Source organism: Rahnella sp. PD4, assembly GCF_049199325.1.
GTDB lineage: Bacteria > Pseudomonadota > Gammaproteobacteria > Enterobacterales > Enterobacteriaceae > Rahnella > Rahnella perminowiae.
The window spans coordinates 1-54,565 of sequence record NZ_JBLZQF010000016.1; the positions used below are offsets into that span (position 1 = coordinate 1).

Annotated in this window: 48 protein-coding genes, 1 tRNA gene and 1 pseudogene; 30 read left to right on the forward strand and 20 right to left on the reverse strand. The window is 51.9% G+C overall.

Going from position 1 to position 54,565, the window contains the following annotated elements:
* From ACOZIO_RS24110 to ACOZIO_RS24125, 4 genes and pseudogenes are all read left to right on the forward strand, one after another.
* Positions 1-608 (forward strand): DUF2345 domain-containing protein (locus tag ACOZIO_RS24110; protein WP_421595835.1); only part of this gene is annotated, 608 nt, incomplete at its 5' end.
* 10 nt (positions 609-618) lie between these two features.
* The gene (locus ACOZIO_RS24115; protein ID WP_421595836.1) at positions 619-1,377 is read left to right on the forward strand and encodes a T6SS immunity protein Tli3 family protein; all 759 of its coding nucleotides are present in this window, start codon (positions 619-621) and stop codon (positions 1,375-1,377) included.
* The gene (locus ACOZIO_RS24120; protein ID WP_421595838.1) at positions 1,337-3,271 is read left to right on the forward strand and encodes a T6SS effector phospholipase Tle3 domain-containing protein; all 1,935 of its coding nucleotides are present in this window, start codon (positions 1,337-1,339) and stop codon (positions 3,269-3,271) included. Before ACOZIO_RS24115 ends, ACOZIO_RS24120 begins: the two co-directional genes overlap by 41 nt.
* Positions 3,272-3,283: 12 nt before the next feature.
* Positions 3,284-3,535: pseudogene (locus ACOZIO_RS24125) on the forward strand (PAAR domain-containing protein); the annotation flags it as partial.
* 943 nt (positions 3,536-4,478) lie between these two features.
* Here ACOZIO_RS24125 and ACOZIO_RS24130 read toward each other — a convergent pair.
* Positions 4,479-4,555, reverse strand: a tRNA-Arg gene (locus tag ACOZIO_RS24130).
* Between the two features lie 145 nt (positions 4,556-4,700).
* Positions 4,701-5,612 carry an L-lactate dehydrogenase gene (locus ACOZIO_RS24135; protein ID WP_217219862.1) on the reverse strand — a complete coding sequence of 304 codons (912 nt, stop codon included), beginning with the start codon at positions 5,610-5,612 and terminating at the stop codon, positions 4,701-4,703.
* Positions 5,613-5,797: 185 nt separating this feature from the next.
* On the opposite strand from ACOZIO_RS24135, the gene folD reads away from it, so the two are divergent.
* Entirely contained in the window at positions 5,798-6,670 is an 873-nt protein-coding gene (gene folD / locus ACOZIO_RS24140; RefSeq protein WP_129955576.1) for a bifunctional methylenetetrahydrofolate dehydrogenase/methenyltetrahydrofolate cyclohydrolase FolD, read from the forward strand.
* A gap of 32 nt (positions 6,671-6,702) precedes the next feature.
* A complete protein-coding gene (gene ybcJ, locus ACOZIO_RS24145) occupies positions 6,703-6,921 on the forward strand; it encodes a ribosome-associated protein YbcJ (protein WP_421595839.1) in 219 nt (72 codons plus the stop codon).
* Between the two features lie 98 nt (positions 6,922-7,019).
* Here ybcJ and ACOZIO_RS24150 read toward each other — a convergent pair whose 3' ends face one another.
* A complete protein-coding gene (locus ACOZIO_RS24150) occupies positions 7,020-8,087 on the reverse strand; it encodes a DUF1176 domain-containing protein (protein WP_129955578.1) in 1,068 nt (355 codons plus the stop codon).
* Between the two features lie 254 nt (positions 8,088-8,341).
* Here ACOZIO_RS24150 and ACOZIO_RS24155 point away from each other — a divergent pair, with 254 nt between their 5' ends.
* Entirely contained in the window at positions 8,342-9,517 is a 1,176-nt protein-coding gene (locus ACOZIO_RS24155) for a hypothetical protein (protein WP_129955579.1), read from the forward strand.
* Between the two features lie 55 nt (positions 9,518-9,572).
* Here the strand turns inward: ACOZIO_RS24155 and nudK are convergent, their stop codons facing one another.
* Both nudK and ACOZIO_RS24165 read right to left on the reverse strand, forming a co-directional pair.
* Positions 9,573-10,163: a GDP-mannose pyrophosphatase NudK gene (gene nudK, locus ACOZIO_RS24160; RefSeq protein ID WP_129955580.1), complete on the reverse strand. Its 591-nt coding sequence runs from the start codon at positions 10,161-10,163 to the stop codon at positions 9,573-9,575.
* A 72-nt stretch (positions 10,164-10,235) separates the two neighbouring features.
* Positions 10,236-10,526: a winged helix-turn-helix domain-containing protein gene (locus ACOZIO_RS24165; RefSeq protein ID WP_129955581.1), complete on the reverse strand. Its 291-nt coding sequence runs from the start codon at positions 10,524-10,526 to the stop codon at positions 10,236-10,238.
* Between the two features lie 330 nt (positions 10,527-10,856).
* On the opposite strand from ACOZIO_RS24165, the gene acrD reads away from it, so the two are divergent.
* The 7 genes from acrD (at position 10,857) to ACOZIO_RS24200 (ending at position 19,351) form a co-directional block, all read left to right on the forward strand.
* On the forward strand, positions 10,857-14,012 hold the full coding sequence (acrD, locus tag ACOZIO_RS24170) for a multidrug efflux RND transporter permease AcrD (protein ID WP_421595841.1): 3,156 nt from the start codon (positions 10,857-10,859) through the stop codon (positions 14,010-14,012).
* A gap of 448 nt (positions 14,013-14,460) precedes the next feature.
* Positions 14,461-14,844, forward strand: coding sequence for an ArsC family reductase (locus ACOZIO_RS24175; protein ID WP_129955583.1), 384 nt, complete (start codon positions 14,461-14,463; stop codon positions 14,842-14,844).
* A 1-nt stretch (position 14,845) separates the two neighbouring features.
* Positions 14,846-15,973, forward strand: a complete 1,128-nt coding sequence (gene dapE / locus ACOZIO_RS24180; RefSeq protein WP_217139348.1) for a succinyl-diaminopimelate desuccinylase — start codon at positions 14,846-14,848, stop codon at positions 15,971-15,973.
* Positions 15,970-16,644: a M15 family metallopeptidase gene (locus ACOZIO_RS24185; protein WP_421595843.1), complete on the forward strand. Its 675-nt coding sequence runs from the start codon at positions 15,970-15,972 to the stop codon at positions 16,642-16,644. Before dapE ends, ACOZIO_RS24185 begins: the two co-directional genes overlap by 4 nt.
* A 10-nt stretch (positions 16,645-16,654) precedes the next feature.
* A complete protein-coding gene (locus ACOZIO_RS24190) occupies positions 16,655-16,840 on the forward strand; it encodes a YpfN family protein (protein WP_013576544.1) in 186 nt (61 codons plus the stop codon).
* Positions 16,841-16,949: 109 nt separating this feature from the next.
* Positions 16,950-18,248: an ATP-grasp domain-containing protein gene (locus ACOZIO_RS24195; RefSeq protein ID WP_421595845.1), complete on the forward strand. Its 1,299-nt coding sequence runs from the start codon at positions 16,950-16,952 to the stop codon at positions 18,246-18,248.
* Positions 18,249-18,250: 2 nt separating this feature from the next.
* Positions 18,251-19,351, forward strand: coding sequence for a phosphoserine transaminase (locus ACOZIO_RS24200; RefSeq protein ID WP_129992279.1), 1,101 nt, complete (start codon positions 18,251-18,253; stop codon positions 19,349-19,351).
* 77 nt (positions 19,352-19,428) lie between these two features.
* Here the strand turns inward: ACOZIO_RS24200 and ypfH are convergent, their stop codons facing one another.
* The 7 genes from ypfH to dapA form a co-directional block, all read right to left on the reverse strand.
* Positions 19,429-20,079: an esterase gene (ypfH, locus tag ACOZIO_RS24205; RefSeq protein ID WP_129955587.1), complete on the reverse strand. Its 651-nt coding sequence runs from the start codon at positions 20,077-20,079 to the stop codon at positions 19,429-19,431.
* Between the two features lie 108 nt (positions 20,080-20,187).
* Complete coding sequence (locus ACOZIO_RS24210; RefSeq protein ID WP_421595846.1) at positions 20,188-22,173, reverse strand: tRNA(Met) cytidine acetyltransferase TmcA; 1,986 nt, start codon at positions 22,171-22,173, stop codon at positions 20,188-20,190.
* A 1-nt stretch (position 22,174) separates the two neighbouring features.
* A complete protein-coding gene (locus ACOZIO_RS24215) occupies positions 22,175-22,627 on the reverse strand; it encodes a DUF441 domain-containing protein (protein WP_129955589.1) in 453 nt (150 codons plus the stop codon).
* Between the two features lie 113 nt (positions 22,628-22,740).
* Complete coding sequence (locus tag ACOZIO_RS24220; RefSeq protein WP_129955590.1) at positions 22,741-23,616, reverse strand: neutral zinc metallopeptidase; 876 nt, start codon at positions 23,614-23,616, stop codon at positions 22,741-22,743.
* 225 nt (positions 23,617-23,841) lie between these two features.
* Positions 23,842-24,555, reverse strand: a complete 714-nt coding sequence (gene purC / locus ACOZIO_RS24225; protein WP_015698209.1) for a phosphoribosylaminoimidazolesuccinocarboxamide synthase — start codon at positions 24,553-24,555, stop codon at positions 23,842-23,844.
* A gap of 56 nt (positions 24,556-24,611) precedes the next feature.
* Positions 24,612-25,691, reverse strand: a complete 1,080-nt coding sequence (gene bamC / locus ACOZIO_RS24230; protein ID WP_217139350.1) for an outer membrane protein assembly factor BamC — start codon at positions 25,689-25,691, stop codon at positions 24,612-24,614.
* 16 nt (positions 25,692-25,707) lie between these two features.
* The gene (dapA, locus tag ACOZIO_RS24235) at positions 25,708-26,589 is read right to left on the reverse strand and encodes a 4-hydroxy-tetrahydrodipicolinate synthase (RefSeq protein WP_013576553.1); all 882 of its coding nucleotides are present in this window, start codon (positions 26,587-26,589) and stop codon (positions 25,708-25,710) included.
* 145 nt (positions 26,590-26,734) lie between these two features.
* Here dapA and ACOZIO_RS24240 point away from each other — a divergent pair, with 145 nt between their 5' ends.
* Together ACOZIO_RS24240 and bcp are read left to right on the forward strand one after the other, a co-directional pair.
* Positions 26,735-27,301 carry a glycine cleavage system transcriptional repressor gene (locus ACOZIO_RS24240; RefSeq protein ID WP_129992281.1) on the forward strand — a complete coding sequence of 189 codons (567 nt, stop codon included), beginning with the start codon at positions 26,735-26,737 and terminating at the stop codon, positions 27,299-27,301.
* Between the two features lie 25 nt (positions 27,302-27,326).
* The gene (gene bcp / locus ACOZIO_RS24245; protein WP_015698249.1) at positions 27,327-27,794 is read left to right on the forward strand and encodes a thioredoxin-dependent thiol peroxidase; all 468 of its coding nucleotides are present in this window, start codon (positions 27,327-27,329) and stop codon (positions 27,792-27,794) included.
* Positions 27,795-27,870: 76 nt separating this feature from the next.
* Here bcp and ACOZIO_RS24250 read toward each other — a convergent pair whose 3' ends face one another.
* Positions 27,871-28,935 carry an AI-2E family transporter gene (locus tag ACOZIO_RS24250; protein WP_129955593.1) on the reverse strand — a complete coding sequence of 355 codons (1,065 nt, stop codon included), beginning with the start codon at positions 28,933-28,935 and terminating at the stop codon, positions 27,871-27,873.
* A gap of 260 nt (positions 28,936-29,195) precedes the next feature.
* Here ACOZIO_RS24250 and ACOZIO_RS24255 point away from each other — a divergent pair, with 260 nt between their 5' ends.
* Positions 29,196-30,728, forward strand: coding sequence for a M48 family metalloprotease (locus ACOZIO_RS24255; RefSeq protein ID WP_421595851.1), 1,533 nt, complete (start codon positions 29,196-29,198; stop codon positions 30,726-30,728).
* A 27-nt stretch (positions 30,729-30,755) separates the two neighbouring features.
* The gene (gene arsC / locus ACOZIO_RS24260) at positions 30,756-31,112 is read left to right on the forward strand and encodes an arsenate reductase (glutaredoxin) (protein ID WP_129955595.1); all 357 of its coding nucleotides are present in this window, start codon (positions 30,756-30,758) and stop codon (positions 31,110-31,112) included.
* A 51-nt stretch (positions 31,113-31,163) separates the two neighbouring features.
* Here the strand turns inward: arsC and hda are convergent, their stop codons facing one another.
* The 3 genes from hda to upp all read right to left on the reverse strand — a co-directional run bounded on the left by hda (position 31,164) and on the right by upp (position 34,171).
* Entirely contained in the window at positions 31,164-31,871 is a 708-nt protein-coding gene (gene hda, locus ACOZIO_RS24265; RefSeq protein WP_013576559.1) for a DnaA inactivator Hda, read from the reverse strand.
* A gap of 176 nt (positions 31,872-32,047) precedes the next feature.
* Complete coding sequence (gene uraA / locus ACOZIO_RS24270; protein ID WP_129955596.1) at positions 32,048-33,340, reverse strand: uracil permease; 1,293 nt, start codon at positions 33,338-33,340, stop codon at positions 32,048-32,050.
* A 204-nt stretch (positions 33,341-33,544) separates the two neighbouring features.
* Positions 33,545-34,171 carry a uracil phosphoribosyltransferase gene (gene upp / locus ACOZIO_RS24275; RefSeq protein ID WP_013576561.1) on the reverse strand — a complete coding sequence of 209 codons (627 nt, stop codon included), beginning with the start codon at positions 34,169-34,171 and terminating at the stop codon, positions 33,545-33,547.
* Between the two features lie 348 nt (positions 34,172-34,519).
* Between upp and purM the strand changes: the two genes are divergently transcribed.
* From purM to ppx, 5 genes are all read left to right on the forward strand, one after another.
* Positions 34,520-35,557, forward strand: a complete 1,038-nt coding sequence (purM, locus tag ACOZIO_RS24280; RefSeq protein ID WP_129955597.1) for a phosphoribosylformylglycinamidine cyclo-ligase — start codon at positions 34,520-34,522, stop codon at positions 35,555-35,557.
* A 36-nt stretch (positions 35,558-35,593) separates the two neighbouring features.
* A complete protein-coding gene (gene purN, locus ACOZIO_RS24285) occupies positions 35,594-36,232 on the forward strand; it encodes a phosphoribosylglycinamide formyltransferase (protein ID WP_129992282.1) in 639 nt (212 codons plus the stop codon).
* Between the two features lie 220 nt (positions 36,233-36,452).
* Positions 36,453-37,028, forward strand: a complete 576-nt coding sequence (gene speG, locus ACOZIO_RS24290) for a spermidine N1-acetyltransferase (RefSeq protein ID WP_421595849.1) — start codon at positions 36,453-36,455, stop codon at positions 37,026-37,028.
* Between the two features lie 441 nt (positions 37,029-37,469).
* Positions 37,470-39,539, forward strand: a complete 2,070-nt coding sequence (gene ppk1 / locus ACOZIO_RS24295; RefSeq protein ID WP_129955600.1) for a polyphosphate kinase 1 — start codon at positions 37,470-37,472, stop codon at positions 39,537-39,539.
* A 22-nt stretch (positions 39,540-39,561) separates the two neighbouring features.
* On the forward strand, positions 39,562-41,106 hold the full coding sequence (gene ppx / locus ACOZIO_RS24300) for an exopolyphosphatase (RefSeq protein WP_129955626.1): 1,545 nt from the start codon (positions 39,562-39,564) through the stop codon (positions 41,104-41,106).
* Positions 41,107-41,180: 74 nt separating this feature from the next.
* Here ppx and ACOZIO_RS24305 read toward each other — a convergent pair whose 3' ends face one another.
* A complete protein-coding gene (locus ACOZIO_RS24305; protein WP_240782878.1) occupies positions 41,181-43,385 on the reverse strand; it encodes a sensor domain-containing phosphodiesterase in 2,205 nt (734 codons plus the stop codon).
* Positions 43,386-43,926: 541 nt separating this feature from the next.
* On the opposite strand from ACOZIO_RS24305, the gene ACOZIO_RS24310 reads away from it, so the two are divergent.
* From ACOZIO_RS24310 to ACOZIO_RS24320, 3 genes are all read left to right on the forward strand, one after another.
* On the forward strand, positions 43,927-44,145 hold the full coding sequence (locus ACOZIO_RS24310) for a YfgG family protein (protein WP_421595850.1): 219 nt from the start codon (positions 43,927-43,929) through the stop codon (positions 44,143-44,145).
* A 9-nt stretch (positions 44,146-44,154) separates the two neighbouring features.
* Positions 44,155-45,594 carry a magnesium transporter gene (mgtE, locus tag ACOZIO_RS24315; protein WP_129992283.1) on the forward strand — a complete coding sequence of 480 codons (1,440 nt, stop codon included), beginning with the start codon at positions 44,155-44,157 and terminating at the stop codon, positions 45,592-45,594.
* 202 nt (positions 45,595-45,796) lie between these two features.
* Positions 45,797-48,073 carry a diguanylate cyclase gene (locus ACOZIO_RS24320; RefSeq protein ID WP_129955604.1) on the forward strand — a complete coding sequence of 759 codons (2,277 nt, stop codon included), beginning with the start codon at positions 45,797-45,799 and terminating at the stop codon, positions 48,071-48,073.
* Between the two features lie 13 nt (positions 48,074-48,086).
* On the opposite strand, the gene alkA is transcribed toward ACOZIO_RS24320, so the two are convergent.
* Entirely contained in the window at positions 48,087-48,950 is an 864-nt protein-coding gene (gene alkA, locus ACOZIO_RS24325; RefSeq protein ID WP_240782880.1) for a DNA-3-methyladenine glycosylase 2, read from the reverse strand.
* A 121-nt stretch (positions 48,951-49,071) separates the two neighbouring features.
* Positions 49,072-50,463: a cysteine--tRNA ligase gene (gene cysS / locus ACOZIO_RS24330; protein ID WP_129955606.1), complete on the reverse strand. Its 1,392-nt coding sequence runs from the start codon at positions 50,461-50,463 to the stop codon at positions 49,072-49,074.
* Between the two features lie 227 nt (positions 50,464-50,690).
* On the opposite strand from cysS, the gene ppiB reads away from it, so the two are divergent.
* Together ppiB and lpxH are read left to right on the forward strand one after the other, a co-directional pair.
* Positions 50,691-51,185, forward strand: a complete 495-nt coding sequence (gene ppiB, locus ACOZIO_RS24335; protein ID WP_129955607.1) for a peptidylprolyl isomerase B — start codon at positions 50,691-50,693, stop codon at positions 51,183-51,185.
* 11 nt (positions 51,186-51,196) lie between these two features.
* The gene (gene lpxH / locus ACOZIO_RS24340) at positions 51,197-51,919 is read left to right on the forward strand and encodes a UDP-2,3-diacylglucosamine diphosphatase (RefSeq protein ID WP_129992287.1); all 723 of its coding nucleotides are present in this window, start codon (positions 51,197-51,199) and stop codon (positions 51,917-51,919) included.
* A 111-nt stretch (positions 51,920-52,030) separates the two neighbouring features.
* Here the strand turns inward: lpxH and ACOZIO_RS24345 are convergent, their stop codons facing one another.
* Positions 52,031-52,663, reverse strand: coding sequence for a tRNA-(ms[2]io[6]A)-hydroxylase (locus ACOZIO_RS24345; RefSeq protein WP_129992288.1), 633 nt, complete (start codon positions 52,661-52,663; stop codon positions 52,031-52,033).
* A gap of 180 nt (positions 52,664-52,843) precedes the next feature.
* Between ACOZIO_RS24345 and purE the strand changes: the two genes are divergently transcribed.
* On the forward strand, positions 52,844-53,353 hold the full coding sequence (purE, locus tag ACOZIO_RS24350) for a 5-(carboxyamino)imidazole ribonucleotide mutase (protein ID WP_129955610.1): 510 nt from the start codon (positions 52,844-52,846) through the stop codon (positions 53,351-53,353).
* The gene (purK, locus tag ACOZIO_RS24355) at positions 53,350-54,414 is read left to right on the forward strand and encodes a 5-(carboxyamino)imidazole ribonucleotide synthase (protein ID WP_129955611.1); all 1,065 of its coding nucleotides are present in this window, start codon (positions 53,350-53,352) and stop codon (positions 54,412-54,414) included. The genes purE and purK overlap by 4 nt, the downstream gene beginning before the upstream one ends.
* Positions 54,415-54,565 lie beyond the last annotated feature (151 nt).

Here is a 54,565-nt window from a genome sequence, read left to right on the forward strand (position 1 = left end):
CACCAAAAGGCGTCGGTATTGTCAGCGGGGACAGTATGCAATTGTACGCGCAAGACAGCCTGACGCTGACCGCCGGTAAGCAGGTGGATATCGGCGCGACGAAGAAATTCACCGTCGCCGCCGGTGAGCAAATCAGCCTCTACAGCCGACAGGGCACCAAAATGTTTGCCGCCAAAGGCGACATTGACGTTCAGGCGCAGGGCGGGAAATTCACCACCTGGTCAACGGACGATACGCATATTGCCAGCGGAAAAAAAATGACGGTGACAGCACAGGACGAGCTGGTTCTGGTCTGCGGCGGAGCCTACATCAAGCTGAAAGGCGGTAACGTTGAAATTGGCGGGCCGGGGAAACTGCTGGTGAAAAATGGCGGCATCGTCAAGCAGGGCTCGGCCAGCATGCAGAGCGCGATGAAGTCCTTCGAGCCAGAGAATTTCGATGAGAAATTCGCACTCGTACATCCTCTCAGCGGCGAACCTATCCCTAACGCCAAATACCGGATGACATTGCCCGACGGTTCTGTGCAGGAAGGCGTGACTGACGCTGCAGGAAAAACGGCTCTTGTTCAGAGCACACTACTCGACGGTATGAGTTTTGAATTACTTTAAGGATGAAAGAATGAAAATACTGAACAAGCTTGCGTGTGCTTCAGCCACAATTTTTTCTTGCCTGCTAATTACCGCCTGTCATATCCCCACGGCGGCAGACGGCTTTGCTATGACAACCGGTGGAGCAGGACTAACTGAGCAGTCTGGGGTGGTTGAGTACATGATTTACAATGTCCCACCACAAGTTGTTTATCGGATTGATGACCACAGATTTTTCACGCTAGAAAATTATAAAGACTGCGATCATGGAGGCATTGTCTATTATAACGACACTAAGCTTGGTAAGAAAATTTATATCAGCGGAGGTTCAAGTAGTAATGATATTTTAACTAAAAACCCTACGATAGCCTGGCAAGGTAAATTCATTTATGCAGCCGGGGAAGAAACTATCGTGGCTCCTTATCTGATGATGTTTTGCCCCAGCGAACGTAGAAATTGTAATGTAAAACTACAATATTGGTCAGGTGATAAAAAGGAAATATCTCTTCCTGTAGGCTTTGGTTTTTCAGGTGATGATATTGAAGTGGCAATTGTTGATAATGGTTATTATATCATCAGTAAAGCTATGTTTTCCTATAAATATCAACTTTCCCCATCCCCCACTGATGAAGATGAATCTCGGGTAGATAAATTACCTGACGCAATACGAACACCTTCTGGTACTTCATATTTTTCATGTAACCGCTCTATTGTTACACATGATTTTATCAAGACAGAAAAGCAAGTATTTGACCATAAAGCAACGGAGACGCCGCAAAATAGCCAATAACTCAAAAGAACCATTACGTGTTGCACCGGTGCATATTGATGATAATGGCAAACATGTGTGGACTAGCATGTGCTCACCATCAAATAATAAAACTCGGGCAGCCTGTGAGCACCCAATACAGCTTCCTGGCCTTATTATTCTGGTTCACGGGGTAAACTCTGAGGGGGAATGGTACAATGAAGCGGAGAAAAATTTATGTGCCGGTTTGACTACACGGTTAAATTTGCCAGTCGATGTTAGACTGAAGGAAAATGAGTATTCAGATGGTAAGAAAGACATTCGTCGTGTAATTAAAGAAGGTAGATCTCCGATTATTCGTTTCTACTGGGGATATTCAGCTGGAAAAAGCGCTGACGTAAAATACCAAATTCCCCTGAGAAATGCTGAAGGCGATGATTATCACGATCTGAAAAAATACCAAAAACTGTCTGACAGTCATTTGCAAGCTAAGGGACCGTTCTATTGGGGGGGCGGTGCATTTCAAAATGGCTGCGACCAGTTGGTGTCATTATGGAGTGAAGAAGGCTTTAGCAAATGGCTGAAGGAAATGCCGATCCCGTTCAGTGTTCAGGCGGCCAACACGGAGTTAGACCGGTTAGTTTCAGACGCTCCTGCGAGACAATATTATGCCCACGCTGCAACAAGGCTGGCTAATTTAATGGATACCATCAGAAATGATTATCCTAGAGATACCATTACGCTGATGTCCCACAGCCAAGGCACGATGATTGCGATGGCGGCAACGTTGCTTGCCAAAACCGGTCCTGATGCTTTATTTGTGATGAATTCACCTTATGCGCTTGAACATAAAACAATGGACAGGTTCGCCTACCCGTTTAATGAATGCATATCGACTAAAGCCAGGGTTGCCACGTTTGAGAATGTAGTTAAGAAAGTTGCTCAGCAAGCTAACAGGATGACATCTGCGGACTATAGCCGTCTGGTTGTCGGAGTCGATGCTGATAATAAGAGCTGGAAGCCAACAGGGATGGGACCAAACGGTACTTATGAGCGCGACAATCATGGCCGCACCTGGGTTTACAGTAATGCTCATGACCGTGTTATGGGTATGAAAGCCATTCGTAGTATCGGCTGGCAAGGCATCCCCAATACTCCTGATGGCAATATTAATAAGCTGCTTACAGGTCACCAGGGTCATCTGTTCCAGCGGATGATGGCCCGAGGCCTGCATTGTGGCGGAGACCCTCTGGTTCACACTCCTTTTGGAACGCTTCCCCCCGCAGGCAAACCGTTCTGGGATGACGGTGGTGAATTCATTTATCCTGCTCCCCCAGCAAATCAGACACTATTTATCAACGGTGAAAAGGTTCCCGAATCTTTTGATATACCCTTGAGTTTTGATGGCACGCGAGTTGGGGATAAACCCGCTGACGGAACCGACGGAAAAGGCTGGGGGCAATATTCCAGTGGAAAAATTAACGATGACACTTTTCCTTACTATGCCTCCCTATATGAAGAGCAATGGATATCCGTCCCCTCTTCACCTACATGGTCTTTACCCGGCTCTCACGACGATACGCGAGGGCAATTCACACGGCGTCGTGAAACCCGTGAACAAAAAGATGCCCGTATCGGCAAGTTTATTTCACAACCCAGCGATCACAGTACATTACCACTAGATCCCGATTTCATGATTCGGGTGGTTGCCTACGATTTACCCATTGGCTTTTGCGAGTGCTCAAACAATAAGAGTGATTTGGAAAAATACCGCAGGCTTGCTGACTGGCAAATATCGGATCCTTATTTCTCAAGCGGTGAACATCCTCACTATACCCGTCCGGCTGAAGTGGTTGCAGAATCAGCCGGTGGGATGGGGCCAGATGAACCCGCTAAAATGAAAGAAATGGAAATTTATAAACACGGTGGACGTTAAGGAAGACTGAACATGAGCAAAAAAGTCGTGGTATTAGGTGACAGCAGTTCATATGGAGGTCGTGTGACTTCTGCCTCCTCAACCTTTGAAATTGATGGTAAAAAAGCCGCCTTGCTGAACGATACGTTCTCCTGCCCTGAACATGGCAGTAACGCTATTGTTGAGTGCGATATGGGCTATGAAGAAGGCGGGCGTGGCATTGTGGTACATGGCTGTAAAACAGCCTGCGGGGCAAAGGTGTTTGCCAGCACACAAGCCGTGGACTTCGACTACGCCACCCTCAGCTACATACAGGTTTGTTTCTTCCTGCATGGCTCGGGCGCGATTGGCTGCGGCCTGTGAATTCTTGAATGCTGCGTATCGTGAATATTGCTGAACTGTGGGTAACGTATTCGGGGGACAAAATCCCTCGGCACGCATTTCGATTAGGTGGGCTTTAGCCTCTGCACTTAACAAAACCTCTTTTCGTTGTGTGCGGGCGTCTTCCTGTTCCATCTGTTTCGGCTTTGCACCTACCAGAATGTTAGCCCTCTTGCGGGCATTCTCTCTGACTTTGCGAGCGGCTTTGCTCATTGCTCAATCACTGCAATTCTGTGGGCTTATCCTGCCCAAAAACTATACGGAAAATATTTCTACGGTGATGCCAGACGGTGCCAATAACAGCCATTCCTAAGCAACGGGAGGAAGCACGGCACGAACAAGGTTAGGGATTAGCCCCGACCTTGTTCGCGCTTTCAAGTGCCTTACCTTAAGTTCCCGGTTAGGTTTTCACTTGCCCCGCCCCAGAATGCCGTCTGTGCGTGGGTCAAAGGTCTGATTCGAGCCTGACATTGCTCTGCCGCGCCCCCCTTGCTTCTCTCTCTCCCATTGCCTACGCGCAAACTCAATCGCAACGGCGGGAGGGGATACAACGGCGCCCGTTAATGGCGTTCATTCATCTCAACGGTTTACTTATTCCGGCGATGCAACCTGCCCTTGTATGCGATGGCTCAACGCTAACCGGAACTCTATCCCTGAATAGTTACAGGGACAGCATGAGCACAAAACTCACTTATTTAGTAAGCACAGAAAAATATTCAGGGTTTGTGGCGATTTGTGCGGTGGTGGTTTTCGGGGTGGTGGTGTGGAAACACTAACTTGACTTGTAACTAAACTAGGGGGTTTTAATTCGTGGTGGGTGTTTTGCGTGTAAGTGATTGTTTTTGAATGGTACGCCCTACAGGGCTCGAACCTGTGACCTACGGCTTAGAAGGCCGTTGCTCTATCCAACTGAGCTAAGGGCGCATTGCTTGTCCCTTTCGGGAGCGTTGCGGGTTCGGATTATACGGGCAGACCGGGATGAGTCAATGGCTTTCGAACTCACTGCTTAATGCCTGAGCAATTTGCAGATATTCCCGGCTGTCTTGCAAGGTTATGTACACGGTATCGGCTATTTGTCGGATTTCAGCGCGGCAGCTATCACACGGGCGGAAGCATGATAAGCCACGCTTTCGTAAGCGGTCAGTTCCGGCAGCAGTGTTTGTACAATGCCTTTTTTGCCAATGACGGCTGGCTGACCAATATAAACGCCCAGTTTTTCATCCAGGGCAGAAACCGGATACACGCTATGGGCGTCAGACAAAATGGCATTCACCAGTCTGGCAGTGGCTGTAGCAATGCCAAAACTTGTCCACCCCTTCCCCTGCAGGATTTCCCAACCTCCGCCCCGTACAGCATCGTTCATTTTTACCCAGTCGACGTCACGGTCGCCTGCCAGTTCAGCCACCGGGCGTCCGCCGAGGGTGACGGTACTCCAGGCCACAAACTGTGATTCTCCGTGTTCGCCCATCACATAACCGGTGACACTTTTCGGATCAAAGCCAAAAAATTCGCCCACGACACGTTTCATGCGCGCGGTATCAAGCGAGGTGCCGGTGCCGAAGACCTGTGCGTCAGGGAATCCGCTGGTCTGCTGAATAATCTGCGTAATAACATCACACGGGTTGGTGATGTTGACGATTACACCGCCAAAGCCGCTGGCAATCACACGGGGGATCACTTCGCGCACGGCAGCGCGGGTCTCAGCGAGTTCTTCCAGGCGGTCTTCACGCAGCAATGTTTTCGGTCCAACGGCAATCACCAGGACATCGGCGTCATGCAGCTCGCTATAATCATTGGCAATAACCTGTACGCGTGAGGCCGTCAGCGACGCCATGTCGCGCAACTCCAGCGCCTGACTGGCTGCTTTAGGTTCGTTTTCGTCGAGCAAAACTATTACGTCACACAAACCCTGCGTGACCAACGAGAATGCAACGTCAGCACCCACATGACCGGCACCGATGATCCCCACTTTGCGTGTCATTTGTTCCTTTCCTTATGATTTAAAAAGAGCCAGCTCTAAAATAGACACTTTTTCCGCCCCTGTCTCAGGTTAAATTTTCAGCCGTGAATAACAACTTATTCGCATTCAACGCCTGACAGCGTCCGCCGCTTCTGACAAAATAGACTTATCCCCCTGCATTTATTAATTGATGGATTTACTCCCTGATGGCAGCAAAGATTATTGATGGTAAAACGATTGCGCAGCAAGTCAGAAGCGAAGTTGCGGCGCGTGTTCAACAACGACTGGCTGAAGGAAAACGCGCCCCAGGTCTGGCTGTCGTGCTGGTCGGTGAAAACCCGGCATCACAGATTTATGTCGCCAGCAAACGTCGTTCTTGTGAAGAAGTCGGGTTTATCTCCCGTTCTTATGATCTCCCTGCCACCACCACCGAAGGTGAGTTGCTGGAACTGATCGAAAAACTCAATAACGACAGTGCCATCGACGGCATTTTGGTTCAGCTTCCCCTGCCTGCCGGTATCGATAACATTAAAGTGCTGGAGCGTATCCACCCGGATAAAGATGTCGATGGCTTCCATCCGTATAATGTCGGTCGTTTGTGTCAGCGTGCACCGACGCTGCGCCCATGTACACCGCGCGGCATTGTGACGCTGCTGGAGCGTTACGGTATTGATACCTTCGGGCTGAACGCTGTTGTTATCGGTGCTTCCAATATTGTAGGCCGTCCGATGAGCATGGAATTACTGCTGGCCGGTTGCACCACGACCGTCACGCACCGTTTCACCCGGAATTTGCGCCACCATGTTGAGAATGCCGATCTGGTGATTGTCGCTGTGGGTAAACCGGGCTTTATTCCAGGCGAATGGATTAAACCAGGCGCGATTGTCATTGATGTCGGTATTAACCGTCTGGAAAGTGGTAAAGTTGTCGGCGATGTGGAATATGATGCCGCCGCTGAGCGTGCTTCCTTTATCACACCGGTGCCGGGCGGCGTAGGCCCGATGACGGTCGCGACGTTGATTCAAAATACCTTGCAGGCATGCGAGGAATATCACGATATCAGTGCCAGTAAGCCTTAAACCATTTGCATTACACAAAAAGTCAGGAATACATGGAAACTTTCTTTCTCGAAAAACACCCGCACGTTGAACTGTGCGATCTGCTCAAATTTATGGGCTGGTGTGACAGCGGCGGTACTGCGAAAGCAGTGATTGCCGAAGGCCAGGTTAACGTCAACGGTAAAGTCGAAACCCGTAAACGCTGCAAAATCGTTGCTGATATGAATGTTGAGTTCGCCAGCAATAAAGTCGTTGTGAAAGCATCCGAATAATCTTTCCTGCGACGTTGCAACGTAAAAGAAAATGCCCTGGAAGCGAAAGCTCACAGGGCATTTTTCATTGACAGGCTGAGCACAAGCCCGGGCATCCGTTACGGCTGCGTCACCCACAATACCGGCCATTCTCCACCACGGCTATAACCATCGCAGCTGGGCTCAGAGGCAAAAGCCGCCAACCGGAACTGTTTGCCATCAAACACCCAGCGCGAAGAGACGCCACAATCACCGATGCCTCGTCCTTTATCGTAGGTCGAGAGCATACCGGTTTTCGGGTCGAAATCAGCGTTGATAAGCTCCGGCGACTCATCATCCTCACCCAGTTTAAACGGCATATTCAGCGTCAGATTTTCCATTTTATAAGGCGCCTGTCGCGAAACCAGGAAACCCAGCGCATACAGGTTGTATGCCCCCATATCGCAGTTGACGGTCATCAGGGCTTTATCGTTGCTCAAAGCGAAAATATGCACTTCACGTTCGGAAGGGTCGAGACTGCAATCGTTATTTTCAATGGTGGTCGCGGCATTTTGTGTAATGGCTGAAATCTCGGTTTCAGATAACGCATGCGGTTCGCTGAAACGCGCAATGACCGGCGTGGCCGGGATCGGCGGCACACTGCTGGCAGGTTTTGCACCCCGGCTAACCCAGGCGGTTTTGGTGCCGACACGGCCTTGTTGCGCATCAATCGCCAGCAGCGCGGCTTTTATGCCTTTGAGGGAGATTACCGGCCTGACAGGCTGAGCCGGATCGGCTTTTACTGCCAGCTGAATGCTACTGCCTTCGCGGACAGTGGCGATAAAATCATTCACCACCAGACGGTTAGTGGTGGAAAGATGTTTTGTACTGACATCCCATTCGCGGTGATTAAAACTCAGCGTTTTGCCGTTCATCTGCAAATGGTTAGCAACCGGCACATCCGCCGTCTGCTCATCACTGTTACGCTGATAATCAATACTGACGGAGGATTTTCCTTCCGGTCCGGCTTCGCGGGTGATTTTCATGACCAGCTCCTGCCCGTCCTGCGAATTGCGCGCGACACAGTGATTCAGGTTGTCACAGCTGACCTGCCAGTCGTTATAAATAGCCTGCAACGGCTCAGCCTGCACACTAAAAGCCAGTATTGTGGCCAGCAGGCATAAAGGGGCGGTTATCCATTTACACATTATGAGTTTCAGCTCTGTTCGAAATTATCTTTCTGATAATAGCGTAACCCCCGGCAAGACTCTGCCACCAATTCAGCATTTTTTATTCGGATTTAGAAAGAGATACTCTGCCAGCAGGGTGTGCGGCAGACAATAATTTTTCATGACAGGCAAGAAGCCGTAATGGTGACGCAGGGAAACTTTCAGTACACTGGCTGAGCCAAAAACAAACAATAATGGCGAAAGGATGAAGATCATTTCTCTGGGAGATACGGATGAAGTTATTGGTTTTGATGATAACGCTGTTATCACTGCCTGCGCTGGCTGAAGAGCCGCCGGTGGTGTACGCCGGCACACTGGGTAGCACCAGTATTGTTGTCGAACTCGATTTAAATAAACCTGACGAAGTCACCGGCCGGTATTTCTATCAAAAATACCGGCTGGATCTGCCGCTGAACGGGGTGCTGGATGGTCAGGAACTAAAATTACAGGAAGGCCTGGATGATTTCGACGATACGCCGCGTCCTGAACTGACGCTGACCAAAGATGAAAACGGTGGCTGGCAAGGCAACTGGACTAACCCGCAGGGCAAAAATCTGCCGGTTAAGCTTCAGCCTGCGCAGTTACCGGCAGCAGCCACTGACGACGGCTATCTCAGTTCTTTGTTCCACACCGATCCATATGAGTATTTGCGTTTATCCGCGCTGCAACTGAAAGCCGGTAAAAATGAAAACTTTATGGGTTATCAGCTACAATGGTGGACTGAGCCACAGTCGAAAATCAGCTTCTTTGAGATTGTCTCCGGCTATCCGGAAGCCAGTTTACCGGCCATTAACCAGAAGCTACGCGCCCGTTTATGGCAGGAAGTCAGCGGCTGGCATGCCTGTATGCTGGGTGCCAGTCGTTTTGGTCAGGGTGAATATCAGCAGACAGTGACGCCTGAATACATGAGCGACCAGGTCGTCAGTATCAGCGTGTTTACTTCTTATGATTGCGGTGGCGCGCATCCTGATTTTGGCGAGGCACCGATCAACCTGAACGCAAAAACTGCAGAAACACTGACGCTGGAAGATGTGATCTGGGTGGGCGATGGTGCACCATTCCACTATCTGAATGCTGAAGATCGCGCCCTCACCGGTAAGAACGATGTGGATTTCGATACCTTCGCCCAGTACCGCGATAAAAAATGGGCACCGTGGCTGGTAAAACAGCTGGCAGTGGCCTATCCGCAACAAATGAAAAAACCGACAGAAGAAAGCGAAGACGATTGCGATTACTCAGACCCGTCGGTCTGGCAGTTCCCGGCCTGGTATTTCACGCCAAAAGGGCTGTATTTTGATCCGACCTTTGCCCGCGTTATGCGTTCGTGCGAAGGCCCTGAATGGTCAGTTTTGCCGTGGTCTGCCATGAAAGGTCACGCAGGCAGTACCGTGATAAACATGGAGCACTGAAACAACAAAGGCACCTGCGGGTGCCTTTGGCGTTAATGCATTTCGCCGGTCTTCTTTACGCCAGCCAGCCCTGAATCTGCGCATATTGCAGCAACATGATGGTTTTACCATCTTTGATGCGCCCGTCTTTGATCATCGCCAGTGCCTCGGTAAAGGGCACCTCCAGCACATCAATGTCCTCGTCTTCCACGCCACCACCGGCGTTCTGACGCTGCGACTCATCATATTCCGCCGCAAAAAAATGTACGATTTCTGTCACGCTGCCCGGCGACATATAGGCTTCAAAAAGTTTATCTACCTTGCCCACCGCAAAACCGGTTTCTTCGATGGCTTCTTTACGGATGCAATCTTCCGGCGAGTCGTTGTCGAGCAAACCGGCGCAGGTTTCCAGCAGCATACCGGTCGGGTTGCCATTGACGTAGGTCGGCATACGGAACTGTCTGATCAGCAGGACGGTTTTTTTAGGACGGTTATAAAGCAGAATCGTCGCGCCATTACCCCGGTCATACACTTCGCGGGATTGCGGCTGGCGTTCGCCATTACGCTTGATTAAATCATAGGTATATTTGCGAAGAACATACCAGTTATCAGACAGTAACTGGTTCCGGACGTTTTCGATTCTGGATGAATTGTCATCAGATGACATAAAGCGTGCCTCCGCTCAGAGGGGGTGAGAGAAGCCAGACATCATAGCGATATTACACCGCGCCCGCCAGATTCAGCCGTGCTCAATTGCATTAAGCAATTGTTCACGATGGCGTTCAATCCACTTTGCATCCAGTGGCCCCCAGCCTGAAAGCTGATAATACCCGTCATTGTTGCGTACACCTTGTTGCACAAACTCCAGCTCAACGCCCATGCCCGGCAGCGCTTTCAGAACGTCCTGCAAAGTGCGGCGCGGCCAGCCGGTGATTTCCATCAGTTTCGGTACGTTCGGTTTTTGCTCAGTGTCCAGCAACCAGCAAAGGTAGAGACGACGGGCGAAAACCGAATTTAACATCAAACTCATCTGAACGGCTCCGGTATGGACATAAGAATGGGGGCTAAAAAAAGCGGGCAGTCAAAGCGTAGCCGCTTTTAGCGAATCTGTCTGCGAGATAACCCTGTGTGCGGGGAGGTTTTTTTTACATTATCTCCTTTATTTCTCCACGTTTTATACGTGATGAGAAGGTAAAGTGCACTGATGTAGCACTACACTCTAACACTTGCTCAGTCCCGCCGGGACGGTACCGCCTCTGAGAAGATGACGCTCAGGGGATTTTTTTGTCAGATTACTGACATTGTGTTTGTTTGCTGATGTTAGTCACTCACGCCAGAGTGACAACGAGGTTTCTGAAGCATGGCTAACTTTTTTATCGATCGCCCAATCTTTGCCTGGGTTTTAGCGATCATCATTTCTTTATCCGGCGCACTCGCTATCTATTTTCTGCCGGTTGAGCAGTATCCCGATCTGGCTCCGCCAAACGTCAGGATTTCTGCAACCTATCCCGGAGCATCAGCACAAACATTAGAAAACACTGTTACTCAGATTATTGAACAAAACATGACCGGCCTCGATAATCTGATGTACATGTCTTCACAGAGTAGTAACGACGGTAAATCGCAGATTACCCTGAGTTTTACTGCCGGAACCGATCCGAATGAAGCGCTGCAACAGGTACAAAATCAACTGCAACAGGCGCTTAAACGTCTGCCACAGGATGTTCAGACGCAAGGGGTGACGGTATCAAAAACCGGTGATACCAACCTGATGATGGTGGCGTTTGTGTCCACAGACGGCAGTATGGATAAACAGGATATTGCCGATTATGTGGCTTCCAATATTCAGGATCCGCTGAGCCGCGTGCCCGGCGTCGGCAGCATCGATGCTTACGGCTCACAGTACGCGATGCGTATCTGGCTGGATCCGGATAAACTCAATAATTACCAGCTGACCACTGCCGATGTGGTCACCGCCATCAAAGCGCAAAACAGTCAGGTCGCCGTGGGCCAGCTCGGCGGCGCGCCTTCGGTGGATTTTCAGGCGCTGAATGCCACCATTAATGCCCAGGCGCAGTTACAGACGCCGGAGCAGTTCCGCCAGATCACGCTGAAAGTGAACCAGGACGGCTCACAGGTCAAACTTGGCGATGTCTCAACTGTCGGTCTTGGCGCAGAAAACTATGCGCTGCTGAGCCGGTATAACGGACAGGCGGCTTCCGGTATGGGCGTGAAACTGGCGTCCGGTGCGAACGAACTGCAAACGGACAAAGCCGTTCGTGTACGTCTCGACGAACTCTCTCACTATTTTCCACACGGTCTGAAAGCCGAAATTGCCTACGAAACGACGCCATTTGTTAAAGCGGCAATCACGGACGTCGTGAAAACGCTGTTTGAAGCTATCGTGCTGGTGTTTTTGGTGATGTATTTATTCCTGCAAAACTTCCGCGCTACGTTGATCCCGACGATTGCCGTGCCGGTGGTCTTACTGGGGACTTTCGCCGTACTGCATCAGTTCGGCTACAGCATAAATACCCTGACGATGTTCGCGATGGTGCTCGCCATCGGCTTGCTGGTGGATGACGCCATCGTGGTGGTGGAAAACGTCGAGCGCGTAATGAGCGAGGAAGGCCTCAGTCCCCGAGAGGCGACGCGAAAATCGATGGGGCAAATTCAGAGTGCGCTAGTCGGGATTACGATGGTGCTGTCAGCAGTATTCGTGCCGATGGCGTTCTTCGGCGGAACCACCGGCGCGATTTATCGCCAATTCTCCATCACGATTGTCTCGGCGATGGTACTGTCAGTCTTTGTCGCCCTGACACTGACACCGGCGCTGTGTTCGACCATTCTTAAACCCGTCACGCAGGGGCATCACCACGGCAAACGCGGCTTCTTCGGCTGGTTTAACCGGATGTTTGACCGCAACGCCCGTCGCTATGAGAACGGCGTGGCACGGGTGCTGCGTAACAGCCTGCGTTACATGCTCGGTTATGCCGCACTGGTCGCGGTGCTGGCGGTCATGTTTATCAAATTACCCACGTCGTTTCTGCCACTGGAAGACCGCGGGGTATTCACCGTGCAGATTCAGTTGCCGCCGGGTTCGACGTTGCAGCAAACCCAAACAGTCGTGGAAAAGGTCGAAAAGTATTTTCTGACTGAAGATAAGAAAGACGTACTGTCGGTGTTCTCGACCATAGGTGCAGGGCCGGGTGGTAACGGGCAGAACGTCGCACGTATGTTTGTGCGCCTGACGCCATGGGATGAACGTACCGGCACAGATGACTCTTCCTTTGCCCTGATTGAACGGGCAACCAAAGCGTTTAACAAGATCACTGAAGCCCGTGTTATCGCCAGCAGCCCGCCTGCCATCAATGGTCTCGGCAGCGCGACCGGCTTTGATATGGAATTACAAGATCACGCCGGGCTGGGCCACGACGCGCTGATGGCGGCACGTGATCAGTTACTGGCGATGACCGCTAAAGACAGCAATCTGACCCGTGTGCGTCACAACGGTCTGGATGACAGTCCGCAGTTGCAGATCGATATCGATCAGGTGAAAGCGCAGGCTCTGGGTGTGGCAATTACGGATATCAACAGCACGCTGAGCACCGCGTGGGGCTCAACGTACGTCAATGACTTCGTTGATCGTGGCCGCGTGAAGAAAGTCTATGTGCAGGCCGCAGCAAAATACCGCATGTTGCCGGATGATATCGATCGCTGGTATGTGCGAAACTCGGCCGGAACCATGGTGCCCTTCTCCGCTTTTGCGACGTCAAAATGGCTGACCGGTTCGCCACGTCTGGAACGTTATAATGGCTATTCCGCGCTGGAAATTGTGGGCGAACCGGCAGCGGGTATCAGCAGTGGTACCGCCATGGATGATATGGAAAAACTGGTAGCAAAATTGCCGGTCGGGATTGGCCTTGAATGGACCGGACTGTCATATCAGGAAAGGCTGTCAGGCTCACAGGCACCGGCGCTGTATGCGATTTCCCTGCTGGTGGTATTCTTGTGTCTGGCCGCGTTGTATGAGAGCTGGTCAATTCCGTTCTCCGTCATGCTGGTGGTGCCGCTCGGGGTACTGGGGGCGGTCATTGCCACCTGGCTGCGCGGGCTGGAAAACGATGTCTATTTCCAGGTCGGGATGCTGACTATCATTGGTTTGTCGGCGAAGAACGCGATTCTGATTGTCGAATTTGCCAATGATCTGAATGTCCGCGGGAAGGCATTACTCGAGGCCACCCTGGAAGCCGCAAGAATGCGTCTGCGTCCGATTCTGATGACCTCGCTGGCGTTTGTTTTCGGTGTTTTGCCAATGGCAACCAGCATGGGTGCCGGTTCAGGCAGCCAGCACGCGGTCGGTACTGGCGTGATCGGCGGGATGATTTCCGCAACGATTCTGGCCATTTTCTTCGTGCCGCTGTTCTTCGTCCTGATCCGCCGCCGGTTTCCCGGGAAAATCGTGCATCCGGTGATTGCTGATATCGTTGAGACTGTGCCCGCAGAACATAAATAACGGTGCTGGATAACGGACAACAAAAAAGGCGTTAATAGAGATTAACGCCTTTTTTATTAATGATTTACTGGCTGTGAGAATCGTCGATAAATCGGACGTAATGATCTTCCTGAACAAACGTTTTTTATAATGACGTGCTGCACTGAGAATAAATCTTTTCTTTGCTTTAACGGTAACGATGTGGGGCAATTACGCTTTCAACATACGGTCGATAAAGTCTTTCCAGTGACCTAACTCTTGTTCTAACATTTTACTCCCCTTGATTGGACGAACGCATTATACGTCTATTTTTTAACCATGCAAAAACTCCATCATTATTTTTTAAGCGCGATCACAATCCCGCCCCGTCTGGATCCTGCCGACGTTTTGCCTCATTATGTGTTCTATCCTTACGCCCGTTTTTATGCGGGTGAAAAGTTCTTATTTTACTGACAGGTTACGTTTTTCTATGGCAACGACTTCTGCTCCAACCTCTTTTATTCTCTACGGCATAAAAAATTGCGATACCGTCAAAAAAGCCCGACGCTGGCTGGAAGAAAACGGGGTTGACTATCAGTTTCATGATTACCGTGTCGAAGGACTGGATGGTGCGTTGTTGCAAAACCTGCTGGATAAACAGGGCTGGGAAGCCATGCTTAATACCCGCGGGACAACCTGGCGTAAGCTCGATGAAACGACACGCGCCGCCTGCAATAACGAAGCCAGCGCCAAAGCCGTGATGCTGGAACAACCTGCGGTAATCAAACGCCCATTTTTACTGGCCGCAGAGGGTCAGTCCCTGCTGGGATTCAAACCAGAAATCTATCAGCAATTCCTCGCACAGGTGAAGTAACATGAGTTGTCCGGTTCTCGATTTAGCCCAACAGTTAATCCGCCGCCCTTCCCTCAGCCCGGATGATGCCGGTTGTCAGGAGATTATGATTGCCCGCCTCAGGGCCATTGGTTTTCACATTGAACCGATGCATTTCGGCGATACCCTGAACTTCTGGGCAACGCGGGGAGAAGGTAAAACGCTGGCATTTGCCGGACATACCGATGTCGTCCCGACCGGCGATCACAAACTCTGGGTCACCGGCCCGTTTGAGCCCACGCTGCGCGACGGCATGTTGTATGGTCGCGGTGCGGCAGATATGAAAGGTTCCCTGGCGGCGATGGTGGTGGCAGCGGAGCGTTTTGTCGCCGCCAATCCCCGCCATCAGGGGCGTCTGGCTTTTCTCATTACTTCTGATGAAGAGGCCAGCGCCGTTAACGGCACCGTGAAAGTAGTGAATGCGTTAATGGCGCGCAATGAACGCCTTGATTACTGTCTGGTTGGTGAGCCTTCCAGTACCACGCGCGTCGGCGATATCGTGAAAAATGGCCGCCGTGGCTCCATGACTGCCAATCTGCATGTCCATGGCGTTCAGGGACACGTCGCGTATCCGCATCTGGCGGATAATCCGGTGCACCGCGCCATGCCGGCACTGAACGAACTGGTCGCCACCGTGTGGGATAACGGCAACGAATTCTTCCCGCCGACCAGCATGCAAATCGCCAATATTAACGCGGGCACCGGCAGCAACAACGTCATTCCGGGCGAACTGTATGTGCAGTTCAACTTCCGGTTCAGCACCGAGCTGACCGATGACATTATCAAACAGCGCGTGGCAGAACTGCTGGACCGGCATAACCTGCAATACACCCTGAACTGGGTGGTTTCCGGCCAGCCCTTCCTGACATCACGCGGTGCGCTGGTGGATGCGGTGGTCAATGCGGTGCGTCATTACAGCGAAATCACGCCGGAACTGCAAACTACCGGCGGTACTTCAGACGGGCGTTTTATCGCACTGATGGGGGCGCAGGTGGTCGAACTCGGGCCGGTCAACGCCACTATCCACAAGATCAATGAATGCGTCCATGCCGCCGATCTGCAGGTGCTCAGCCGCATGTATCAACGCATCATGGAACAGTTAGTCGCATGATCGATCACGAGATGCTGACCGGGCGCTCCGTTGTACATCTGGTGACGCTGGGTGAAGGGCCACACCGGTTGCAGAAAGAGGCGGCACACGCATTTGAAAAAATGCGTCAGGCAGCCCGTGAGGCTGGTTTTGACTTACAACCGGCCAGTACCTTTCGTGATTTCGATCGGCAACTGACCATCTGGAATGGCAAATTTCACGGCGAACGACCAGTATTAGATAAGAACAGCCAGCCGGTAGATATCCGTGCACTGACGACCGCAGAACGTTGTGAGCTGATTTTACGCTGGTCTGCACTGCCGGGCGCCAGCCGTCACCACTGGGGCAGTGATCTGGATGTGTATGATCCTTCATTGCTTCCGGCAGGTAAAACGCTGCAACTGGAGCCGTGGGAATATGAGCAAGACGGGTATTTTTATCCGCTGAACCAATGGATGTCAGCGCATATGGCAGAGTTTGGTTTTTACCGCCCGTATGCCGAAGACCGCGGCGGCGTGGCTGTCGAACCCTGGCATCTGAGCTACCAGCCGCTGGCGGCGGAATGTGAAAAACAGCTCACGCCGCAGGTCTTACTCAGCGCCTGGACCGGAAAAGACGTGGCTGCCGCAGACTGGTTAGCCGGGCAAATAGACACCCTTTTCCCGCAATTTATCGCCCCCTCACCCCTTTAAGGAGTACACCATGGAGTGGATTAAAGATTACTGGTGGATCGTTCTGATCATTCTGGTCGGCATGTTCATCAGCGGTATCAAAGAGCTGAACCGCGTTGATGTGAAAAAGTTCCTGAAAGACAAACCTGAAATCCCGCCGCATCGCGACAATAATGCCGAGTGGGATAAAGATGACGACTGGCCAAAGAAAAAGTAACGCCCCGTCAGCCTCTCATCGTTAATCAATATTAGTCGGCGGATAATCTAGCGATTCTCCGCCGATTGACTTTCTCTCCTGCCATTATCATGCGACATGAAACTGATGCATGGAGAGAGCAAGTCCTTTGCAAACATTACCTATTTCCCGGGCGGACCAGGCAGTGCCTGAACGCTTCGACGCCTCGCAATTTCTGGGTCTGGCTCCGTTTTTACGCATGAGCATCGCAGGCGAAGAATGGTCTGACATTGCGCAGGTGCTGATCACCCGTGCGCAGCAATCCCCTGATGACGCCGTATTGTGGATGAATCTTTCTACCGTCATGCTGTGTCTGCAACGCACTGAACTGGGTCTGACTATTCAGAATCAGGCACTGGCGATGCAGCAGGTCTATACCCTTCGTGCCGCGCGACAACCGGCAACATTACGCTTACTGATACTGATGGTGCCCGGTACGCTTTCTGCGAACGTACCGCTGGATTGCCTGCTGGAAAACAGCGATATCGAGCTGATTTATTACTACATTACGCAAGAAGCCCCGTTTGAAGCCCCGATCCCTGAGCACGATTTAATGATGGTCGGCATCAGCGCCACCACTGAAAATTTGTTCCTGTTGCAGCAACTTGAGAATGTCACGCAACATTGGCCGGTGCCTGTTATCAATGCGTCACAACATATCCCGAATTCTGAGCGCCACACTGCCAGCCGGTTGTTGCAAAACAAACCCGGTTTAGCCATTGCACAGGCGCATGCGGTGACATTTGCCACTTTATCGGCCGTCGCCGCCGGAGAAACCACGCTGCACGATGCGTTGCCTGAAAGCCACTATCCGGTGATCCTGCGTCCTGCCGGTTCGCACGGCGGCCACGGTCTGGAAAAAATTACCTGTCAGAAAACACTCGCGGACTATCTGACCCGCGTGCAGGTTGAAGATTATTTCCTGTCGCAGTTTATTGATTACAGCAATAAAGACGGCCAGTTCCGTAAGTACCGAATTTCGTTGATCGATGGCGTGCCTTATGCCTGTCATATGGCGATTTCATCCCACTGGATGGTGCATTACGTGAACGCTTTCATGTACGAAGACATTCAAAAACGCGAAGAAGAAGCGGCATTTCTGAACAACTTCCGGGCATTTGCGACGCGCCATCAACAGGCGCTGCAAGCGATTTATGACGCCACGCAACTTGATTATCTGGGCATTGATTGCAGTGAAACGCCGGACGGCAGGTTGCTGGTGTTTGAAATCGATCCGGCCATGGTGGTACATGCAATGGATCTGGAAGTGATGTTCCCGCACAAACAAATCCACATGAATAAAGTTAAAACAGCATGCCGCGAGTTGCTGCTATCCCGTGCCCTGGCGCACACCAACATCTCTGCTGATGCGTTTAAAGGACAAGAATAAATATGATTTCACGTAACGCTCTGAATTTCTCCGGTGGACCTGGTGCATTGCCGGAAACCGTGCTCACTCAGGTTGAAGCTGCAATAAAAGAAGTGCCGGAGGTGGGGCTGTCGATACTGGGTATCAGCCACCGTTCAGACTGGTTTGCCGCCATTGTGCAGGAAACAGAAAACAACATCCGGGCCCTGCTCGGGTTATCGAAAGATTTCCATATCCTGTTCCTGCAGGGCGGTGCAACGCAGCAGTTTTCGATGGTGCCGATGACCCTGTTACGCGGCCAGAAGCACGCCGCCGAATATCTGGATACCGGTTACTGGAGCAGTAAAGTCGTCACCGAAGCGCGTCGCGAAGGGCCGGTAAAAGTCCTGTGGAGCGGTGAGTCCTGCGGATTTAACCGTCTGCCTACGGACGAAGAGCTGGCATTCTCGCCTGATGCGCCGTATCTGCATTATGTTTCTAACGAAACGGTGGAAGGATTACAGTTCCAGCGCGTTCTCGGCCGCGACGATGTGCCCCGTGTCTGCGATATGTCTTCTGATTTTCTGTCCAAACCGTGCGATGCGAACAAATTCTCCGTGATCTACGCCCACGCACAGAAAAACATCGGCCCGGCAGGCGTCACCATCGTACTGGTGCACGATACCGTCGTGAAAGCATCTTCAGATGAATTGCCGTCATTCCTGAACTACCGTCGTCAGGTTGAATCCCATTCCAACCTCAATACGCCGCCGGTGTTTGCGATTTACGTTGTACTGCTGGTCACCCGCTGGTTGCTCAACGATGTTGGCGGTCTGGAAAATATGGAACAGACCAACCGCCATAAAGCGGAACTGTTGTACGCGATGCTCGACAACAGCAACGGCTTCTACAATGGCTGGAGCAGCAAAGCAGACCGTTCATCTATGAACGTGGCCTTTAAATTGCCTGATGCGGACCTGGAGAAAAAATTCCTGGCAGAGAGCCATGAAGCTGGCTTTTCCGGCCTGGCGGGTCACCGCGCGATTGGCGGTATCCGTGCCTCTATCTACAACGCCCTGTCGCTGCCGGCAGCCGAAAAGCTGACGAACTTCATGGATGATTTCATGCGTAAGAACCGCAAATAATCACCCTCAGTCAGCCATAAAAAAACGCCCCCGGTTGTGATACAGCCGGGGGCATTTTTTATTAAAGTCGCGAAAAATTAATGCTGATGTGATTTCGGCTCGTAGTTTTTCAAATGCGCTATCGCCGTATTAATCATATGCGAATCCAGCCCGTGGCCCATGCCCGGCTGAAGATTGAGCGTACATTCACAACCTAATGATTTCAGACGTTCTGCCGCACTTTTCGACTGGAACGGATTAATCACCGGATCCTGCTCCCCATGAATGAAATGCACGACCGTACCGGCGGCAATCGGTTTTTCCGGAAGCGTTGAAAAACGTCCGCTGAACGCGATAATACGCGACGCCAGATGCTCTTCTACTTTCGTTGATTCCAGCGCCATGATGGTGCCCTGCGAGAAACCGACTAATGTGGTGTGTTCCGGCGGGACACCGGTTTTTTGCTGCCAGTCACGCACAATCTGCACAAAAACTGGCATTGCGGCATCGACACGCGGCTGACGGTTTTGCTCAGTCACACCCTGAACTGAGAACCACTGGAAGCCCCGGCCAAAATCACAGATATCCGGACTGCCGACGCTGATCACCTGCGCCTGCGGAAATGAAACAGCGAAAAATTTACCGATTTCCCCCATTGAAATCGGATTATCGCCTACGCCATGAAACAATAAAATCAGCTGATTAGCCCTTTCCTCCGGCTGCCGGACGATGATCTGTTCTGAGCTCATTGCTCTCTCCCGTTGTCGAATAATGGGTTCACTATACGCCGCCTGCCGGTCAGTGAAATCGGGTTTTATTGAACGAGTCTTTCCATTTATTGCAATGAAAGCGGGGGCTTATCCGCCCATACCCGCCTCTTTCAGTATCTGCTGCGTTTCCTCACGCCAGCGCGAAACCAGCGCTTTGCGCCCGGAAAGCCGCAAGTGTTGTACGATGTCCGCCACGCTTTTCCCTTGCTGCAAATACGCACGCAACGCCGTCAGCGGCAAATCACTGTGCAGCAAAACACGGCTGAGCGCAGGTAAACTGCTTTCCAGCGGACGATGGGCGAAGGCAAATCCGCTCAGCTCGCGCCAGTCGGCGTCATCGGGTTGTGTATCTGCAGCGATATTGAGCGGCAGAGTTAAATCCATCTGAGGTGCCAGCCAGCGCCAGTCCCGCTGAATCTGATGCACGGCGTTGTCCGCCAGTGCCTGCCCCGCCGCGCTCAGCGGTAATATCGCCATCGCAGCATAACACCCGCTGCTGGCTTCTTTGTGCATACTCACGCGTACCAGCCGGAATCCGGTCTGCTGCCACAGAGCAGCCAGCTCCGTGGTATAACCAAAACTGACCGACAGAAAATCCAGCCCCGCCTGCTGAGCCTGCCGTTTCTGCGCCAACAATAAATGACGGGCAATCCCCTGACGACGGAATAACGGGTGCACGGCAATCCGGCTGATGCGCCGTGAACGCATGACGGCAGCCTCCGGGAACCCTGCGTGCGCGGCAAGCGACTGCGCCACCAGATTCCCGCGCGGACGCCGTCTTCCGGCCCAGACTTCCTGCGCCAGCGCTGCGCTAAGGCCGCCCTCATCCACCAGCCATAACGCGCCGGTCAGCGTATTGTTGTGCCGTGAGGCGCTGAACGTCATGCCCGGCGCATCCAGCAGACGCCGCAGATCCAGCGGCGACGTGCGGTAATGTGCGCTGGTCAGCAGGCCGTAGAAGTCCTCTAACAGCACCGGTTCATTCAGCCAGTCGTCAGCATGAATCGGAAAAATTTCTGATGTACCGCGCGCCTCACCGGCCACCGGCAAATGCTCGTCAAACAGTAATAAATCGCTGATAAACGGCTCAAGCGTGTCGGATGATGACCAGCGGATGGGTGCGTTCAGACGCAGGTCATGCCACTGCGGCAAAGACGCACAGAATTTGAGTAAGAATCCGCGTCCGGTGCCTTCATATCCCTGAACCGTGGTGGTGAGCAACACGCGCGGAAAAGCCGCGATAACTTCCGACAGCATCGGGGCCGGAATGGCGGCAGCTTCATCGATGATCAGCCAGTCAACGCCGGTTACCGCGCCTTCGCGATATAAGGCAAGCAATGCATCAGGTGCGATAAAGCGGGCAGAGTCTGTTTGCTGATTAAGGATCTGGCTGGCAGAGGCTTTAGCCGGTGCGGTTACCCGGCAGGTACCCGGCCAGTGTTTGACCAGCATTCCCGCCAGTGTCGATTTCCCCCGCCCGCGCGGCGCGGTCAGCACCCACACGCCGGACTGAGCCTGCATCAGTTGTTTTAAAATCTGGGACTGCTCAGAGGTCGGCTGGCCGTCGGGTGGCAGCCAGTCGGGTGCGGCAGGCAGAGGAGCAATAGTTAAAGGCTGACCCTGCCGGCAAATCGTAATGCCAGAGTCTTGCTCAAGGAAAGACCGGAAACGACGTATAAAACGCGGAGTGGGGATTGGCCGGGGTTGCTCGCTCCAGCGCAGGCTGTCCGCGTCCGGCGTGTCAGCCCAGGAATGCCATTCCGGTATCAGCAGAATCAGCCAGCTTCCGGCTTTTAATGTGCCTGAAAACGCCGCCAGTGCCTCGACATTCAGACCATAACGCGCATCAAACACACCGTGAAAAATATCCTGCCCGAGCAACGTATGTGCCGCTGAAGGCGGACAGGAAGTGACGCCGTCAGGCGGTGAATCGCTCAGCCAGAGCCAGTCACCCACACTTTGTGCAGAAAACAGAATCGCCTGTTGCTCACACCACTGTGTTGCGCCACTGAACACCAGCAAACGCCGGACGCCCAGCCGCTGCATCTGTTGCTGTAGCAAAGTGGCAGACATCTCAGGTTTTCCCGATAATCATCGATAACAGACCGGCTGCAATCAGCGGCCCGACCGGCACGCCTTTAAATAACGCCACCCCCAGCACGGTGCCTACTAACAGGCCAGCCACCAGATGCGGCTGCGTGCCCATCAGCGTCAGGCCACGCCCGCCCAGCCACGACACCAGCACACCAACCAGAATGGCAACGATGGATTTCCAGTGGAGGAAAGAATGTACAACGGTACTGGCGCTGATTTTTCCGCTGGCAATCGGTGCCATTACCCCAATAGTGAGAATAATAATACCGAGGGTCAGACCGTATTTTTCTATCCACGGAAAAAAGCTGTTCAGCGGCGTGATGCGCACCGTGAGGAGGAAAAACATGGCGATGGTGACGGCGCTGTTATGGCTGATAATGCCCAGACCGGCGAAGACAAGTAAGATCAATAGCGTTGGATCGAGAAAAGCCATGGCGTTCCCAGCGGGTCAACATGAAAATGAAAGAGAGATCCGCAGACCTCTCCGGATCAGTCACTGATTATTAAACAGTTTTTAGCAGCAAACCAGCGCTTCCTGCCACATAATCAGCGGCTGGCAAAGGTATTACACTGGTCAGGATTACCGGTATCAAACCCGCGTTTGAACCAGGTATAACGCTGCCGGGAAGTCCCGTGGGTAAAGCTGTCCGGCACCACGCGCCCCTGACTTTGCTGTTGCAGCCGGTCATCGCCGATGGCCTGTGCGGCATCCAGCGCTTCTTGCAGGTCACCCTCTTCGAGAACGTTTTGCTGCTGCATCGCATGTCCCCAGACACCGGCATAACAGTCAGCCTGTAATTCCATTTTTACCGATAGCTGGTTTACCACAGCCTGCGATGCGCCCTGTTGCAACTGGCGAACCTTGCGTTCAGTGCCCAGCAGATTCTGCACGTGATGGCCGACTTCATGCGCCACAACGTAGCCCTGTGCAAAATCACCCCCCGCCCCGAGTTTGTCCTGTAATTCCTGATAAAAAGACAGGTCGATATAGACCGTGCTGTCCGCCGGGCAATAGAACGGGCCCATTACCGACTGGCCGGTACCACACCCGGTGCGGGTCGCGCCGCGATACATCACCAGTTTGGGCTCACGATAAGTCATGCCCTGCTTCTGGAAAATGTCTTTCCAGGTGTCTTCTGTCGAGGCAAGGATCACCGAGGTGAATTTTGCCTGCTCGTCATCTTTCGGGCTGATGGATTGTGATTGTGTTTGTTGCTGCATGCCGCCGGACTGACCACCATCAATCAGCGGCGTCAGGTCGATACCGTAATACCCGGCGACCAGCACCACGATGATGATCACGATACCGCTTTTGCCACGGATCGGCAGGCGCATTCCTCCGCCACCTAAACCGCCGCTGTTAGCTCCCTGTCCGCGTCTGTCTTCTACATTGTCGCTTTCGCGACGCCCTTGCCAACGCATAATCACCTCCAGACTGTTTTTGTAAGACTAGCCAGCACACGCGGTTAATACCATCCGCGAAGGGACGTAATTTTAGGGAAGTCAGAATTAAATGAAAGAAAGCAGGGCAGGAAGACAAAAATAAAACGCAAATAAAAGAACGGGAAGCGGTATCCGCCCCCCGTTTAGCGCCAGCGCAGACTGCGTAAACGATTGCGCAGCCTGGCTAAAAAAATAATGCGCAGCTTAGTCCAGTTTCACACCGATACGGTGAGCGACTTCTTCGTAAGCTTCAATCAGGCCACCCAGACTCTGGCGGTAACGGTCTTTGTCCATTTTGTTCAGGGTTTCTTTATCCCACAGGCGGCTGCCGTCAGGAGAAAACTCATCACCGAGCACCACTTCACCGTTGAACAGACCGAATTCCAGTTTGAAGTCGACCAGGATCAGACCGGCGTCATCAAACAGTTTGCTCAGCACGTCGTTGGCTTTGTAGCTCAGCTCTTTCATGCGTGCGAGATTTTCTTCATTCACCCAGCCAAACGTCTTGCAATACGATTCGTTGACCATCGGGTCATGCATGGCGTCATTTTTGAGGAACAAATCGAACAACGGCGGATTCAGTTCCAGACCTTCTTCAATGCCCAGACGTTTTACCAGCGAACCCGCAGCACGGTTACGGATAACGCATTCAACCGGGACCATATCCAGTTTTTTCACCAGCACTTCGGTGTCAGACAACAGGCGTTCCATTTGGGTTGGAATACCGGCTTCTTCCAGCTTAGCCATGATGAAATGGTTAAATTTATTGTTAACCATACCTTTACGGTCGAACTGCTCAATACGCTGACCATCCAGTGCTGACGTATCGTTACGGAACTCCAGTACCAGAAGGTCCGGGTTTTCGGTGGTGTAGACGGTTTTCGCCTTGCCGCGATACAACTCAGCTAACTTTTGCATCTTTACTTACTCCAGTGGAAAAAACAGATGTAAAAAGGGGCCGGAGCCCCTTGGTATTATTTTGCGCTGCTCTGGCTAAACGCGGCCTGCATGACCGCCACCATCGCATCGTTCTGCGACTGGCTGAGAGCATGACCTTTCGGATCAAGGAACTGCAAGCTGCTGCGGTTGTCGAGATCGCCAACCTGAAGTTTGTAATCACCGGAAGTCAGGCCCGGATCTTTCGCACCCAGTGTCTGCCATGCATCGTCATTCAGCGGTTTGTAGGTCACAGACAATGTGCCTTGCGGACGGCTGCTGTCGGTCACTTTCATGCCAGCTTTTGCCAGGGCATTTGGCAGGCGATCCCACACAACACCGTAATTCTCACGGACAATCAGCACCGGCAGGCCGGTATCATCTGCGCCGCTCTGAACGTCAATCTCACCAACACGACGGTTGTCGAGACGCGCCTGCGTATCCTGCTGCACTTTATCCAGACTCGCCGTGATGGAGTTCATCATCTGGCTGTTATAACGCTGGATTTCAGCGGAAGACGTCACAGCTTTATCCTGTTGTTTCAGCTCAAGCGTTTTCACCGTCAGCGCTAACTGGTAGCTCTGCTGTTTCACGCTAACCTGATAACGTCCCTGATACTGGAAGTCTTCATCCGCACGATTCCAGTCAATGAAATCAGTGGTGAGCGTCTGGTTAGCGTCATCACGGTTGGCAATTTTGAAGTTATTTTGCTCAACGGCTTTCACGACGTTATTCCACAAGTCACGGTTCTGTGCGGTGTTTTCCAACAATACGGTACTGCTGTCACCAGAGAACTGCGTCTGAGAACCATTCAGCAGCGCCAGTGGCTGGGAAGGAGGACGGATGTCGAGCTGCTTACCTACCGCGCCTTGCATTGCACCGGGCTGAATTTCGTACGTTCCGTTCTGCACTGGCAAAATCATGCCGGTCGGCGCTTTGAGCTCATGCAGCCCTGCCGCATCCAGGTAGGCTTCATCACCACTGACCTGGCGTTTGTAACGTTGATCACTTGAACAGGCGGCCAGCAACATGATCAGGGAAACCCCGACCACTTTCGCTACCGCCGTTTTCTGCAAACGGGTCATCTGGAAACTGTTCTTGTCAAATAAAGAGGCCATCAAATCTTCCTAAGAGTTACAGCAAACCGGCGCTTTTTAATGCTTCTTCCACGACCGGACGGGCAGCATCTGTTAACGGCGTCATAGGCAGACGCATCGTATCGGTTGCCATCAAACCCAGTGCCTTACAGGCCCATTTCACCGGGATTGGGTTTGCTTCTACAAACAAATTCTGATGCAAAGGCATCAGGCGCTGATTCAGGCGACGCGCTTCGGCAAAGTTGCCTAAGGCAGCCAGCTCACAAAGTTGTGCCATCTCACGGGCAGCTACGTTAGCCGTGACGGAAATAACACCCTTACCACCGAGTTGCATAAAGTCCAGACCGCTGGCGTCATCGCCGCTCAGCAGAATGAAATCTTCATCATCAACCAGCACTTGGATCTGACTAACGCGACTTAAGTTCCCTGTTGCTTCTTTAACAGCAACAATATTCTTCAATTTTGCTAAACGCGCGATGGTCTGCGGCAACATATCGCAGCCGGTACGTGACGGCACGTTGTAGAGAATTTGCGGCAGAGAGGTATTTTCAGCGATGGCCTTGAAGTGCTGATACAGACCTTCCTGCGTCGGACGGTTGTAATAAGGGGTGACAGTCAGACAACCAACAACGCCACTTTTTTCAAAACGTTGCGTAAGAGAAATCGCTTCAGCGGTCGCGTTTGCGCCGGTGCCTGCGATAACAGGAATGCGTCCATCAGCCAGTTCCAGCGTCTGTAAGACCACGTCACCGTGCTCTTCATGGCTCAACGTGGCCGACTCGCCGGTCGTGCCAACGGAAACGATCGCCGCAGTACCACTGGACACATGATAATCAATCAGTTTTTTCAGACTCGCGCGATCGACAGCACCTTTGGTGTCCATCGGCGTAACCAGTGCAACAATACTTCCCGTAAACATTGACCTTCCCCTCCACAAACAGGTCACTCATGGTACTTTTGACACCACTGCAAAAGCAAGCAATCAACGAGCGGTAACCGCTTGTCCGGCGGTTTTTTTTATGTTTACCTTGGGAATACTCCCAAGCACGACAGGAAGACCTATTTTGCCGCAGCCACAACAACATTATCTCGTGATCACCGCGTTAGGTGCTGATCGCCCAGGCATCGTCAACACCATAACCCGCCAGGTCAGCAGCTGCGGCTGTAATATTGAAGACAGCCGTCTTGCGATGCTCGGTGATGAGTTTACGTTTATCATGTTGCTTTCCGGTAGCTGGAATGCGATTACGCTGATTGAATCCACCCTGCCGCAAAAAGGCGCAGAGCTGGAATTATTAATCGTGATGAAGCGAACCAGCGCACATGAACGTCCGCCCATGCCTGCTACGGTTTGGGTGAAAGTGGAAGTGAAAGACTCAGCGCATCTGATCGAGCGTTTTACCGATTTGTTCGATACGCATCAGATGAATATCGCCGAACTTGCCTCCAAAACCCGCCCGGCAGATGCCAACACACCGGCGCAGTTATCGATTCAAATTACGGCGCACAGCGCAGCCAACACTGATGCGGCAATTATTGAGCAGGCGTTTCATCAGCTATGTACAGAACTGAAAGCGCAAGGCAGTATTAATGTCGTTAGTTATTCTGAGAATGAAGATAAACTGCAGTAATCGCTAAGAGATATGGAGAAAGACAATGAGCCCACTGAAAGCCGGTGACCCTGCGCCGCAATTTAGTTTGCCCGACCAAGACGGTGAACAAATTAATCTGGCCGACTTCCAGGGACAGAAAGTCCTGGTCTATTTCTATCCTAAAGCCATGACCCCGGGTTGTACCGTACAAGCCTGCGGACTGCGCGATAACATGGATCAGTTAAAAAGTGCCGGCGTTGAAGTGCTGGGGATCAGCACCGATAAGCCGGAAAAGCTGTCGCGTTTTGCTGAGAAAGAACTGCTGAACTTCACTTTGCTGTCCGATGAAGATCATCAGGTCTGTGAACAGTTTGGCGTCTGGGGTGAAAAATCCTTTATGGGTAAAACCTACGATGGCATTCATCGCATCAGCTTCCTGCTCGATGGCAATGGCAAAGTCGAGAAAGTGTTCGACGATTTCAAAACCACTAATCACCATGACATCGTGATGGCCTACCTGAACGGTAAATAACCGAAACGGTCAGAGTGTGGATACAAAAAAAGCGCAGACGCGCTTTTTTTTTATTGAATACGCTCAGCAGAATAAATCACCGGGTTTCGTTCAGTGATTCATCCGGCCAGACGTGAACCACAGCTTTGACCAGCGTCGCCAGTGGTATTGCAAAGAATACGCCCCAGAATCCCCACAAACCGCCAAACACCACGACAGAAAGAATAATCACCAGCGGATGCAGATTCACCGCTTCCGAGAACAGCAACGGCACGATCACATTCCCGTCCAGCCCCTGCACTACCAGATAGGCAACGAAAAGCGTCCAGAAATCCGCGCCCAGTCCCCACTGGAACATCGCGACAATGACCACCGGAATGGTCACCAGCATCGCGCCGATATACGGAATCAGAACCGATACACCGACCAGCACCGCCAGCAGCAGCGAATAATGCAGATCCATCACCCAAAACACCAGATAAGTGGCCACACCGACGATAATCATCTCGAGCACTTTGCCGCGGATATAGTTGGTGACCTGCTGATTCATCTCCACCCAGACCTGTCCGGCCAGTCCACGATCGCGTGGCAGTATGCGACGCACGGCATTCAGCATCTGCTCTTTATCTTTAAGCAGGAAGAAGACCATCATCGGTACCAGAATCAGGTAAATCGCCAGCGTCAGTAAACCGACCAGCGAGGCCAGTGAATATTTCACCACTGATTCACCCAGACCGGATAATTTGCTGCGCATATTTTCTGCCATCATGTCGATGATGCCCGCATCCACCAGCGCAGGATAACGTTTCGGCAATGTCGCGGCGAAATCATAGAAGCGGTTCAGCATGCTCGGTAAATCAGTCATCAGGTTCACGCCCTGCTGCCAGGTCACCGGCGCAATGACAAACATACCGAGCAGTAAAATACCGGCGAAAATAATCAGCACCACGCTCACCGACAGCGTGCGGGAAAGCCCGACATGTTGCAGACGCACTGTCGGCCACTCCAGCAAATAGGCGAGCACCATCGCCACCAGAAGCGGCGCCAGGATGCCATTGAGGAAATAGAGAATGCAGAAACCTGCGACCAGAATAGCCAGCAGTGCGATAGCCTGCGGATCCGTAAAGCGACGGCGATACCACTGTAATAACATATCCAACATCAAGAAAACGCTCCTGTAATTTCGGGTCCGGCATATGCGCGCTGTTCGTTCCCTGCGCGCTCAGACACAAGTAACTATTTAAAAAGTTCGTTGTCACACAACTGTAGCTTCGGAGTGTTTTAAACTCTCACGCGGATAGCTACTATAGAGACCGGCGCAGAGAAAAGCGCAAGAAAATAACAGTCTGGCTGACTGTTCGCGAAAGAAAGGCTCGTAAAGCTCATCGGTATCGCGGTTAACTTATTGGGAAGCAAATGTTTATGGTTATGCGGTTGAAAAAAAGAGTGATTGCCCTGTGTCTGGGTAGCCTGCTCGCGGGTTCCATACTGCCCGCCGGTGCAGATGACAGTTCATTCTGGTCAACTCCCGCGGGTCCCGCAAAAAGCATTAACTCGCCCTTAGCCCCGCCGGTGAGCGACCAGTTACCGGACATCGGCACTACCGCAGGCGGCACGCTCAGTATTAATCAGGAATTACAGATGGGCGATTTTTATGTCTGTCAGATGCGCGCCAGCACGCCGCTGATTAACGATCCGCTGCTCAATCAGTACATCAACGAACTGGGGCAACGGCTGGTGGCGCATGCCTATTCCGTACGCACCCCGTTCCATTTTTTCATCGTTAATAACGATGAGCTGAACGCCTTTGCCTTTTTTGGCGGCAATGTTGTGCTTCACTCTTCGCTGTTCCGCTACACCGATAACGAGAGCCAGCTGGCCTCCGTCATGGCGCACGAAATTTCCCACGTAACCCAGCGCCATCTGGCGCGTGCGATGGAAGACCAGCAACGTAACGCCCCGCTCACCTGGGTGGGCGCGCTGGGGTCGATTCTTCTGGCGATGGCCAGCCCGCAAATGGGCATGGCGGCACTGACCGGTACCCTGGCCGGCACGCAACAGGGCATGATCAGTTTCACGCAGGGCAATGAGCAGGAAGCTGACCGTATCGGCATTCAGGTCTTACAGCGTTCCGGTTTTGATCCGCAGGCTATGCCAGCCTTCCTGCAAAAACTGGCGGATCAGGCAAGTTACTCGACCCGTCCGCCGGAAATGCTGCTGACTCACCCCCTCCCCGACAGCCGCCTGGCCGATATCCGTAACCGCGCCAACCAGATGCCGCACCCGATTGTGCAATCCTCACAAGATTATCTGATGGCAAAAGTGCGCATTCTGGGCATGTACGGTTCCGAGAGTTTCCCGTTGTCAGATGACTATCTGCAAAAACTGAGTAACGGCAATATCCGTGAACAACTGGCGGCAAAATATGGCCGTGCATTGCAATTTTACAAAGCCAAGAAGAATGATCAGGCACGGACCTTACTGGATCAGTTGCTGATACAGTATCCGGGCAATGAATGGTTGCTGGATTTAGCCACCGATAATGATATCGACAGCAAACGTGCACCGCAGGCGATTGCGCGTCTGGAACAGGCCGGTGCGGCCAGTAGTTCCAACGCCGTGCTGCAACTCAACCTGGCCAACGCCTATCTTGAGGGCGCCAAACCCGCCAATGCCATGAAAATTCTCAACCGCTATACTTTTAATTATCCGGGCGATCCGAATGGCTGGGATTTGTTGTCTCAGGCCGCTGCGGCACAAGGACTGCGTGCGCAGGAACTGGCTGCCCGGGCAGAAAGCATGGCGTTAGTCGGACGTCTGGATCAGGCGATTGAGATGCTGAGCAATGCCAGCGCATTACAAAAATTAGGCAGTCTGGAACAGGCCCGTTACGATGCACGAATCGATCAGCTTCGTCAGTTACAGCAACGGTTCCGTCAGTATCAGAAAGGCTGATCCCAGGGCCAGAATGGAGGAAATCTTATGCAACACGATGTCGCAATCTATCATAATCCGGCATGTTCAAAGAGCCGCGAAACCCTGAAATTGCTGGAAGCAGAAGGCATTGAACCGGAAGTGATTTTATATCTGGAAACGCAGCCGTCTGTGGATAAACTTAAGGAACTGCTCGGGCTGCTGGGCTTTAGCTCAGCACGCGAACTGATGCGTAAGGGCGAGCAAATTTACAAGGACATGAATCTGAAGGATGCTCATCTGAGCGAGGACGCGCTTTTACAGGCAATGGCTGATCACCCGCGGCTGATTGAACGTCCGATTGTGGTAGCCAACGGCAAGGCGCGTTTAGGACGTCCGCCGGAGCAGGTGAAAGAGATTTTATAACCCCCCGCTTTCCGTTCGGGTTCAGCTAACGAACCCGGACATTCCTTCCCGTTACAGCCCGAGAATTTCTTTCACAAACGGGATTGTCAATTTCCGCTGCGCCGTAATAGAAGCGCGATCGAGCTGATCAAGGGTCATAAACAGCGTACGCATTTCCCGGTCGAGACGCTTAAGCAGAAAACGGCCCACGTCTTCCGGCAGTTCAAAGCCGCGCAGTTTAGCGCGCAACTGCAATGCCTGAAGCTTTTCTTCATCGGAAAGCGGCTGAAGTTTGTAGATTTGTCCCCAGTCCAGACGGGAGGCCAGATCCGGCAGGCTGAGATTCAGCTGACGCGGAGGACGATCGCCGGTAATAAACAGGCGCGTACGACCGGTTTCAAGAATGCGGTTATAGAGATGAAAAACAGCCGCCTCCCATTCATCATCACCGGCAATGCCTTCAATATTGTCGATACAAACCAGCGCCAGATGTTCCATACCGTCCAGGACTTCAGGCACAAAATAAGCGCGTTTATCCAGCGGCACATAACCGACCGCTTCACCGCGTTGTGATAATTCAGCACAAGCCGCATGCAGCAAATGGCTGCGGCCACCGCCTTCGCGTGACCAGAAATAAATATAGGTGCCGTGTTCCTGATGCAATGCGCTCTGAATGGCAGAAAGCAGAGAAGGGTTTTCCCCCGGATAAAAACTGGCAAAGGTTTCATCATCGGGAAGATAAAGTGGCAGGGAAAGCTGTGCCGGCGTATTCAGAAGCACCTCAACCAAAGCGGCATGATGACCGCAGATGTTGTCACGTCAAAAAAAAGAACTGCCGAATTCTAGCAAGGATCCGCGGTGAAATGAACTGTGCCCGGTGCAACCGCTTGCGATCCGAGCACCCGACCGGCGGGTTATGTGCCCGCCGGCCAGGGATTGACTTAAAAACGCCCGGATCAGACCGGCGGATTTTCCCGCTCATCATCAACATCAATGATCTGTTCTTCACCACGGAAAATCTCGATCACTTTGAACAACAGACTCAGGAAAATGCCCACGATCGTTGCCAGCGCCATACCTTTCAGCTCTGCCGCACCAATGTGGATCTTCGCGCCGCTGACACCGATAATCAGGATCACCGCCGTCAGGATCAGATTCTGTGCTTTGTTGTAATCAACCTTCGATTCAATCAGCACGCGGATACCGGATGCGCCAATCACGCCGTACAGCAGCAAAGAAACGCCCCCCATCACGGGCACCGGAACGGCCTGGATTGCCGCCGCCAGTTTGCCGATACAGGAAAGCAGAATGGCGAGGATAGCCGCGCCGCCGATCACCCAGGTACTGTAGACCTTGGTGATGGCCATGACGCCGATATTTTCACCATACGTGGTGTTTGGCGTTGAACCAAAAAAACCGGATAACACGGTCGACAGGCCGTTAGCCAGCATCGAACGGTGCAGGCCAGGATCACGCAGCAAATCTTTCTTCACAATGTTTGCCGTCACAACCAGATGCCCGACGTGTTCGGCAATAACAACCAGCGCCGCAGGCAGGATCGTGAGGATAGCGACCCATTCAAAACGTGGCGTATAGAAGGTTGGCAGCGCGAACCAGTGCGCGTTTTCAATGGCAGAAACATTCACCACGCCCATGAAGAACGACAGCGCATAACCCACCAGCACGCCAATCAGGATCGGGATAATCGCCAGGAAGCCGCGGAACAATACGGAACCGAGAATAGTCACGGCCAGCGTCACCAGCGAAATGGTAATGGTGGTGGAATCCACCGCAGCGCCATCAGCAGGCAGCAACCCCGCCATGTTCGCCGCCACGCCCGCCAGCTCCAGCCCGATAACGGCTACAATTGCGCCCATTGCCGCCGGAGGGAACATCACGTTAATCCAGCCAATCCCGGCTTTCTTAACAATCAGCGCCACCAGACAAAACAACAGACCACAGGCAATAAAGCCGCCCAGCGCCACTTCATACCCCATCGGCAACAGCAACAGCACCGGAGAAATAAATGCAAAACTTGAGCCGAGGTAGGCGGGTATCTTCCCTTTACAGACAAATAAATACAGCAAAGTCCCTATGCCATTGAACAGCAGCACTGTTGCCGGGTTGATCTTGAACAGAATAGGCACCAGAACGGTGGCACCAAACATGGCAAACAGATGCTGGAAACTCAGGGGAATCGTCTGCAGCAATGGCGGACGTTCGCTTACCCCGATGACACGACGGGTCATGAATGTGATCCTCTCAAAGGTGTTTGTGATGTTGTGTTAAACAGAACCTTTTGCTCTGCATAATTCGGGTTGCAGAAAGGCGGCCAACCCGTAAGCCCCGGAGACACAGATAATTATGCGCTCAGGGTGAACAGGCACAGCCACGCATCCGCAGCCTGAAGTATGACGAGCAAAAAAAAGCCGACTTCTCAGTCGGCTAATAACTTATTTCGTACCAAATATCTTGTCGCCCGCATCACCGAGCCCCGGGATGATGTAGCCTTTATCATTGAGCCCCTGATCCACCGAGGCGGTGTACAGCTCAACGTCCGGGTGTGCAGCTTCCAGAGCGGCGATCCCTTCCGGCGCGGCAACCAGCACCAGGACTTTAATACTCTGGCAGCCAGCTTTTTTCAGCAGGTCGATGGTCGCAATCATAGACCCCCCGGTCGCCAGCATCGGATCAACCACCAGAGCCAGACGTTCTTCAATGTTAGAAACCAGCTTCTGGAAATACGGCACAGGTTTCAGGGTTTCTTCATCACGGTATACGCCGACTACGCTGATACGCGCGCTTGGAACGTGCTCCAGTACGCCTTCCATCATGCCCAGACCGGCACGCAGGATAGGCACTACGGTAATTTTCTTGCCTTTGATTTGATCAATTTCGACCGGGCCATTCCAGCCTTCAATCGTCACTTTTTCAGTTTCTAAATCGGCAGTCGCTTCATACGTCAGCAGACTCCCCACCTCAGAAGCCAGTTCGCGAAAACGTTTCGTGCTGATGTCATTTTCACGCATCAGGCCCAGCTTGTGTTTCACCAGCGGGTGTTTCACCTCGACGATCTTCATTATTTATTCTCCTAAGGTGGTTGAGCTGCAAAAAAAAATCGCGAGATTATAACGCCATTTTTTTTGAACGCCATACCAAATAGCCTGATCTGGATCAACTTACCCTGCTTCATTGAAGCCGCAGCTGCGTTAGCTGCTCTCTCTCACCCGAATCACTGACTCAAGTCAGCTCATCGGGATTCGCTCGTTTGCTGTCTTGCTGCAACTCCAATGACTTCGGCTAAGTGTTGTATTTTTAAGTATAGATAGTGACTCTGAATAAGGCGCTCGCAAACGTTTGCTTCCACTGTTAGAATTGCCCCGCTTTATTCTTCAACCACCAACCCAAACCGCCGTGGGGACTTCGCAGTGACCGACAAAACCTCTCTCAGCTATAAAGACGCAGGCGTAGATATCGATGCCGGTAACGCATTGGTAGACCGCATTAAAGGTGTAGTAAAACAGACTCGCCGCCCTGAAGTCATGGGTGGACTGGGCGGTTTTGGTGCCCTCTGCGCGCTGCCGCAAAAATATCGTGAACCCGTGCTGGTATCGGGTACCGACGGCGTTGGCACCAAGCTGCGTCTGGCGATGGATTTGAAACGCCACGATACTATCGGTATCGACCTGGTCGCGATGTGCGTCAACGATTTGATCGTTCAGGGCGCCGAACCCCTGTTCTTCCTCGATTATTACGCTACTGGCAAACTGGACGTCGATACGGCTGCCAGCGTGATCACGGGTATCGCAGAAGGCTGTAAACAGTCTGGCTGTGCGTTAGTTGGCGGTGAAACCGCTGAAATGCCGGGCATGTATCACGGCGAAGATTACGACGTGGCAGGCTTCTGCGTGGGCGTGGTGGAAAAATCAGAAATCATCGACGGCAGCAAAGTGGCTGACGGGGATGTGCTGATTGGTCTGGCCGCCAGTGGCCCGCATTCTAACGGTTATTCTCTGGTGCGCAAAATTCTGGAAGTCAGCAAGACCGACCCGGAAACCACCGATCTGGCAGGCAAACCGCTGGCTGATCATTTGCTCGCACCGACCAAAATTTACGTGAAATCGATCCTGAACCTGATCGAAAACGTGGATGTTCACGGCATCGTCCATCTGACCGGTGGCGGCTTCTGGGAAAATATCCCCCGCGTATTGCCGGACAACACGCAGGTGATTATCGATGAATCAAGCTGGCAGTGGCCGGATGTCTTTACCTGGTTGCAAACCGCCGGTAACGTCAGCCGTCATGAAATGTACCGCACCTTTAACTGTGGTGTCGGCATGCTGGTGGCACTTCCTGCAGAACTGGCCGATCAGGCGATTGCATTACTGAACGATAACGGCGAAAAAGCGTGGAAAATTGGCTACATTAAAGCCTCTGATGCCGCTGAACGCGTGATTATTGAATAAAACCAGTAAAACAACTGACTGATGACGGGTAGGAAAATGAAAAGGATTGTGGTTCTGGTATCGGGCGAGGGAAGCAATTTACAGGCCCTGATCGATGCCTGCCAGCAGGGACGAATCAATGCAACGCTTTGTGCGGTCTTCAGCAATAAAGTAGCGGCATACGGGCTTGAAAGAGCCCGTTCAGCCAATATTCCCGCGCATGCGCTGGATGTTAAAGCCTATGAAGACCGTGCGGCGTTTGACGTTGCGCTGGCCGATGCTATCCAAAGTTACCAGCCTGATCTGGTGGTACTTGCCGGTTATATGCGTATTCTGACCGCTGAATTCGTCCGGCGCTTTGCCGGTCGCATGATCAACATTCACCCTTCCCTGCTGCCAAAATATCCGGGTCTGCATACACACCGTCAGGCCATTGAAAATCAGGATGCCGAACACGGTACGTCCGTGCATTTCGTGACTGAAGAACTCGACGGTGGTCCGGTAATTTTACAGGCTAAGGTACCGGTATTTGCTGAGGATACCGAAGAAGATCTGATCGCCCGCGTGCAAACGCAGGAACACAGCATTTATCCGCTGGTGGTCAGTTGGTTTGTTGAGGGACGTTTGTCGCTGCAAAACGGCCAGGCACTGCTGGATAACCATTCACTTTCTGAACGTGGATACGCGGAAGATTAATCTGTCATTGCATCACGATTTCACTATAAACCGGCCACGTGCCGGTTTTTTATTTTCCGTTATTTGACATTTGTTTACATTTCGCCCGATATAATGCCCGTCCCGGTGCACGTTTAAACGTCGTTTGTGCGCCGACCTTCATCTGAACCACGGTTGTTTCAGATTTTATATTTACGAAGGTTACCCTCATAAAACGGCTTGTATAGTTGAGGAACACCCCATGTTTAGCCATAACAGCGTCAGATTACGTCCACTGGAAAAGGACGACCTGTCGTTTGTTCATCATCTTGATAATAACGCCAGCATCATGCGTTATTGGTTTGAAGAACCTTACGAGGCTTTCGTCGAACTGACCGATTTGTATAACAAGCATATCCATGACCAAAGCGAGCGCCGCTTTATTATCGAATTCGAAAGCGGACCGGTCGGCCTGGTCGAATTGGTGGAAATTAATCATATTCACCGCCGCGCGGAGTTTCAGATCATTATTGACCCGCAGCATCAGGGCAAAGGCTTTGCCGGTGATGCCGTCCGTCTGGCGATGGATTATGCCTTCTCCGTGTTGAACCTCTACAAACTGTATTTAATTGTGGATAAAGAAAACAAAAAGGCGATCCATATTTACAGCAAATTAGGGTTCGAGCTTGAAGGGGAACTGAAACAGGAATTTTTTGTGAACGGCGAATATCGCAGCGCCATCCGCATGTGTATTTTCCAGCCTCAGTTCCTGGCGAAATACAAAACCAAGCCTGCTCAGGTCAAACCTGAATCTCTGGTGGGTGCCAGCGCGATTTAATTTAGCGCGGTAAAAATTATTCAATATTTATACCCAAAATAATTCGGTTCGCAGGAAGGCGGCAAGTGGGTGAATCCCGCATCACTGATTTAAGTCAGTGGCGCGGGTCAGCAAACGGAGCCAACGCACCTGCGATCTGAAGTATGAAGCGTATCGGTCAGGGTAGACGAACTCCTTCACATGTAAGGCTTTGTCCTCCTTTTTCTCGCAATAATTCCCCTGCTATAAACTCTTCTGAAATCATCCTTTGTTATGTTGGACTTTCCTGTCAATCTTTCGCAATATTGATAGTAGACACTAGGCCCCTCTCACAGATGGCTTCCTGATGCGCTGGCCGCTTAAAAAGCGGGCAACACGAAGAATATGTTGAGCTATATTGCGGTGTTTTCAGGCAAATTTGCCTGTATGGGCCAGGTTGCAAGCTAAATGAACGGAGTGAAAATGGGTCAGGAAAAGCTTTATATCGAGAAAGAACTAAGCTGGCTGTCCTTCAATGAGCGCGTGTTGCAAGAAGCGGCTGACAAAAGCAATCCCCTGATCGAACGGATGCGTTTTTTAGGGATCTATTCCAATAACCTGGATGAATTTTATAAAGTTCGTTTCGCCGATTTAAAAAGACGGATCCTCATCAGCGAAGAACAAGGTTTTCTGGGCGCGTCCCGCCATTTACTGAAAAAAATCCAGGCCAAGGTGCTGCGCATTGATCAGGAGTTCGACAGCCTTTACAACGACTTGCTTCTGGAAATGGCGCGTAATCAAATTTTCCTTATTAACGAACGTCAGGTTTCCGAAAACCAGCAAGCCTGGCTGCGCCAGTATTTCAAACATCATCTGCGCCAGTACATCACACCGATTCTGATTAATCACGACACCAACCTGGTGCAATTCCTTAAAGACGATTACACCTATCTGGCGGTTGAAATTATCCGCGGCGAAGAGATCCACTACGCGCTGCTCGAAATTCCGTCCGATAAAGTGCCGCGTTTCGTTAACTTGCCACCGGAAGCACCACGCCGCCGTAAGCCAATGATTCTGCTGGATAACATTCTGCGTTATTGTCTGGATGATATTTTTAAAGGCTTCTTCGATTACGATGCGCTGAATGCGTACTCAATGAAAATGACCCGCGATGCTGAATATGATCTGGTCACGGAAATGGAATCGAGCCTGCTGGAGCTGATGTCATCAAGTCTGAAACAGCGTCTGACCGCCGAACCGGTACGTTTCGTTTACCAGCGCGATATGCCGGATGAAATGGTGGAACTGCTGCGCGGTAAACTCGGTATCTCCAATTATGATTCGGTGATCGCCGGTGGCCGTTACCACAATTTCAAAGATTTCATTGGCTTCCCGAATGTTGGCAAAGCCAATCTGGTGAACCGTCCGCTCCCCCGTCTGCGCCATTTGTGGTTCGACAAATTCCGCAACGGCTTTGCGGCGATCCGTGAACAAGACGTACTGCTGTATTATCCGTACCACACGTTTGAGCATGTACTGGAACTGTTGCGTCAGGCATCTTTCGATCCGAACGTGCTGTCGATAAAAATCAATATCTACCGCGTGGCGAAAGATTCCCGCATCATCGAATCGATGATTCACGCTGCCCACAACGGTAAGAAAGTCACGGTGGTCGTCGAACTGCAGGCGCGCTTTGATGAAGAAGCGAATATTCACTGGGCGAAACGCCTGACGGAAGCCGGTGTGCACGTTATTTTCTCTGCGCCGGGTCTGAAAATTCACGCAAAACTCTTTCTTATTTCCCGCCGGGAAGGCGATGAAATTGTCCGCTATGCTCATATCGGGACCGGTAATTTTAACGAGAAAACAGCGCGGCTTTATACCGACTATTCACTGCTCACCGCCGATGCGAGGATCACTAACGAAGTCCGACGTGTCTTCAACTTTATTGAAAACCCGTACCGCCCGGTGTCGTTCGAGCATCTGATGGTGTCACCGCAAAACTCACGCGACATGCTTTACCGTTTGATTGACCGTGAAATTGCCAACGTGCAGGCAGGAGGTACCGGCGGTATTACGCTGAAAATCAACAATCTGGTGGATAAAGGGCTGATTGACCGTCTCTACGTGGCGTCAAACGTCGGGGTGAAAATCCGTCTGCTGATCCGCGGCATGTGCTCACTGGTACCGAATTTGCCTGGTTTTAGTGAAAATATTCAGGTCACCAGTATCATTGACCGTTATCTGGAACACGATCGCGTGTATGTCTTTGAAAACGGCGGCGAGACTAAAGTCTTCCTGTCTTCTGCCGACTGGATGACACGTAATATTGATTACCGTATTGAAGTGGCCGTTGCCCTGCTCGATCCGCGTCTGAAACAGCGCGTTCTGGATATCCTTGAACTGCTGTTTAGTGACACAGTAAAAGCCAGAGTGATTGATAAAGAACTGAGCAACCGGTATGTTCCACGCGGAAATCGCCGCAAAGTTCGTGCGCAACTGGCGATTTATGAATATCTCAAAGAGCTGGAACAACAAAGTCAGCAAGCCTGAACCCCTGGAGCGTTATACCATTATGCCCCTTAAAAGCAGCCCACTGAATGCTAAACCACAGGAAATTGCGGCCATCGATCTCGGGTCGAACAGTTTCCATATGGTCATTGCCCGCGTCGTCAACGGCGCGCTACAGGTCCTCGGACGCCTGAAACAACGCGTTCATCTGGCCGATGGCCTCGACGCTAAAAATGTGCTCAGTGAAGAAGCCATTCAACGCGGGCTGGATTGCCTGGCTTTATTCGCCGAACGCCTGCAGGGGTTTGCGGAAAATAACGTCACTATCGTCGGCACGCATACGCTGCGTCAGGCAGTGAATGCCGAGGAGTTTCTCAAGCGCGCCAAAGAAGTCATCCCCTACCCGATTGAAATTATTTCCGGGCAGGAGGAGGCACGACTTATTTTTATGGGTGTTGAACATACCCAGCCTGAAAAAGGCCGCAAGCTGGTAGTCGATATCGGTGGCGGTTCAACAGAACTGGTCATCGGGGAAGATTTCGAGCCATTGCTGGCCGAAAGCCGCCGTATGGGCTGCGTCAGTTTTGCGCAGATGTTTTTCCCCAATGGCGAAATCAGTCGCAGTAATTTCAAACGTGCGCAGCTTGCCGCCGCGCAAAAGCTGGAAACTCTGGCGTGGCAATACAGGCTGCAAGGCTGGCAGTATGCTTTGGGTGCATCCGGCAGTATTAAAGCAGCACATGAAGTCCTGGTCGCCATGGGCGAGAAAGACGGCTTAATTACCCCTGAACGGCTGGAAATGCTGACCGAAGCAGTACTGAACTTCAAGCATTTCAGCGCACTGGATTTACCGGGTTTATCGGAAGACAGGCAATCGGTTTTTGTACCGGGTCTGGCCATTCTGCGCGGCGTATTTGATGCGCTGGCGGTCAAAGAGCTGCGTCTTTCGGACGGTGCGCTGCGTGAAGGAGTGCTGTATGAAATGGAAGGCCGCTTCCGTCATCAGGATATCCGTACCCGTACCGCGAAAAGCCTGGCTGAGCATTATAACATTGACCGGGAACAGGCTCGCCGCGTGCTGGATACGACCGAGCAATTGTATGCACAATGGCTGGCGCAAAATACCAAGCTGGTGCAGCCGCAGCTGGAATCACTGTTGAAATTCAGCGCCATGTTGCATGAGGTCGGCCTGAGTATTAACCACACCGGCATGCACCGTCATTCCTCGTATATTTTGCAAAATACTAACTTGCCGGGGTTCAACCAGGAACAGCAAACGCTGCTGGCCACACTGGTACGTTTCCACCGCAAAGCCATCAAGCTGGAAGAACTGCCGCGCCTGAATTTGTTCAAGAAGAAGCACTACATTCCGCTGATTCAGCTTCTGCGCTTAGGCGCATTGCTCAATAACCAGCGTCAGTCGACGACAACGCCTGAATCCCTGCGGTTATCCACCGATGATAATCACTGGACGCTGCGTTTCCCGGCCGGATATCTGGCGCAGAATAACCTGGTTCAGCTGGATTTCGAAAAAGAGCAAAGTTACTGGGATGACGTAACAGGCTGGAAACTGATGCTGGAGGAAGAAGACGGCATTGCGGAAAACTAACCGTTTCGCTGCAATAAAAAAGCCCTCTGGCATCTGATGCGCAGAGGGCTTTTTTCTCCGGCTGCCGTTCAGTTTCAGGCGCCCGGGAGTTCAAGTAGTGTCTTTAACGGCTCCGGTTTACCCACCAGATAACCTTGCATGTAATCCACCCCCAGCGCATGCAGCGCGGTTTTCTGGTCTTCAGTTTCTACATACTCCGCCACAATCGATAAATGCTTCATGCGCGCCACCTGACAGATCGACTGCACAATGTAGGCATCCAGCGAATCAGTGAGCATATTGCGCACGAAGCTGCCGTCAATTTTCAGAATATCAGCCTGGATAGCCTTCAGACGACCATAACTGGCATAGCCGGTACCGAAGTCATCAATCGCAATGCGGCAACCATAAGAACGTAATTCCCGCATCGCCAGGTCAGCATATTTCATATTCTGTAGCAGATGAGATTCGGTCACCTCCAGCACAATCTGGAACGGTTCCACCTCATATTCCAGCATGAGTGCTTTAAAATCGCGGGTAAATGTCGGGCGGCACAACGTCGAAGGTGTGAAATTCACCGCAAAACGCAGGCTTGGCAGACGGACACGGTTTTGATTGATAAACATCAGCGTATGTTTCAGCACCCACATATCCAGCTGATACGACAAACCAAATTCATGCACCACCGGCAGGAACTTATCCGGTGTGATCAGCGTTTCATGCGCACCATCTGACATGCGCAGCAGAATTTCATGATAACTGTCGCCGCGTACCCCTAAGATCGGTTGCGCCATCAGCACAAAACGATCGTCATCCAGTGCCCGCTGGATTTTGTGCAGCATATCGACCTTCTCTCTGATCTCCAGTTGTACCTGAGTGTGATCGTTTTTATTCGATTCCGGCTGTCCGGTGGTCAGGGAAACTTCGGCAATCCCGCTCAGTTCGCCCAGTAAAACCGGCAGATGTTCCACCGGCGAATACACCGTACAGTAAGATAAACCAATGTTGGGATGCAGCGGCAAACCGTTCCAGATGAGTCGGAAATCTTCCAGATAGTCATGCAAATTCTGCAGTTTTTTATCCGCATCTTCGCAGTTAAGCCGCAAGACCAGATCATAACCCGGCAAATGATAAACCTGCTCCTCCTTCTGCAGATAAGGCTTCAGCCCGAGCGCCAGTTGTTGTTTGAACTGAATACGTAACTGCATGCCGTAATTACGGCTTAACACATCCATATCGGAGACGCGGATAAAACAGAGCATGGAACGCGGATAGCGCGCCAGATCACGGTTGAAGGCACGCAGGTTAGGCAGGCCAAACACCGGGTCCTGCAAGGCGGCGGCACTGGATCTTTTCATCAGCAAACGCTGCCGTGAGGCGATAGCCGCCATCAGTAACAACGTGATGGTATAAACCAGCATCAGGGCGGAGACGAACACCAGATTATGAATAAAGCCATTCCCGGAAATAAACCCCTGATAGTAGTGAAATAAAACCGTCAGGGTGAGGGTCCAGACAATACTGATAAAGTAATAACCGTAGCGCCATGCCCCAAACAGCAATACCGGGAACAGTAGCGTCAGCGTGTAATCGCTGAGTAAAATCTTCATGAACGGTTCACTCATCCCCGGCAGGCACAGCAGCGTGACCATAAACACCAGAACCGTAAACCACAGCACAATTTCAGCAAATCTCACGCCCGCTGATTGCTCTTTTCGCAGCCTCATGCATATCACACGTAAATAATGCGGCTTACGGATAATGCGTAACACCAGATAAATCACATGAGAGTTAAGCAGAATGCCGAGGATCAATGCCTGTAAATTGACCAGCGTCCTGAGCGTAACAAAATCCCGTGTCGCCATGCCGAGATAACCGGGCAGTAGCCCGCTTTCAATCACAACCTGCAGCACAATGACGAAAAATAACGTCAGGAAAATCACCAACCAGCCTACGCGGGCCTTCGCCAGATTCATCAGCCCGAGCGGTGCGGACCAGCGGCTGCCCGCCTGCCAGCGATAACCCAGCCAGGCCAGGGACAGCGCGGTGAAGTAAATTACCGTCATCAGCATGCCCATCTCGACCCCAACCCGCAGGTAATAACGCAGGAAAAGCGTCAGGACGATGCCAGGTAATGCAGCCCAGTCAAACACCATCAGCAACGCGACACAGGTCGCCATCGGCATATAAATAAGATAAGTGCGGCCATCCGGCAGGGAGATCATCGGAGAAAGCCACGAGGTCACCGGGATCAGCACCAGCGCACAAATTACGGGGAGTCCCCACCATTTATGGCGCATGTTGTGCCTGGAAAAAATTTTATGCATCAAGTCCATCTAAGTTTTGTGCATGAATTTCATGCCGCAATGAAGGGTTCAAAGTATAACTGACGTCAGACTGGCAGTCCGATGACGGTGGCTACGGGTCGCGTCCTCAATTATCGTTGTAAAAACGTCATCTCACAGAAAAAGCGCAGAAGAAAAAAGAATACAGCGGAGGTCGGGACATCACTTTTAAAATATGACTGGATTCTAATGTGCCCCATCTTAAATCCCTTGATGCATATCAATAAACACAATCTTTATGATTTGGCTGAAATTCATCTCAAACAAATTCATCGCGTGATTAACAAAATAAAATGTATAGATTATTTAATGAGATCATTCCCATGAATAAGGAAAAGGATGCGTTTTTGTCAGTTGTATAAAAGTTAATACCGCACGTTTTGTTCTTAATCCGATTATCTGGCCGCCTGTTTAGATGTGCTATATATTGTAAACGTTATCATTTGCATGTCTTCATTCCTTCACCGTAGCAACGATTTACTTAAGCGATTAAATTATGTCTCGAAAAACCAACATCAGAATAACGAAAATCGTTTTAGCGATAAGCTTCATTATTTTGTTCGGACGTCTGGTCTACTCCGCTATCGGCGCGTATTCACATCATCAGGATCAAAAACAAACCCTGACCGATACGCAAACTTTGGGGCCACAGGAACCGGCTCCTGAAAAAACCTGTACCGGAACGTTGAAAACCTGCCGTTATTCAAAGGACTAAGGATCTCAAATGCCTGGTGAAAAACCGAAAAATTACGGCCAGAAGCTGGCTGAAAGCCGCAGCAGGATCCTCGATCTCCTTCTGAACACCGATGACCTCGCCGACAGTATTCTGGGCGAGGAACCGGACGTCGATGACGACACGCGTGCACAACTGATGGACAACACCGCCGAGCTGACCTCGCGGGTAAAAAATCTTCATGCCGCTGACGTGGCGGACGTACTGGAAGCCTTGCCGATACGGGAGCGTCTGGCGCTTTGGCGGCTGGTAGAACCTGCTGCGCGCGGCAAAGCACTGGTGGAAGTCTCAGAAACGGTCTGGGACAGCCTGATCGAAGAAATGAGCGATAAAGATTTGCTCAAAACCATGTCACTGCTGGATGTCGATGATCAGGTTTATCTGGCGGAGTATCTGCCCCGCGACCTGATTGGCCGCGTACTGACTTCGCTGGATCCGCGCCAGCGCGACAAAGTCCGTGAAGTCATGAAATTCAGTAAAGAATGCGTTGGCCGCATTATGGATTTCGAGTTACTGACCGTTCGTCCGGATGTGTCACTGGGCACCGTTCAGCGCTTTCTCCGATCACGCAAATCAATTCCCCAGGCAACCGACAAAGTCTTTATCACTGACCGGAAAAATACGCTGATCGGCGAATTGCCGCTGACTACCATTTTACTGAACCCGCCGCATACGCTGGTTTCTGATGTGATGATCACCGAACTCACGAGCTTTGAACCGGAGGATAAAGCGGAGGATGCAGCCAGTGCGTTCGAGCGCTACGATCTGATCACCGCTGCCGTCGTGGATAAAAAAGGAAAACTGATGGGGCGCCTGACGGTGGAAGAAATTGTTGATTTCGTCAATAACGACACCGACAGCAACTTACGCCGTATGGGGGGGTTAAGTCCTGAAGAAGATGTTTTCTCGCCGGTGACCAAAGCTGTACGTAATCGCTGGGCATGGCTGGCCATCAATCTGTGTACGGCGTTTGTGGCTTCCCGCGTGATTGGCCTGTTTGAACACACGATTTCACAGCTCGTTGCACTGGCCGCGCTGATGCCCATTGTTGCCGGTATCGGCGGGAATACCGGTAATCAGACCATCACTATGATTGTGCGCGGGCTGGCGTTGCACCACGTACAGCTCGGCAATCTGAAATTCCTGATATTCAGGGAACTGGGCGTGGCGCTGATCAACGGCCTTGTGTGGGGCGGATTAATGGGGGTCGTCACCTGGCTGCTCTACGGCGACTGGCAAATGGGTGCCGTGATGACGTTGGCGATGGTACTGAATTTGCTGCTGGCCGCACTGATGGGCGTCGTGATCCCGCTGACCATGGTGCGTCTTGGCCGGGACCCGGCAGTCGGTTCGAGTGTCATGATTACCGCGCTGACAGACACCGGCGGATTTTTCATTTTCCTCGGCCTCGCCACCATTTTCCTGCTCTGATGAATCAATTCCGGCTTTCTGGCCGGAAAATTCGTTATCTATTACAGCGTAATGTAGAATTTACATTAATAATTAGCGCTGATTCTCCGATATTCATTCCTCCTGTCGCAGCCCGACTTGCGACAGGTGCAGAGTAACAGGAATAAATAAGTGTCACTGCGACTGCCTGCAACTCTCCGTCAGCCAGAAAAAGGTTTTCATTGTGGAAAAGAGCAAACCGCTTTCACGCAGGATTTATCGGGCAAACTGGACATCCTGCTTACTTTTGGGCATTTCAATTTGCCTGCTGGCGCTGACTTGCCTGAGTATTATTCAGAAGTCATCCAGCCTCGCCGGGATGTGGCTACCGACGGCATTGCTGATCCCTGTTTTATTCCATAACCGTTATCGCGCCTGGATCCCGCTGCTGGGGTCCGCTGCGCTTGGGATTGCGGCATCACATACCATCCTCGGCACCCCTTTTTTCCATTACCTGCCTTATCTGATCAACAATCTTATTGAAGGGGCACTTTGCGCCGCGTTGTTGCGCAGAATGCTGCCAGCCCAGGATCCGCTTTCCGGGCTGGGTTCCTGGATGAAATTTCTCTTCGTCGCGGTAATTTTCTGCCCGCTGGTCGGCGCGTTAATTATGCTGTTGTTTATTCTGCCTGCTCATACCCCGGCGGAATTACAAAGCCGCTTTGTGACCTGGTTTATGTCAGAAGCGGTGGCGATCCTCGCTCTCACACCACTGGGGCTAATCTACCAGCGCGGCTATCTGTCTAAACTGCTCACTTCACGACGTCTGTTCGGGCTACTTCTGACGTTAATCCTGACCCTGGCCGCCGGTTATCTTGCGCTGAAATGGCTGCCTTACACTTTCGCATTTATCACCATTCCCCTGCTGTGGTGCGCCATTCGTTTACCCCGGATTGAAGCGTTCATTATTTTCCTGGCAGTGACCCTGATGATTGCGTTACTGCATACCAGCGGCATTATTTCTGTTCAGCCGCGACTGTCGATTCAGGTCCCCCAGGGATTAATTTTTCTGCCGCTGTTACTGATTCTGATGCCTGCGAATGCCATGGCGATGGCGATGCATGCGCTGCGCGCTGAAAAATCTCACATCACACAGAGTGAAAATCGCTTCAGAAATGCCATGGAATATTCAGCGATTGGTATGACGCTGGTATCTCCGGAAGGCAAACTGTTGCAGGTAAACAAAGCGTTATGTCAGTTGCTGGGTTATGAGGCGGAGTATCTGACGACCCTGACGTTCCAGGAAATTACCTATCATGACGATTTGGGCAAAGACCTGATGCTACTGCAGCAACTGCTTAACGATGAAATCCAGAGCTACACCCTGGAGAAGCGCTATATGCGCCGCAGCGGGGAAATTATCTGGACACTGCTCGCCGTATCGCTGGTGCGTGATGAACACCATAATCCGCTGTATTTCATTTCTCAGATTGAAGATATCAACGAACTTAAACACACCGAAGTGACCAATAAGCGCCTTTCGGAAGCGCTGCATGAAGAAAAAGAACTGCTGCATATCACGCTCAATTCTATCAATGAAGCCGTGATCTCAACTGACCGTAACATGAATATTACTTTCATGAATCCGGTGGCCGAGAAAATGACCGGCTGGACAGAACAGCAGGCACAGGGACAACCGGTGAGCCGCATTGTGCTTATCAGCAAAGGGGCGGGAGGGCCGCTTATCGATAACCTTTTGCAGTTTGATATCAATGAAAACCTGCACTCTTCGGTTGAGCGTTCCCTGGTTCTGCACGGACAGCATACTGCTTTGTTTGACGTTCAGCTGGCCGTGTCGCCGCTGCGTACATTGAAAGACGAACCGATTGGCATTGTGCTGGTACTACAGGATGTCAGTAAATCCCGCGAACTGATGCGCAAACTTAGCTACAGCGCCTCTCACGATTTACTCACCGGGTTATCGAATCGTGGCAGCTTCGAATCGAGCCTGAAAAAAGCGCTCAATGTGACGGCAACACAACGTCAGTCTCATGTGCTGGCGTTTATCGATCTGGATCATTTTAAGGCGATTAACGACACGGCAGGGCATGCCGCCGGGGATGAACTGCTGCGTCAGTTAAGCACCCTGATGCAGGAGAATATCCGCAACAGTGACCGGCTGGCGCGGCTGGGTGGCGATGAATTTGCGCTGATTTTATTTGATTGTCCCCAGGAACAGGGGTTGATAACGCTTCAGCATCTGGTGGATAAAATCAATAATTTTTACTTTATTTGGGAAGGAAATGGCTACCGGATCGGAGCCAGCGCAGGGATGACGCAAATAAACGATGCAAACGTAACCGGCAGCGAATACATGGCGCAGGCGGATATGGCCTGCTATATCGCCAAACACAACGGACGCGGGCGGGTTTATAAATATGAACCGGAGCAAAAAAACGCCATCGCGTACACCAGCGGCGAAACACCGCCTGAAAATCCTCAGTCTGGTGCACAAGGGTAACATTGGAACCCGACTAGGGCGTATCCGGCTGCCAGTCGTGATTGAACCATAAATGTAGCGTGGCATAAGTACGCCAGGGTTTCCAGATTTCGGCATAGCGGGCAATTTTCGCCGGCGTCATTCCCGGAAAGCGTTGCTTAATCAGATAATCGCCCCCGAGAAAAACATCAGGCGCAGACCAGGCGCGCATGGCGATATAACTGGCGGTCCAGTTGCCAATCCCCGGCATTGCCAGCAGTTGTTTTATTCCGTCCTGCACATCGGTGATGCCATCCAGCGGCAAACGACCCTCCTCCACCGCCTGTGCAAGATTAATCAGACATGCCGCACGCTTGCCCTGCACACCGATGCCCCGTAAATCATCCACCGTTAACTGCCCGATCGTAGCCGCAGATGGAAACAAATGGGTCAGTGCCACAAACGGCGTACACACAGAGTCTCCCCATTTTTCGGTCAGCCGCGTCGCCAGTGTCGCCGCCATTTTCACGCTCACCAGTTGTCCGAGAATGGCGCGAACCGTCAGCTCAAAACGGTTGATACAGCCCGGCAGACGTAATCCCACGGCGTTTTCCGCCAGCGTCCCCAGACCGCCGGCGATCAGCATCGGCTGCGCATCCAGATCCAGCAAACGCCGCACCTGTGCCGCCACTTTTTCCGTGACCGGCGAGAGCGACGCCGACACTTCCAGCTCAACGCCATGTTGCTCAGGCAACGGACGCAGCCGCAACCAGCCTGTCAGCCGTTCACCATTGTGCATCACTGCCAGCGTGCGCTGATAATATTCGCCGTCCTGCTGTTCGACGCCCTGCAACGCACGTACGCCGAGAAAAGTCGTCATCCATTGCCAGTCATACGGAGGCTGATACGTCAGAAGCATTCGGGTCACAGGGTAATCCTTATAAAAAAGCCTCCAAAAAGGAGGCTGTTGAGATCACGCCTCTCCAAAATAACTGGAGTTGCAGCAAGGCACACTGCTGCAGCTTCAGGTATGAAGGAGATTACTTGCGGCGCCAGGTGGTTCCGGCAGCGCCATCTTCTAACACGATACCCATTTCATTGAGACGATCGCGCGCTTTGTCCGCCATGCCCCAGTCTTTGCTGGCACGGGCATCGTTACGTTGTTTGATCAACGCTTCGATTTCAGCCACTTCGTCGTCATTATCCGCCTGTGCGCCGGACTTGAGGAACTGCTCCGGATCCTGTTCCAGCAGGCCAAGTACACCTGCCAGCTGGCGCAGTTCGGCGGCCAGTCCGTTTGCCGCAGACAGGTCTTCCGCTTTCAGGCGGTTGATGTCACGCGCCATATCGAACAGCACAGAATAAGCTTCCGGCGTATTGAAATCGTCGTCCATAGCCGCACGGAAACGCGCAACGAAAGCCTCACCACCGGCTGGCGTTGCAGCAGCATCGGTCCCGCGCAGCGCGGTGTAAAGACGCTCCATTGAGGTACGCGCCAGTTTCAGATTCTCTTCGCTGTAATTCAGCTGGCTGCGGTAATGACCCGACATCAGGAAATAGCGCACACTTTCAGCATCGTAATATTTCAGCACGTCGCGCACCGTAAAGAAGTTATCCAGCGATTTGGACATCTTTTCACGATCAATCATCACCATACCGGAGTGCATCCAGGTATTCACATACGGACCGTCATGCGCGCAGCTTGACTGTGCAATTTCGTTTTCATGGTGCGGGAACATCAGATCAGAACCGCCGCCGTGAATGTCGAAATGCGCGCCGAGCTGTTTGCAGTTCATGGCAGAACATTCGATATGCCAGCCCGGGCGACCTTCGCCCCACGGTGATGTCCAGCTCGGCTCGCCCGGCTTAGACATTTTCCACAACACAAAATCCATCGGATTGCGTTTCACGTTAGCTTCAACTTCAACGCGTGCGCCAGCCTGTAACTGATCCAGATCCTGACGGGACAACACGCCGTAATCCGGATCACTTTCCACCCAGAACATCACGTCGCCGTTCGACGCGACATAAGCATGGTCGCGGTCAATCAGCTTCTGCACGATATCGATGATCTCATCAATGTGCCGCGTCGCACGCGGTTCCGCGTCCGGTGGCAAAATGTTCAGTGAGGCAAAATCAGCGTGCATTTCCGCGATCATACGATCGGTTAGCGACATGAAAGTTTCGCCATTTTCAGCGGCACGTTTAATGATTTTGTCGTCGATATCGGTAATGTTGCGCACATATTTCAGGTCATAACCGAGGTAGCGCAGATAACGTGATACCACGTCGAAAGACACAAAGGTGCGACCATGGCCGATATGACACAGGTCGTAAACAGTGATCCCACACACGTACATACCGACTTTACCGGCATGAATTGGCTTGAATTCCTCTTTTTGGCGACTCAGGGTATTAAAAATCTTCAGCATCAGGCTATTCCGTGTGTTGGGCGTAGAAAATGACGTTGACGCGTTTAAGCGACACTAACGCGTATAATATAACGAAAATGATTTCACCGAAACGCCATAAGGCCACCGGACGGGCTTTAGTCATCACAAAGCCACTGCTGACGGCAACTTTTGAGTTATGGTATAAGAAAAGGCTATAGTAGCCGCTCTTACTAAGAGCACACATCAACATTAGCAGGATGATAAATATGGTCACTTTCCACACTAACCACGGCGACATCGTCATTAATACTTTCGCTGACAAAGCGCCAGCCACCGTTGAAAACTTCCTGAACTATTGCCGTAAAGGCTTCTACGACAACACTATTTTCCACCGTGTGATTAACGGTTTCATGATCCAGGGCGGCGGTTTTGAACCAGGCATGAACCAGAAAAACACCGATGCGCCTATCAATAATGAAGCAGACAATGGTCTGAAAAATACCAAAGGCACGCTGGCAATGGCGCGTACCAACGATCCGCACTCCGCCACGGCCCAGTTCTTCATCAACGTCACTGACAACGATTTCCTGAACCACAGCGGCAAAAATGCGCAAGGTTGGGGTTACTGCGTATTCGCAGAAGTGGTCGAAGGCATGGATGTGGTTGACGCGATCAAAGCCGTCAAAACCGGCCGCAGCGGCATGCACCAGGACGTTCCAAAAGAAGATGTTGTGATCAAAAGCGTCACAGTCAGCGAATAATCAACGTCGGGATGACCACGTTTTTTATTGCAGATATCCATCTTTGCGCACAGGAACCGGCAATCACTGCCGGTTTTCTGCGTTTTCTGCGCGAAGATGCGCCGCAGGCTGATGCCCTGTACATTCTCGGTGACCTGTTTGAAGCCTGGATAGGCGACGATGATCCGCAGCCGCTTCATGCCGAGATCGCCGCAGCACTCAATCAGTTACACCAGCAAGGCGTACCCTGCTTTTTCATTCATGGTAACCGCGATTTTCTGCTCGGCAGACGCTTCGCACGCGACAGCCTGATGACATTGCTGCCGGAAAAAAAAGTGCTTGAGCTGTATGGCCGCCGCGTCCTGATCCTGCACGGTGATACCCTGTGTACCGATGATGTCGCGTATCAAAATTTCCGCAAAAAAGTCCACAACCCGCTGATCCAAAAACTTTTCCTGATGCTGCCGCTGAAATGGCGGCTGGCGATTGCCGCCAGAATGCGCGCCAACAGCAAAGCCTCAAATCAGGGTAAGTCACTGGATATTATGGATGTGAACCCGCAGGCAGTGATCAGCGAAATGCAGACGTCAGGCGTAGAATGGATGATTCACGGCCATACCCATCGTCCGGCGATCCACGAGGTGGCGTTGCAGAATAAAACCGGGCACCGGGTGGTACTCGGTGCCTGGCACGAAGAAGGCTCGATGGTCAAGGTGACTGCCGACAACGTGGAACTGATCAGCTTCCCGTTTTGAGTCACCCTCCCATTACCCTGAATAATGTTGAGTTGCCGAAGGCAACAAGTTTGTGAATCCCCGGGAGCTTAGCTGGCTCAGTGACCAGGACGAATGAACGCAGTCAACATATCAGCAGCCTGAAGTATGAAGGGTAACAGGTACGCCGCTGTGGAAGCGGAATTGCTCATCCGGCGTGAGGATCAGTTCCGCTTCAATTCTGCCAAACTCCTCTACCCGTTCACGGATATCCGTTCCGGCATACTGTTCTGCCAGCGCCAGGTAATCGGCAAAATGCCGTGATTCAGAACGCAGCAGTGAGGTATAAAAGCGCGATAAGGTTTCATCGAGATGTGGCGCAATTTTGGCAAAGCGCTCGCAGGAACGCGCTTCGATGTACGCTCCGATAATCAGCCGGTCAACCAGAATATTCAGATCATCATGATGACGGGTATGTTTGATCATCCCGCTGGCATAGCGCGACGGTGAAAGCTGGGTATAAGTAATATTGCGTTTTTGCATGATTTCCACCACCTGCTCAAAGTGGTGAAGCTCTTCCCGTGCCAGACGGGCCGCGCAAAACAGCAGTTCAGTGCGCTCAAGATATTTGGTCATCAGGCTCATCGCCGTTGCCGCCGCTTTCTTTTCACAGTTGGCGTGATCAATCAGCATCACCGTCTGATTTTCCAGCGCCACATCGACCCAGATAGCAGGGGTTTCACAGTGAAGAAAATCATAAATCGGTGCCAGTAAAGCCTGCGTCATAAATCAGTTTCCAGTCAGATTTGTCATTAACAGCGTGAGGGGGATTATACAAATCTGCCGCCAACTTCTCATCAAAAATGCGCGGTTTTCCGGCGACGCAACCGTTTTCCTCCCTCACGGAGCATGCTATCATTTGCGCCCTCGCAGTTTCTATTTCCGAATCACAGGAGCTTTACAGACATGTCATCCAACGTTACCCCGGCAAAAATCGCCATCGTTATGGGGTCAAAAAGTGACTGGGCGACCATGCAGTTCGCCGCCGACGTCCTCACAACGCTGAATATTCCTTTCCATGTCGATATCGTCTCCGCTCACCGTACGCCGGACAAGTTATTTACTTTCGCTGAGCAGGCTTCCGCTAACGGATTTGATGTGATCATCGCGGGTGCCGGTGGCGCAGCGCATTTACCGGGCATGCTGGCGGCGAAGACGCTGGTACCGGTGTTGGGTGTTCCGGTGCAAAGTGCGGCACTCAGTGGCATCGACAGCTTATATTCCATCGTGCAGATGCCGCGTGGCATTCCGGTCGGTACGCTGGCGATTGGTAAAGCGGGTGCGGCTAACGCGGCGCTACTGGCGGCACAGATTCTGGCGCTGCATGATGCTGAAATCGCCAAAAATCTGGCGACATGGCGCACTACACAAACGGACGAAGTGCTGAATAATCCCGATCCGCGGGAGGAAGCATGAAACCGGTTTGCGTACTCGGAAACGGCCAGTTAGGCAGAATGCTGCGTCAGGCCGGTGAACCACTGGGCATCGCCGTATATCCCGTCGGCCTGGATGCCGAGCCGGAAGCCGTACCGTATCAGCAAAGCGTCATCACTGCTGAAATCGAGCGCTGGCCGGAAACTGCCCTGACCCGTGAACTGGCGACGCATAATGCGTTCGTCAACCGCGATATTTTCCCGCGTCTGGCCGACCGCCTGACGCAAAAACAGTTACTGGATCAACTCGGCCTGGCAACCGCACCATGGCAATTGCTGGCCGATGTTGCCCAATGGCCGCAGGTTTTCTCACAGCTGGGTGAACTGGCGATTGTGAAACGTCGTGTTGGCGGTTACGACGGCCGGGGTCAGTGGCGTCTGCGTTCAGGCGAAGAAAATACGCTGCCGCAGGATTGCTACGGCGAATGCATCGTTGAGCAGGGCATCAATTTCTCCGGTGAAGTCTCGCTGGTGGGTGCGCGCGGACACGACGGCAAAACGGTCTTTTATCCGCTGACCCACAACCTGCATCAGGACGGTATTTTGCGCACCAGCGTTGCGCTGCCACAGCCGGATGCTAATCTGCAACGGCAGGCAGAAGGCATGCTGTCGGCCATCATGAACGAACTGAAATATGTCGGCGTGATGGCGATGGAATGTTTCGTGGTCAGCGAAGGGTTGCTGATCAACGAGCTGGCGCCGCGTGTGCATAACAGCGGACACTGGACGCAAAACGGCGCATCCTACAGTCAGTTTGAAATGCATCTGCGCGCCATTCTCGATCTGCCACTGCCGAAACCGGTAGTGAGTTCGCCGTCGGTGATGGTGAATCTGATTGGCACCGATGTATCAGAAAAATGGCTGAGTCTGCCGCTGGTCAATCTACACTGGTATGAGAAAGACGTGCGTCCGGGTCGTAAAGTCGGACACCTGAATCTCAACGACGCCAGCGCCAGCCTGCTGAAAGACACTCTCAACGCACTGGTCCCGATGCTGCCGCCAGAATACGCCAGCGGCATTGAATGGGCAGTTGATAAGCTTTGATTTGATCGACTCCCTCCCCTGCGATGAACTGAACCCCGAATGTTGGACTTTTTAAACCTTCATTCGGAGTTCATATGAAATACAATTTTCAAATCAAACTTATGGCCGTCAGGCATTACCTTGATGGTCGTGACGGCTACAAACTCACTGC

What these genes read in the sequence shown, in the direction of transcription:
- ACOZIO_RS24115 (WP_421595836.1), top strand. Translation starts at nt 619, where the DNA reads ATGAAAATACTGAACAAGCTTGCGTGTGCTTCAGCCACAATTTTTTCT.
- ACOZIO_RS24135 (WP_217219862.1), bottom strand. Translation starts at nt 5,612, where the DNA reads ATGACACGCAAAGTGGGGATCATCGGTGCCGGTCATGTGGGTGCTGAC.
- folD (WP_129955576.1), top strand. Translation starts at nt 5,798, where the DNA reads ATGGCAGCAAAGATTATTGATGGTAAAACGATTGCGCAGCAAGTCAGA.
- ybcJ (WP_421595839.1), top strand. Translation starts at nt 6,703, where the DNA reads ATGGAAACTTTCTTTCTCGAAAAACACCCGCACGTTGAACTGTGCGAT.
- ACOZIO_RS24150 (WP_129955578.1), bottom strand. Translation starts at nt 8,087, where the DNA reads ATGTGTAAATGGATAACCGCCCCTTTATGCCTGCTGGCCACAATACTG.
- ACOZIO_RS24155 (WP_129955579.1), top strand. Translation starts at nt 8,342, where the DNA reads ATGAAGTTATTGGTTTTGATGATAACGCTGTTATCACTGCCTGCGCTG.
- nudK (WP_129955580.1), bottom strand. Translation starts at nt 10,163, where the DNA reads ATGTCATCTGATGACAATTCATCCAGAATCGAAAACGTCCGGAACCAG.
- ACOZIO_RS24165 (WP_129955581.1), bottom strand. Translation starts at nt 10,526, where the DNA reads ATGAGTTTGATGTTAAATTCGGTTTTCGCCCGTCGTCTCTACCTTTGC.
- acrD (WP_421595841.1), top strand. Translation starts at nt 10,857, where the DNA reads ATGGCTAACTTTTTTATCGATCGCCCAATCTTTGCCTGGGTTTTAGCG.
- ACOZIO_RS24175 (WP_129955583.1), top strand. Translation starts at nt 14,461, where the DNA reads ATGGCAACGACTTCTGCTCCAACCTCTTTTATTCTCTACGGCATAAAA.
- dapE (WP_217139348.1), top strand. Translation starts at nt 14,846, where the DNA reads ATGAGTTGTCCGGTTCTCGATTTAGCCCAACAGTTAATCCGCCGCCCT.
- ACOZIO_RS24185 (WP_421595843.1), top strand. Translation starts at nt 15,970, where the DNA reads ATGATCGATCACGAGATGCTGACCGGGCGCTCCGTTGTACATCTGGTG.
- ACOZIO_RS24190 (WP_013576544.1), top strand. Translation starts at nt 16,655, where the DNA reads ATGGAGTGGATTAAAGATTACTGGTGGATCGTTCTGATCATTCTGGTC.
- ACOZIO_RS24195 (WP_421595845.1), top strand. Translation starts at nt 16,950, where the DNA reads ATGGAGAGAGCAAGTCCTTTGCAAACATTACCTATTTCCCGGGCGGAC.
- ACOZIO_RS24200 (WP_129992279.1), top strand. Translation starts at nt 18,251, where the DNA reads ATGATTTCACGTAACGCTCTGAATTTCTCCGGTGGACCTGGTGCATTG.
- ypfH (WP_129955587.1), bottom strand. Translation starts at nt 20,079, where the DNA reads ATGAGCTCAGAACAGATCATCGTCCGGCAGCCGGAGGAAAGGGCTAAT.
- ACOZIO_RS24210 (WP_421595846.1), bottom strand. Translation starts at nt 22,173, where the DNA reads ATGTCTGCCACTTTGCTACAGCAACAGATGCAGCGGCTGGGCGTCCGG.
- ACOZIO_RS24215 (WP_129955589.1), bottom strand. Translation starts at nt 22,627, where the DNA reads ATGGCTTTTCTCGATCCAACGCTATTGATCTTACTTGTCTTCGCCGGT.
- ACOZIO_RS24220 (WP_129955590.1), bottom strand. Translation starts at nt 23,616, where the DNA reads ATGCGTTGGCAAGGGCGTCGCGAAAGCGACAATGTAGAAGACAGACGC.
- purC (WP_015698209.1), bottom strand. Translation starts at nt 24,555, where the DNA reads ATGCAAAAGTTAGCTGAGTTGTATCGCGGCAAGGCGAAAACCGTCTAC.
- bamC (WP_217139350.1), bottom strand. Translation starts at nt 25,691, where the DNA reads ATGGCCTCTTTATTTGACAAGAACAGTTTCCAGATGACCCGTTTGCAG.
- dapA (WP_013576553.1), bottom strand. Translation starts at nt 26,589, where the DNA reads ATGTTTACGGGAAGTATTGTTGCACTGGTTACGCCGATGGACACCAAA.
- bcp (WP_015698249.1), top strand. Translation starts at nt 27,327, where the DNA reads ATGAGCCCACTGAAAGCCGGTGACCCTGCGCCGCAATTTAGTTTGCCC.
- ACOZIO_RS24250 (WP_129955593.1), bottom strand. Translation starts at nt 28,935, where the DNA reads ATGTTGGATATGTTATTACAGTGGTATCGCCGTCGCTTTACGGATCCG.
- ACOZIO_RS24255 (WP_421595851.1), top strand. Translation starts at nt 29,196, where the DNA reads ATGGTTATGCGGTTGAAAAAAAGAGTGATTGCCCTGTGTCTGGGTAGC.
- arsC (WP_129955595.1), top strand. Translation starts at nt 30,756, where the DNA reads ATGCAACACGATGTCGCAATCTATCATAATCCGGCATGTTCAAAGAGC.
- uraA (WP_129955596.1), bottom strand. Translation starts at nt 33,340, where the DNA reads ATGACCCGTCGTGTCATCGGGGTAAGCGAACGTCCGCCATTGCTGCAG.
- upp (WP_013576561.1), bottom strand. Translation starts at nt 34,171, where the DNA reads ATGAAGATCGTCGAGGTGAAACACCCGCTGGTGAAACACAAGCTGGGC.
- purN (WP_129992282.1), top strand. Translation starts at nt 35,594, where the DNA reads ATGAAAAGGATTGTGGTTCTGGTATCGGGCGAGGGAAGCAATTTACAG.
- speG (WP_421595849.1), top strand. Translation starts at nt 36,453, where the DNA reads ATGTTTAGCCATAACAGCGTCAGATTACGTCCACTGGAAAAGGACGAC.
- ppk1 (WP_129955600.1), top strand. Translation starts at nt 37,470, where the DNA reads ATGGGTCAGGAAAAGCTTTATATCGAGAAAGAACTAAGCTGGCTGTCC.
- ppx (WP_129955626.1), top strand. Translation starts at nt 39,562, where the DNA reads ATGCCCCTTAAAAGCAGCCCACTGAATGCTAAACCACAGGAAATTGCG.
- ACOZIO_RS24305 (WP_240782878.1), bottom strand. Translation starts at nt 43,385, where the DNA reads ATGCGCCATAAATGGTGGGGACTCCCCGTAATTTGTGCGCTGGTGCTG.
- ACOZIO_RS24310 (WP_421595850.1), top strand. Translation starts at nt 43,927, where the DNA reads ATGTCTCGAAAAACCAACATCAGAATAACGAAAATCGTTTTAGCGATA.
- mgtE (WP_129992283.1), top strand. Translation starts at nt 44,155, where the DNA reads ATGCCTGGTGAAAAACCGAAAAATTACGGCCAGAAGCTGGCTGAAAGC.
- alkA (WP_240782880.1), bottom strand. Translation starts at nt 48,950, where the DNA reads ATGCTTCTGACGTATCAGCCTCCGTATGACTGGCAATGGATGACGACT.
- cysS (WP_129955606.1), bottom strand. Translation starts at nt 50,463, where the DNA reads ATGCTGAAGATTTTTAATACCCTGAGTCGCCAAAAAGAGGAATTCAAG.
- ppiB (WP_129955607.1), top strand. Translation starts at nt 50,691, where the DNA reads ATGGTCACTTTCCACACTAACCACGGCGACATCGTCATTAATACTTTC.
- lpxH (WP_129992287.1), top strand. Translation starts at nt 51,197, where the DNA reads ATGACCACGTTTTTTATTGCAGATATCCATCTTTGCGCACAGGAACCG.
- ACOZIO_RS24345 (WP_129992288.1), bottom strand. Translation starts at nt 52,663, where the DNA reads ATGACGCAGGCTTTACTGGCACCGATTTATGATTTTCTTCACTGTGAA.
- purE (WP_129955610.1), top strand. Translation starts at nt 52,844, where the DNA reads ATGTCATCCAACGTTACCCCGGCAAAAATCGCCATCGTTATGGGGTCA.
- purK (WP_129955611.1), top strand. Translation starts at nt 53,350, where the DNA reads ATGAAACCGGTTTGCGTACTCGGAAACGGCCAGTTAGGCAGAATGCTG.